This is a genomic window from Pseudomonas sp. DP-17 (assembly GCF_022380625.1).
GTDB classification, from domain to species: Bacteria; Pseudomonadota; Gammaproteobacteria; order Pseudomonadales; family Pseudomonadaceae; genus Pseudomonas; species Pseudomonas nitroreducens_A.
Map to the genome: position 1 here is coordinate 339025 of NZ_JAKSXG010000002.1, position 45561 is coordinate 384585.

19 protein-coding genes (1 of these 19 only partly in view) are annotated in these 45561 nt (G+C 68.0%); 11 read left to right on the forward strand and 8 right to left on the reverse strand.

The window, feature by feature from the left end; genetic code table 11:
* Window positions 1–7613 carry the 5' portion of a VCBS domain-containing protein gene (locus MJ122_RS07170; RefSeq protein ID WP_239743267.1) on the reverse strand. The gene continues 2941 nt to the left of window position 1, outside the view, so 7613 of the gene's 10554 nt are visible here — the first part of the coding sequence; it begins with the start codon at window positions 7611–7613; its stop codon lies beyond the left edge, outside the window.
* Between the two features lie 312 nt (window positions 7614–7925).
* Here MJ122_RS07170 and MJ122_RS07175 point away from each other — a divergent pair, with 312 nt between their 5' ends.
* Complete coding sequence (locus tag MJ122_RS07175; protein ID WP_239743269.1) at window positions 7926–9554, forward strand: mechanosensitive ion channel domain-containing protein; 1629 nt, start codon at window positions 7926–7928, stop codon at window positions 9552–9554.
* Window positions 9555–9641: 87 nt separating this feature from the next.
* The gene (locus tag MJ122_RS07180; RefSeq protein WP_239743271.1) at window positions 9642–10430 is read left to right on the forward strand and encodes an SDR family oxidoreductase; all 789 of its coding nucleotides are present in this window, start codon (window positions 9642–9644) and stop codon (window positions 10428–10430) included.
* A gap of 1 nt (window position 10431) precedes the next feature.
* Here MJ122_RS07180 and MJ122_RS07185 read toward each other — a convergent pair whose 3' ends face one another.
* Both MJ122_RS07185 and MJ122_RS07190 read right to left on the reverse strand, forming a co-directional pair.
* Entirely contained in the window at window positions 10432–10722 is a 291-nt protein-coding gene (locus MJ122_RS07185; RefSeq protein ID WP_239743273.1) for an antibiotic biosynthesis monooxygenase, read from the reverse strand.
* 375 nt (window positions 10723–11097) lie between these two features.
* On the reverse strand, window positions 11098–12528 hold the full coding sequence (locus MJ122_RS07190; protein ID WP_239743275.1) for a PLP-dependent aminotransferase family protein: 1431 nt from the start codon (window positions 12526–12528) through the stop codon (window positions 11098–11100).
* Between the two features lie 149 nt (window positions 12529–12677).
* Between MJ122_RS07190 and MJ122_RS07195 the strand changes: the two genes are divergently transcribed.
* On the forward strand, window positions 12678–13118 hold the full coding sequence (locus MJ122_RS07195; RefSeq protein WP_239743276.1) for a carboxymuconolactone decarboxylase family protein: 441 nt from the start codon (window positions 12678–12680) through the stop codon (window positions 13116–13118).
* Between the two features lie 83 nt (window positions 13119–13201).
* On the opposite strand, the gene MJ122_RS07200 is transcribed toward MJ122_RS07195, so the two are convergent.
* On the reverse strand, window positions 13202–14353 hold the full coding sequence (locus tag MJ122_RS07200) for a YbfB/YjiJ family MFS transporter (protein ID WP_239743278.1): 1152 nt from the start codon (window positions 14351–14353) through the stop codon (window positions 13202–13204).
* The gene (locus MJ122_RS07205; RefSeq protein WP_239743280.1) at window positions 14350–15222 is read right to left on the reverse strand and encodes a LysR family transcriptional regulator; all 873 of its coding nucleotides are present in this window, start codon (window positions 15220–15222) and stop codon (window positions 14350–14352) included. The genes MJ122_RS07200 and MJ122_RS07205 overlap by 4 nt, the downstream gene beginning before the upstream one ends.
* A 114-nt stretch (window positions 15223–15336) precedes the next feature.
* Here MJ122_RS07205 and MJ122_RS07210 point away from each other — a divergent pair, with 114 nt between their 5' ends.
* Window positions 15337–16395 (forward strand): nitronate monooxygenase, encoded by a 1059-nt coding sequence (locus tag MJ122_RS07210; protein WP_239743282.1) that lies wholly within the window; start codon window positions 15337–15339, stop codon window positions 16393–16395.
* A gap of 86 nt (window positions 16396–16481) precedes the next feature.
* Here MJ122_RS07210 and MJ122_RS07215 read toward each other — a convergent pair whose 3' ends face one another.
* The gene (locus MJ122_RS07215; RefSeq protein ID WP_239743284.1) at window positions 16482–17372 is read right to left on the reverse strand and encodes a DMT family transporter; all 891 of its coding nucleotides are present in this window, start codon (window positions 17370–17372) and stop codon (window positions 16482–16484) included.
* Between the two features lie 264 nt (window positions 17373–17636).
* Here MJ122_RS07215 and MJ122_RS07220 point away from each other — a divergent pair, with 264 nt between their 5' ends.
* The gene (locus tag MJ122_RS07220; RefSeq protein WP_239743287.1) at window positions 17637–18434 is read left to right on the forward strand and encodes a helix-turn-helix transcriptional regulator; all 798 of its coding nucleotides are present in this window, start codon (window positions 17637–17639) and stop codon (window positions 18432–18434) included.
* Between the two features lie 16 nt (window positions 18435–18450).
* On the opposite strand, the gene MJ122_RS07225 is transcribed toward MJ122_RS07220, so the two are convergent.
* Window positions 18451–18987 carry an RNA polymerase factor sigma-70 gene (locus tag MJ122_RS07225; RefSeq protein ID WP_088418642.1) on the reverse strand — a complete coding sequence of 179 codons (537 nt, stop codon included), beginning with the start codon at window positions 18985–18987 and terminating at the stop codon, window positions 18451–18453.
* A gap of 346 nt (window positions 18988–19333) precedes the next feature.
* On the opposite strand from MJ122_RS07225, the gene MJ122_RS07230 reads away from it, so the two are divergent.
* The 6 genes from MJ122_RS07230 (at window position 19334) to MJ122_RS07255 (ending at window position 43153) form a co-directional block, all read left to right on the forward strand.
* Complete coding sequence (locus tag MJ122_RS07230; protein ID WP_017520929.1) at window positions 19334–19543, forward strand: MbtH family protein; 210 nt, start codon at window positions 19334–19336, stop codon at window positions 19541–19543.
* A gap of 3 nt (window positions 19544–19546) precedes the next feature.
* Complete coding sequence (locus tag MJ122_RS07235) at window positions 19547–20269, forward strand: alpha/beta fold hydrolase (RefSeq protein ID WP_088418644.1); 723 nt, start codon at window positions 19547–19549, stop codon at window positions 20267–20269.
* 21 nt (window positions 20270–20290) lie between these two features.
* On the forward strand, window positions 20291–21277 hold the full coding sequence (locus MJ122_RS07240; protein WP_239743289.1) for a TauD/TfdA family dioxygenase: 987 nt from the start codon (window positions 20291–20293) through the stop codon (window positions 21275–21277).
* A gap of 332 nt (window positions 21278–21609) precedes the next feature.
* Window positions 21610–34410 (forward strand): non-ribosomal peptide synthase/polyketide synthase, encoded by a 12801-nt coding sequence (locus MJ122_RS07245; protein WP_239743291.1) that lies wholly within the window; start codon window positions 21610–21612, stop codon window positions 34408–34410.
* Entirely contained in the window at window positions 34410–42194 is a 7785-nt protein-coding gene (locus MJ122_RS07250; RefSeq protein WP_239743293.1) for a non-ribosomal peptide synthetase, read from the forward strand. Before MJ122_RS07245 ends, MJ122_RS07250 begins: the two co-directional genes overlap by 1 nt.
* The gene (locus tag MJ122_RS07255; protein ID WP_239743295.1) at window positions 42191–43153 is read left to right on the forward strand and encodes an alpha/beta hydrolase; all 963 of its coding nucleotides are present in this window, start codon (window positions 42191–42193) and stop codon (window positions 43151–43153) included. Before MJ122_RS07250 ends, MJ122_RS07255 begins: the two co-directional genes overlap by 4 nt.
* A 118-nt stretch (window positions 43154–43271) precedes the next feature.
* On the opposite strand, the gene paaZ is transcribed toward MJ122_RS07255, so the two are convergent.
* Window positions 43272–45323 carry a phenylacetic acid degradation bifunctional protein PaaZ gene (gene paaZ, locus MJ122_RS07260; protein ID WP_239743298.1) on the reverse strand — a complete coding sequence of 684 codons (2052 nt, stop codon included), beginning with the start codon at window positions 45321–45323 and terminating at the stop codon, window positions 43272–43274.
* Window positions 45324–45561: the final 238 nt, after the last annotated feature.

Here is a 45561-nt window from a genome sequence, read left to right on the forward strand (position 1 = left end):
GTCAGTGCGCGAATGGCCGGGTCGTCGCTGTTGACGATGAAGATGTAGGTGCCGTCCACGCCCAGCGTGAGCTGGCCGAAGTCGCCGCCGATGACGGTCCCGTTCGCCAGCCTGGCCACGGTGCCCCTGATGACCGCGGGCGCACTGCTGCCAACATTGTTGGGGATGGTGGTGCCGGCGCTTTCCAGGCCGCTGCGCACGCCATCCACCTTCAGCTTGGCGGCGGTGGGCTGGTCGAAGTTGTCGACATCGGTATCGGCGCCGACACCACTGAGGCCGCCGGTGATCACGTTGCCGCTGGCATTGACCGGCGCCGGACTGCCGTCGCTGGCACCGGCGGTCGCGGTGTTGTGATCGTCTACCGCCACCGGCGCGTCGTTGGCGCCCTGGATGGTGATGGTCAGGGTGGCGATGGCGCTCAGGCCACCCTTGTCGGTGACCTGGTAGGTGAAGACCTCGGTGAGGGTTTCGCCCGGCGACAGTGCGTTCACCTGAGGGTTGCTGTTGTCCACCACGTAGCGGTAGGAGCCGTCGGCGTTCATGGTCAGGCTGCCGTAGAGGGCCTGCAGGGTCGCCGGCGCACCGGGAGCAACCGGGAAGATGCGCCCGCCGCCGATGCCGTCGTAGCGCACCAGGCTGACGGCCTTGGTCTCGCCGTAGACCGTGGAGTCCACGTCGGTGTCGTTGAGCAGCACGTTGCCGATGGCATCGGCTCCGGGGCTGCCGTTATTGGTGCCGCCGGACTCGACGGCGGTGCCGGCGTCGTTATGCGCAACCGGTGTGTCGTTGGCGCCGTGGATATCGATGGTCAGGGACGTCGAACTGCTGAGGCCGCCAGTGTCGCTGATGAAGTAGCCGAAGGATTCGCGCAGCAAGTCGCCCGCGCTGCGCAGCGCCTGGACTGCGGCGTTGGTGTTGTCGACCACGTACTGGAAGCCGCCCGTGGCCGTGATGTACAGCGTGCCATAGCGGCCGGCGAGGCTGGCCACGCCGGAGGCGGGTACCGTCACGAAGCCGCCGAGGGAGTTCTCCAGGCGGGTGACCTTGAGGACGTCGCCATTGGTGGCGATGTCCACGTCGGTATCGTTGGTCAGCACGTTGCCGGTGGGGTCGATGCCGGGATCGGCATTGTTCAGTCCGCCGGCCTCGAGCGCGATGGCGAGGTCGGGGTTGGCGATGGGGGTGTCGTTCACCGGGTCGATGACGATGTTCAGGGTGTTGGTGGCTTTCAGCGCATCGTCGGGGTTTTCGCCAGGGATGCCATCGCCGTCCGCGTCACCGAAATTGCCCTGGTCATTGGTGACCATGGTGAGGGTTTCGGCATTGCGGGCGGTGTTGAAGTCCTGGTCGCCCTTGTAATAAATCTGGCTGAGCAACACGTTGATCTGCTGCAGGGTGCCGGTGAGCACCAGGGTGCGGTTGGCGCCGGCCGGGGGGGCGTCGTTGGCGCCGGGCGTCGTTGCGCTCTGCCAGATCACGCCGTGCACCACGCTGAGGGTGACGGTCATGACGCCGTCGGTGTTGCCGGCGTTGACGTCCACGTCGCTGGTGGCGAGGCCGACGATGTGCAGCACGGTATCTTCCTGACCATGCTGGTCGGCGACGGTATTGATCGGCGCTTCGTTGATATGCACGTAGCCGGCATCGGCGATACCGATGGCGCCTTCGGCCAGGTTCAGGTTGATGTTGCCCAGGCCGACGGTGGAGGTCCCGCTGTCGGAGTCGACGCGCACGTGGAAGCGGTTGTTGCTCGCCTGGGCGAAGTTCTGCGCCACCGCCACCAGGTAATTGCCCGAAGGCAGGATGGCGAACTGGTAAGTGCCATCGGCGGCGGTCACGGTGCTGAAGGTGCGGTCGTCGGCGTTGCCGAACACGCCGTCGTCGCCGGCCCAGGTCAGGGTCACGCCGATGCCGCCCAGGCCAGGGCCGTCGGGCGTCGCGCTGGTGGTGGCGGACTTCGTGTCATCCCACAGGGTGCCTTGCACCACGCCCATGCCGGCGCCGTCGCTGAGGATGTAGTTGTTCAGCCCGTTGACGCCATCCTGGCCGGTGCGCTCGCCATCGGCGCCGCCGGCGGTCAGTGGCAGCGAACCGGCCCAGCCGGCGTTCTCGAAGCTGGTGGGCAGGCTGGTCCAGGTCAGGACCGCGGAGCTGGTGACGTCGTCGGGAACGATGGTGTTGGGCAGGGTGACGCCGTAGATCACCTGCACCTTGTCGTTGACGTTCAACTGATCGAAGTTGAGCACCACCTGGCCGCCCGCCACGCTGGCGGTGACGCCTGCCGGCAGGTTGCCGGTGGTGTAGCTGGTGCCGTTGATGACGATGCTCTGGATGGCGTAGTTGCTGCCGTTGGGGAACTGGTCGCGCAGCACGACGTTGTAGGCCGGTACTTCGCCGTTCTGGGTGAAGCCGACCGAGACCGTCGCCTGGGTCGTACCGGCGACACTGCCGGCGGCGATGTCGATGACCGACTTGTCCATGCCGGTGAAACTTGGCTCTACCACGTGCTCGAAGATCGTGGCGCTGTGGCCGCGGTCGACCCCACCGTTGAGCCCGACATGTTCGAACACGTTCATGCCCAGCTGTGAGCCAGTCTGGTTGCTGGCGATGTTGGCGACGCGGACGTTGAACTCGAGGATCACCCCTTCGATGTCGCCGTCGTTCACCTCGGTGTTGGTCAGGTTGCCGAGGTTGAAGGTGATGGTCCGGCCGTCCGTTGAAATCTGCAGGCGTCCGCTGTTGATATTGAATATGCCGGTGGGCTTGTCGCCGGAGAGGTCCGGATGGATCGGCAGCGAGACGTCGCTGTTCTGGTTGCCGATCATGGTCAGCGCGCCGCCGCTGATCAGGTCGGTGGCATCCGTGGTGAGCCCGCCCGTGCTGGAACCCAACGCGATGAGAATGTTGTTGAGGTCGGCGGGAATGAATTCCAGCCCGGGAGCCAGTTCGATACGAATCTGGTACTCGGGGTTGTCCCCGGTGGGCACCACGACCGCCACGCGGTAGCGGACGATCTCGCCGACCACCACGGTTTCCTCCAGGCCGGCGGTATCGGTGGCGCCCGAGGAGTTGGTCGCCGGTGGCGTGGCGTCGAGACCGCCGACGCGGGAGACCTGGATGCCGTTGGTGACCGGAATGAACAGGGTGTTGATCTGCCGGTAGTCGTTGAGCACCCCGGAGTTGAGCAGCCCGTCGTCGCCGCCGCGTTCGCCGGCGGCGGTGTCGGTGGTGTTGCTCAGGCCGTCCAGGCTGGTCCAGCGCACCACCACATTGTTCGAGATGACCGCCTGGCCGGCTGCCGTGGCATTCACCACGCCCGACAGGGAAATGACGATGCTGCCGCCATTGGCGATATCGATGTTGGCGCCGTTGGCGGTGACCAGCTGGCCGTTCTGGATGATGAAGTCCACGCCGCCGTTGTTGGTGGCACCGCCGTTGTAGACCTTGCCGGTGATCACGATGTTGTCCATCTGCGTGGGCAGTATGTTCAGCAGGCTGAGATCGAAGGCATTGGTGCCGGAGTTGTTGCTGATGGTGATGGTGTAGGTGACCGTGTCGCCTTCGTCGAAGCCGCCGAAGGTGGGCGTGGCCGTGACCTGCTGGCTCACCGTCAGGGTCGGCTCGACTATGGTCACAGAGGGCTGCTGCGCGCTGGCGACGTTGCGGTCCAGCGCTGCGGCGCCATTGGGCGTGTCGCCGTCCGGGTCGCTGTAGGTCAGCTGCGCGCCGTTGTTCAGGGTGACGCCCTGCTGGTTGCCCTGCACGTTGCTCGCCACCAGCACCAGGCGGATGACGAAGGCGTTGTTGCCGACGTTGTTGTCCGCCGTGGAGCCGGCGGCACTGAACACCAGGTTCAGGTCGCCGCCATCGCTGCCATCGCCGCTGAAGGTGAGGACATTGACGTTGCCGGCGAAGTCCTGGCCCAGCGCGCCGCTGCCGGCGACCGTGGTGATGATCTGGTAACCCGCACCGCCGAAGGCCGAGAGGTCCAGGCGCAGGCCCGGCGGAATCAGGTCGGAAAGGCGCAGGTTGGCGGTGCTGCCTTCGGGTAGCGTGACCACGATGTCGTAGGTCATCTTTTCGCCGATCACCAGGTTGCTGCCGGTGGTGTGGCCGGCGCTGGAGTCGTCGTCGGTGAGGCTGCCGTTCTGGTAGGTCTTGCTGATGGTCGGCGCGGCCACCTGCTGGTTGGCGACTTCGACGAGGTCCACCGGGGTGAAGTCCTGGCCGCCCTCGACGCTGGCGTAGCGGGTCAGCGCCGCGCTCGACTGCAGGGTGCGGGAGGCGAGGATGGCGTTGCTCACGGTGACGTCGTAGGTGATCACCACGACGTTGGCGCCAGAGAGGTCGTTGGCCGTGCCGGCGCGGCCGGCGAGCAGGGTGCCCTGGTTGTTGGCGTCGAGGAAGGTGATGGCGTTGCCGCTGACGCTGTAGTCGACGCCCTGCACCAGCAGGGTGCCGTCGCCGCGGTGAATCTGCAGGTTGGCGGTGGACAGGCTGCCGCCGACGAAGGCCAGGCCCGCCGGCAGGGTGATGCTGGTGGCGACGTCGTAGGCGTTGCCGCCGCCGCTGTTCTTGATCGCGGTGGCCAGGCGCAGGGTATCGGCGCCATCGATGCCGCTGACGTTGCCGTCCACGGCCGCCAGGCTGGTCACACTGCCGCTGAACGGAGTGCCGGCGGTGCCCGGCTGGGCCCAGGTGCCGGTGGTGCCGGTGACCGTGCCATGGGTGGCGGAGACCACGCCGTGCTTGATGTCCAGCACCGGTTCGGCGACCGACTCGATGACCGCGACATCCGAGGAGATCAGCGGCTTCTTGTCGATGGTGGTGGTCTGGCTGGATTGCGCCAGGACGTCGAGTTCGCGCTGGTCGGCATAGGGCTGGTCGCCGACCACCATGGTGAAGCGCACCTGCACGGTGCCGCCGTTGAGGCCGCCGGAAACGTAGTTGCCGAAGTCGAAGACGATCGAGTTGCCGGCCCCGGTGGTGACGCTGTCGGGCACGTCGAGAATGGTATTGCCGGCGCCGAAGCTCCACTGGCCGACGCCGTTGCCGGTGCTCCAGTTGATGCCGGAGGCGTTGAGCAGCGGCAGCGGCAGGTAGGCGGTGAGCTTGAAGTTCTCGTAATCCGCCACCAGCAGGTCATAGGTGATGGTGAAGGTGACCACGTCACCGGGGCGCAGCTCGCCGTTGGCCGGCGGGTTGCCGCCATTCACCTGGGTCAGGGTGATATCGATGTTGGAGGTGTCGATGGTGCTGGTGGTGCCGGAGCCATCGGTCTGTTCGCCGCCCAGGTTCACCGAATCGCGCAGCACCGTGGCATCGACCACGGCATTGTTGCTGATGCTGTCGCCCTCGTTGAGCTGGTCGTGGGGCGGGTGGTCGGTGGTGTAGGCGGTATCGACCGTGGCGTCGTAGATGATGGACATGCGTGTGGCGGCTTCCTGCGCATCGCCGTCCCACAGGTCGCCGAACAGCGCATACAGCCCCGGCCCCTGGACGGCGGCGGCGATGGACTGGGCGATGTCGAAAACCAGGGTGGTGCTGCCATCGGCGTTCACCGTGGCGGTGTAGATCACCGGGATCACCTGCGAGGCGCCGTGCTGCTGGATGACGATGCTCGGCGCATTGGCGGCGGAGAAGGTCTGGCCGTCGCTGAGCTGGTCGGTGACGGTGAAGGTGCCCATCCCCAGGATGTTCTTGCCAAAGGCATAGAAGTCGGAGATGGCCACGTCCATGGTGTAGCGCAGGGTGTCGCCGGGGGTGATGCCGGGCGTGCCGACGTCGGTCTGCAGGTTCACCGTCTTGAGCAGGGTGATCGATTTGGCGACGAAGGTAATGCCGGCGCCGTCGCCGGTGACGGTGAAGGGGTAGCCGTCCGGGTCGGTCGGGCGGTCGCGCACGTCCAGCGGATTCCAGTCGCCATTCACGCTGGCAGTGCCGAAGGTGATGGTGCGCGGGTTGCCCGTGGCGGGGTCGAGCACGGGGCGGCCGGCGGCGTCGATCTCCGGTACGTAGAAGCCGACCGTGGTGGTGCTGGCCGCGCTCAGGGTGTCGTAGTGAATGGTGTAGCTGGCGACGAAGGCGTTGGGGTTGTTCAGCGCCGCGGCGATCAGCGTCGGGTTGGTCAGTACGGTGCCGTCGTGCAGGGTGATCGAGGTCAGGGTGCCACCGGCGCCGGGGGTGATGGAGCTGACGTGAACCTGATCGGGCACCGTCTGGGTGACCGTCACGTTGGTCAGGGTCTGGCCCGGTGCCGGGGTCACGGTGACCGTTTCGGTGCGGGTGAAGTTCGGGCCTGTGACGGTCTCGCCCTCGGGCATGTTCACCGTCTGGGTGATCGACAGCAGCGTCGGGGTGACCACGAAACTGTGCAGCGCGGCCTCGACCAGTGTCGGGTCCTGGGCGGGGTTGTTCAGGGAATCGTTGCCGTACTCGAAGCCGCCGCGGGCATTGATGGTGAGATTGGGCGCGCCGTCGGAATAGCTGGTGTCGGCCAGGTTGCTCAGCTGCGCCGTGACCTGGATGTCGATGGCTGGCTGGCCGCTGGTGACGCTGGCGTAGGGCAGTTGCAGCACCACCATCTGGTCGCCCGGTTTCATGCCGACGCTGGCGGCATTGATCACCAGGGCGTTGCCGTTGGCGTCCTTGGCTAGGGGGTGGGTGGCGTTGCCGCTGGCGTCGAAAGTGATGACGAAGCTCTTCACCGCCTGGCCGAGGTAAGTGGCGGAGACGAAACTGGCGCCGTCGTTGCCGTCGCGGCCGGTGGCCGGCATGAACAGGTCGATATAGGGGGCATAGCCGACCTGGGACGACGGGTTGCTGAAGATCACGTCGAAGGTGAACTGATCGCCCAGGCGCACCGTCGATCCGCCACTGCCCATGGCCACCGTGGGGCTGGCATCGGCCAGCAGGCCCTGGAAGCTCACCAGGGTGTCTGCGCTCAGGGCGATGGACTTGTCCAGGTCGCCGGCGCGCACTTCCAGGTTCCAGTCGCCGCCGGCGGCGGTCGCGCCGGTGGCGTTGCTGGAGGCGCCGACATCCGCGCCCGTCCAGCGCGCCAATTCGTTGACCAGCGCCTGCCCGGCGCTGCCCGAGCCCACGTCGCAGCCGTAAAGCTGGATGTCCGCGCCGGCATTGAGCTCGCTGCGCCAGGCGCCCAGGCGATCGCCGAGCTGGTCGACGCTCTGGCTGGTGAAGGTCTGGTTGCCGAGGGTGAACTGGCCGGTAGCGCCGTGGGAGAAGATCTGGATCGAATCGACCTTGCCCAGTTGCGCCAGTGCGTTGCTGATCGCCGCGATGGCGTCCTGGCCAGCGTCCACCACCAGTGCGGTGGTGCCCAGCGGCAGGTTGGCGGCGAGCTGATCGCGATTTTCCAGGCGGGCGTCGATCACCACCAGGTTGCGCGGCGGCGCCTGTGCGGGGGCCGCTGCCTGGGCCCGCGCCTCGACCGCCGTGGCGGGCGTGGCGGTGTCCTTGGCTTCGGCAGCGCTGCTGTCGTAATGCTGCTGGTCGACGGCTGCCGCGGCGGCGCCGTCGAACAGGATGCGTTGTTCCAGCGCCAGGGCGTGGCCGACTGGCTGGAAGAGCTTCGAGCGATATTTAGCCTGCATTTCCCTATTTCCGGCTGATGAATCCCAGAGAAAAGCAGTCCTTCACATATCTGCTTACGGAATTGACGCTAGTCGGGAATGGAATTTTCGCCAGTAGAACAGCGACATAAGCGACAACCTGGTATCAGCGCTGTATCAGAATTCTTACAGCGTCCTGGGGCGAAAACCGCATCTTCCTAGGCGTGCGCAGGATTTGGCTGTCGATGGCGCGATAATTCCGCTGCCCGCAGGCAGGTAATCCGCTATTGACTACGCTTGGCCTGAGGTCCATCAGAGGCCGTGGCAGTGCGCCGGAACATCAGGGAGCGGGGAATGGGGATGCAACTGGGTCGATGGCTGGTGATGCTCTGGCTGGCGTTTGTTTGGGCGAGCAGCGGGCATGCGGAGGACAAACCGGCTGCTACAGCTGCTCCCGCCGATGCGGCAACGGAACTGAAGGTAGGTAATCGCTCCATTGTGGTGCTGCGCGCTACCTTGCTCGGGGAATCCCCGGCTGTCCGCGCCCATCGGGCCAAGGCGACCATCGAGGAGGCGCTGCAAGGCAGCGACGGGTTGGCGGTCAGCATCGATCCAGTCCAGGACAGCTACCTGGTGCTGCTGGGCTTCAGCCGCGCCTTCATCATTTCCCCGGCAGACCTCGACGCTCCCGGTGCCTCGGTACGCGCCGCCGCCGAACAGGCCGCCGCCAACCTGCGCCTGGTGGTGGAGGAAAACCAGGAGGCGCATAGCCTGCGCTTCCTGCTGACTGCGCTGGGCCTGGCGGCCCTGGCGACGCTCATCTACGGTGCCGCATTGCGCGGGGTCAGTTATGTGCGCAACAAGTTGCTGGAGCGGCTACCCGGCGTGATGAGCCGCCACAGCGGTCGACTGAAAGTGGGCCAGACGCCATTGCTGGGCAGCCGCTACCTCTATTACCTGGTCGGCCGGCTGATCTGGCTGGTCTACTGGCTGCTGGTGTTCCTGTTCAGCTACCAGTGGTTGAGTTTCGTGCTGTCGCGCTTCCCCTATACCCGGCCGTGGGGTGAAAGCCTCAACGTGCACCTGGTGAACCTGGCGCGCTACCTCATCAATGGCATGCTCGATGCCTTGCCCGGCCTCGCGGTGGCCCTCTGCATCCTGATCATCGCCCGCGCCATCAGCGGCTTTGCCCGCCACGTGCTGCAACGCATGGCGCGACCGGGAAACCTGCGCTGGTTGACCGAGGAAACCCTGCAGCCGACGACACGGCTGACTTCCCTGGCGATCTGGCTGTTCGCCATCGTGATGGCTTATCCGTACCTGCCCGGTTCCGGTACGGAAGCCTTCAAGGGCTTGTCGGTGCTGGTGGGCCTGATGATTTCCCTGGGTGCATCCAGCGTCATTGGCCAGGCTGCCTCGGGGTTGATCCTCACCTACTCGCGCACGCTGCGGGTCGGCGAGTTCGTCCGTATCGGCGACAACGAAGGCACGGTCACCGAGGTCGGCGTATTCAACACCACGATTCGCACCGGCCTGGGCGAGGTCCTGACATTGCCCAACTCGATGATCACCGGCTCGGTGACGCGCAACTATTCACGCATCGTGCAGGGGCAGGGCTATGTGGTGGATACGGTCGTCACCATCGGCTACGACACGCCATGGCGGCAGGTGGAGGCCATGTTGATCGAGGCGGCGCGACGCACCGACGGCATCCTCGAAGCCCCGGCACCGCAGGTGTTCCAGACCGCCCTGTCAGACTTTTACCCCGAGTACCGCCTGGTGGCCCAGGCAGTTCCGAGCGAGCCGCGCCCGCGCGCGCTGCTGCTGAGCGTGCTGCACGCCAATATCCAGGATGTGTTCAACGAGTTCGGTGTGCAGATCATGTCGCCGCACTACCTGGGCGATCCGCAGGAGGCCAAATGGGTGCCGCGCGAGCAGTGGCACGCGGCGCCGGCGAAACCCGAGAACCCGGCGGGGCGTTGACAGCGCCAACTCTCATCTATCCTCAGCGGTCCACGGGCGTGCGGCGCAACGCCGCGGCCGACTACTTCGCCATCGCCGGAGACATCCATGAACCTGCACCTCACCGACAAGCTCGCCCTCGTCAGCGGTTCGACCAAGGGTATCGGTTTCGCCATCGCCCAGGGCCTGGCCCGTGAAGGGGCGACGGTCATCGTCAACGGACGCAGCCAATCTTCCGTGGATGACGCGCTTGCGCGCATTCGCGCCGGGCAGCCGGATGCGAAGGTCGAGGGGTTTGCCGGTGACCTTTCCGATCCGCAACAGGTTGCCGCGCTGGTGAAGCGCTACCCGTCCGTGGACGTCCTGGTGAATAACCTCGGCATCTTCGATCCCAAGCCCTTCGAGGAGATTCCTGACGAAGACTGGGTGCGCTTCCTCGATGTGAACCTGCTTTCCGGCGTGCGCTTGTCGCGCGCCTACTTGCCGGGGATGAAACAGAAGAACTGGGGGCGAGTAGTGTTCATCAGCAGCGAGAGCGGGATGGTCATTCCGGTCGAGATGATTCATTACGGCGTCACCAAGACCGCCCAGCTCAGCCTGTCCCGCGGGCTGGCGGAAACCTGCGCCGGCACTGGCGTGACGGTGAACGCGGTGCTGCCGGGGCCGACCGCTTCCGAGGGCGTCAACGAATTCGTCGAAAAACTCTCCGGCGGCCAGCCGTTCGCGGAGTTCGAGGCGGAGTTCTTCCGCAGCGCGCGTCCCAGTTCGCTGTTGCAGCGCTTTGCGCGTCCGGAGGAGGTGGCCAACCTGGTGGTTTACGTCTGCTCCGAGGCGTCTTCGGCCACCAATGGCGCGGCACTTCGGGTGGACGGCGGCGTGGTGCGCTCGCCGTTCTGAGTCACTCGGCGATGCGGCTCTCGAACTCCAGACCCAGCGCCAGCTCTCCGCTGCCGAGCTGGCCCAGCCACCGCTGTGCCTTCGGGCCAGACAGGTGCGCGTCCAACTCGGCCTGACTGGTCCAGCATGTGCTGACCTGCCAGCGATCGGCGTCCAGCGCCCGTAGCTCCCCGGACTGGCAGCCGGGTTGCTGGCGGACCTGTAGGAGCAACTCATTGAGGTGATCGCCCAGCGCGGCAGTCTGGCCGGGGAATGCCTGAACGCGGACGATGGCAATGGCGGACGGGGACATGGCGAGGCTCCTTCTGTTGGCCGGATGAGCGGCCATTGGGCACTGAGGTTGCGATTCGATAAAGGCCGGAACCGGTTTTCAAAACCGATGCTGGAAGGTTACGGACGCGGCGCCTCCACCTGAACCACCAATTCTTGGGAAAACCATTGGGCCAATACGCCCCGCTTGACGGACCTGTAGGAGCGAGCTTGCTCGCGAACAAGCACCGTGCCATGCGGTTCGCGAGCAAGCTCGCGCCCACAAGGGCCCGGCAGGTGAGGGGAGCTGTACGTAGGAGCGGACTCGTCCGCGATCGATCTCCGGCAGCTCCGGGCCTGCCGGTGGCACATCGCGGACGGAGTCCGCTCCTACGCTCGCTGGGCATGATGGTATGGCTCAGGCCAACTGCTGCAACAGGTCGCGCACCTTGTCCAGGGCCGGGTCGATGTCCAGCGTGTCGATGGCGCCGAAGCCCAGCAGCAGGCCGTCGCGTACCGGCACCTGGTGATGGAAGGGCGCCAGGCCATAGAGGCCGACTTCCACCTTGCGCGCCAGCTCGGTGAGCAGCGCTACGTTGAGCGGCTCGCGCAGGAGCGCTGTTAGATGGAAACCGGCCACCGAAGGCACCACTTCCAGCCAGGGCGAAAGGTCGCCCGCCAGCCGCGCGAGGATGCGTTCGCGGCGCCCGGCATAGATGCCGTGGCAGCGGCGGATGTGCTTGAGCAGATAGCCCTCGCTGATGAACCTGGCCAGCGCCCACTGCGGCAGCGTCGAGCTGTGCCAGTCGCAAATCTGCCTGGCCTGCACCAGTGCCGGAAACAGCCTGGGCGGCGGGATCAGGTAGCCCAGGCGCAGCTCCGGCAGCAGCACCTTGGAGAAGGTGCCGATGTAAGCCACCACGCCGTGGCGGTCGAGGCTCTGCAGCGCGTCGGCGGGCCGGCCTTCATAGCGGAATTCGCTGTCATAGTCGTCCTCGATCACCAGTGCGCCCAGTTCCAGCGCCCGCGCCAGCAGCGCCTCGCGGCGCGCCGGGGTCATCGGCATACCCAGTGGGAACTGATGGGAGGGTGTGGTGTAGATCATCCGCGTGCCGTCGGGAATCAGCTCGACGCAGATGCCTTCGGCGTCCACCGGTACGCTGGCCACCTCGGCGCCCAGGGTCTGGAAGATCAGCCGCGCCGGGGTATAGCCGGGGTCTTCCATGGCCACCTTGTCGCCGGGGCGGAGCATGACGCGGGCGAGCAGGTCCAGCGCCTGCTGCGCGCCGTTGCAGACCATCACGTCGTCCAGCTGGCAGTTCACCCCGCGGGCATAGGCAATGTGCCGGGCGATGCCGTCGCGCAGCGGCGCGATGCCCTCGGGCGAGCTGTAATGCCCTCGCAGGCCGGCCATCTGGCGCATGGCATGGTTCACGCAGCGCCGCCATTCCTCCTGGGGAAACTGCAACTGGGTGGTGGCGCCGCCGATGAAGTCGGCTTTCGCCGTGCCAGTGCCGGGGTGGCGCAGGCGGGTGTCGAGGCTGGCCCAGCGCTCGATGTTGTCCTGGCTGGCGAAGCGCACGCCGTCCTGGCGCCGGTCGTGGCGCGGCAGGTGGGTGTTGACGAAGGTACCGCTGCCGATCCTGCCCACCAGCACGCCTTCGTAGGTCAGCTGGGCATAGGTGTCGGAGATGGTCTTGCGCGAGATGCCCAGCTGCTCGGCCAGCAGGCGGCTGGGCGGCAGGCGCGTGCCGGCGGCGAGGCGGCCGGAGTCGATGGCTTCGCGCAGCTGGCGATAGAGTTGCCCGGCAAGATCCTTCTGGCCGTGGATGATCAGGTGCAGCTCCAAGGGCGAACTCCGCAGCTTCTGGGCAGTGCGGCAAGCGTAGCGCCGGCTTGTTGCGCGGTGAAGTTGCGCGGTCGAAATCCGGCGGATTGGTCACCTGCCTGGGTCGCGGTGCGGCGCACAATGCCCCGGTCATTTATTGGAGTGCCATCATGGAGCCGCGTCTGGATTACTACACCGCCTCGCCGGAAGCGCTGAAGGCGGTGCTGGCGCTGGAAGCCGCCACCTTCGAACTGTCCGTGGAAAAACCGTTGCTGGAGCTGGTACGCCTGCGCGTGTCGCAGGTGAACGACTGCGCCTTCTGTGCCGACATGCATGCCATGGAAGCCCGGCGCAACGGCGAGACCGAGCGGCGCCTGTTCGCCGTCAGCGTCTGGCGCGAGTCACCGTTCTTCACCGAGCGCGAACGGGCGGCGCTGGCCTGGTGCGAATCGGTCACGCTGCTGTCCGAATCCAAGGTGCCGCTGGCGGTCTTCCAGCTCGCCCGCGAGCAGTTCAGTGAGCGGGAGCTGGTGGACCTGACCGTGGCCATCGGCGCGATCAACCTGTGGAACCGCCTGGGCGTCTCCTTCCGCCAGCAGCCGCCGGCCTGAACCGTGAATTTGTAGGGCGAATAACGCGCCAGCGTTATCCGCCATGAGGTGGTCGGCGGATAACCTGTTCCAGGTTATGCGCCCTACGTGGGCACCACCTCGGCGCGGCGCAACGGCAGGCAGCACAGCGCGCCGATCAGCAGTGCACTGGCCGCCGCCCCCAGGGCCGGGATGAAGCTGCCGGTCAGCCCGCGCAGGGCGCTGGCGGCCAGCGGCCCGACGATCTGTCCGATGCCATACAGTGCCGTCATCGCGGCGAGCATGTTGAATCGAACCTGTGCGGCCACCGCGCGGGCCGCCGGCATGGCGATGGTCACGGTGCCCATGAAGCTGCCGCCTACCAGTACCGCGCTGCCCAGATAAAGGAATGCCGAGTCGCCCAGTGCCGGCAGCATCACGCCCGCCGCCTGTACCAGCAGGTTCAGCGCCAATGCTCGCCGGCCGCCCAGCTTCAGGTGCAGGCGATGCCAGAGGAAGCAGGATGGCGCAGCCCCCAGGCCGAACGCGGCCCAGACCTGCAACGGGTCGATGGCGCCCAGGCCGCTCTTCATCAGCAATGGCAGGTAGGTGGCGGTGATGATGTAGCCGAAGCCGGCCAGGCCGTAGACCAGCAGGATGATCGGCGCGGACAGCTCCGGCACGGTCCCCACCCCGTTCGCTGTGTGATGCGGCGCGGTCGGTGCCTCCCGACCGAGCGCGGGCGCGGCCAGCAGCGCCAGCACCAGCCCGGCCAGCGCCAGCACGCACCAGATAGCTGCGCTGCCCAGACCAAAGGCGTTGCCGGCGGCGATCAGCTCCGCCGAGGCGAGGATGCCGATCCCCACGCCGGCGAACATCATCGGCGCGCCTTGGCTTTCACCCATGGCCTGCAAAAGCCATTGCGCGGCGCTGACCAGGGCCATGGCGCTGAGCACGCCGGCCAGCAGGCGTACGCCGATGGCGAACCCGGTCGGCGCGGGAATGGCCATGGCGGCGAGGGTGGCCAGGGTGCCGACCAGGGCGATCACGCAGATGCGAGCCGCATGTCGTTCGTGGCTGCGCGCCAGCAGCAGCGCGCCGAGCAGGTAGCCGGCGTAGTTGGCCGAGGCGGCCAGGGAACCGCCAGTGACGCTGAGCACGCCGTCACGGACCATCAGCGGGTAGAGCCCGGTGAAGGCGAAACGGCCGAAACCCATGCCGACAGCCAGGATCAGCGCTGCGGACAGTGCGGCGGGCAGGCGCCGAGTGCGGCTCACGAGCGTGCCTCCAGGGCTTCCCGCCAGCGCTGGAAGGCGCCGGTGGCGAAGCCGTCGCGCCAGATCAGCAGGGTGTCCACTTCCATCAGCGGTACCACCTGCAAGGCCGGCATGTCCCGTTGCAGCTCCAGCACCGAGCGCGGCAGGACGCCGAAGCAGGAGCCGGCATTCACACAGGCGAGGATACCGTGGTAGGAGCCCACTTCCTGCACGGCGAGCGAGGCCCCCTTCAACCAGCGCTCGAGCAGTTGGCGGTAAGTGCAGCCACGGGCGAAGCCCACCAGGGTGCGGATCTGCACATCCTCGGGGCGCTCGACTGGCGGGTGGTCGCCGGGCAGCACCAGCAGCAGTTCCTCGCGAAACACAGGTTCAGCGCACAGGCCCCGTTCCAGCAGCGATTCGAAACCCGGATCGGCGTGGAGGATGTCAGGGTGGGAAATCAGCGCGCAGTCCAGCTGGCGGTCCAGCACCTGATTGATCAGCTTCTGGCTATGCCCCGTGCTGACGTGCAGTTCGACCTCGGGATACGCGCGGTGAAAGCCAGCGAGGATATTCGGCAACCGGCTGGCCGCAGCGGCTTCCATGCTGCCCAGGCGCAGGCTGCCGGCAGCGCTCTGCGGGTGCAGCGACTGCCGCGCTTCGCTGGCCAGGGCCAGCAACTGCTCGGCGTAGCGGAGGAACTCGCGGCCCTGGTCGGTCAGCGTCATGCGCTTGCCGTCACGCAGGAACAGCGCCGCGCCGAGATCGTCTTCAAGCTGGCGGATGCGCGTGGTGACGTTCGATTGCACGCGCTGCAGGCGAGCGGCAGCGCGGGTGACGCTCTGTTCCTCGGCGACGCAGCGGAAGATTTCCAGGCTGGAGAGATCCATTGTCGATCTTCTTTAGAGAATAAGTTGTAGATAATATTCTCTTTGTGAGATTGTTGGTCAAGTGCAAATCAGCCAGGCGGCCCCGCCGCCGGCTCCGACCCCGAGGACCCCGTCATGCGCATCACCGAACTGCTCGGCATCCAGCACCCCATCATCCAGGCGCCCATGGTCGGCGTCTCCACCCCGGCGCTGGCCGCTGCGGTGTCCAACGCCGGTGGGCTGGGTTCCATCGGCCTGGGTGCGAGCAGTGCCACCCAGGCCCGGGCCCTGCTGGAGCAGACCCGCGTGCTGACCGACAAGCCGCTCAACCTCAACCTGTTCTGCCACCGCCCAGCCGTGGCGGACCCGGCGCGCGAGGCAGCGTGGCTGGAACACCTGCGCCCGCTGTTCGCCGAGTTCGATGCGCAGCCGCCTGCGCAGATCACCGAGATCTACCGCAGCTTCCTGGCTGACCCCCAGATGCTGGCGTTCCTCATCGAGGCGCGTCCGGCAGTGGTCAGCTTCCACTTCGGCCTGCCGCCGCAGGCGTGGATCGACCGCCTCAAGGCCGCGGGCATCCGCCTGCTGGCGACCGCCACTTGCCTTGCGGAAGGCCGGGCCATCGAGGCGGCGGGTATCGATGCGATCGTTGCGCAAGGCTATGAGGCCGGCGGGCACCGGGGCGTGTTCGAGCCGGAGAAGGACGCGCGCATCGGCACCTTCGCGCTGGTTCGCACGCTGGTAAAAGGCACCAACCTGCCGGTGATTGCGGCCGGCGGCATCATGGACGGGCAGGGCATGCGCGCGGTGTTCGAACTGGGCGCGCAGGCGGTGCAGATGGGGACGGCGTTCATCGCTGCCGACGAGTCTTCGGCCAATGCGGCGTTCAAGGCGGCGCTGCGAGGCGAGCGCGGGGAGCGTACCGAGGTGACCGCGGCGATTTCCGGCCGCGCGGCGCGGGGCATGGTGAATCGGCTGTTTACCGATCTGGGCAGCGCGAACGCGCCGGTGCTGCCCGACTACCCGATCACCTATGACGCAGCCAAGGCACTGACGGCTGCTGCGACAGCCAAGGGCAATACCGACTTTGCCGTGCAATGGGCCGGGCAGGGCGCGCCGCTGTCGCGGGAGATGTCGGCGGCGCAGCTGGTGGCAACCCTGATGCGGGAATTCCGCACTGGCGCGAATCTGTAGGAGCGAGCTTGCTCGCGAACAAATTTTCCGGCGACGCTTGCGTCAAGCGGTTCGCGAGCAAGCTCGCTCCTACGAGAACATCCGAGTCAGCGCGCGCCGATGGCGGCGGGCTTTGCCCGCGGTCGCCACAGCTCGGCCAGCAGCACGCCGGTCAGGGTCAGCGCGCCGCCCACCAGGTGGTAGCTGGTCAACTGCTCGCCCAGCACAACCGAGGCGATGGCGGCGGTCAGCACCGGCAGCAGGTTGAAGAACAGCGCCATGCGGCTCGGCCCCATGCGCTGCACGCCCTGCATCCACGCCAGCGCGCCGACGATGGAGGCCAGCAGCCCGGCATACATCACCAGCGGCAGGTTGGCAGCGTTCAGACCATGGTGCGGCGAGGCCACATAGAGCGGCGCCAGCGCGACGATGGCGACCAGCACCTGGAGGTACAGCATCAGCAGCGGCGGCAACGGCAGGTTCCACTTCTTCAACAGTACGCCGTACACGCCGTAGGCGAGGGTGGCGACGATCATCATGCCGTCGCCCAGGTTTACCCCGTGGCTGATCAGTTGCCGCGGATTGCCCTGGGTGATCACCAGCAGCACGCCACCCAGCGAGACGAGGGCACCCACCACTGCGGCAACGCTCAGCTTGTGGCGCAGCAGCACCGATGCCAGCGCAAGAGACATCAGTGGCATCAGCGAGAGAATGATGCCCATGTTGGTCGCCGAGGTGAGGGCCGCGGCATAGTAGGCCAGGCACTGGTAGACGGCCATGCCGAGCAGGCCGAGGGTGACGATCCTGCCCAGGTTGTCGCGGATCACCGACCCGTGCACGAGGGTGGCGCGCAGCAGGAAGGGCGTCAGCAGTGCGCCGGCCAGAACCCAACGGAAGAAGCCGATCTCCGCCGGGGCGATCTGCCCCACGGCGAGCTTGTTGACGACGGTATTGCCGGACCAGATGACCACGGCCAGCAGGGGGAACAGGTAATTCATGGGTTCTTGCAGGTCTCAGGTTTTGGTTTGGCGCGGGGATTTTTCCCTCTCCCTCACCCTGAAGGGAGGGGGGACGGTCTGGCGCGTGCGGTGCTCGCCGGCTGACTCTGCTGTAGCGCTGCACTCCGGACGGCTCCCTCTCCCTTCGGAGCGGGGCGCGTAGCCAGGGCTGGGGAGAGGGTGCTCCACAATCGACCGCCATTGTCCGCCCGTCCGAATCCAGACGTATAATGAAAACCGGACAATCCACCCCGGCATTCGGACATGACCCGCGCACTGCCGCTCCCGCTTCCCGACATCGATCAACTGCCCGCCGAGCTGTACTTCCGCTACGACGAGTTCGACGCCGGCACCCACTCGCCCAGCCATCGCCACGCCTGGGGCCAGCTCAACTACGCCTCCCACGGAGTGATGGAGCTTGAGGTGGACGGCCAGCGCTTCCTCTCGCCGCCGCAGTACGCCGTGTGGGTGCCGCCGGGGCTCGAACACAGCTGCTACAACCGCCAGGCGATCATCTACCGCTCGCTCTACGTATCCGCCGAACTGGCCTGCAAGTTGCCGCAGTCCCCTTGCACGCTGGCGATCAGCGACATCCTCAAGGCGATCCTTTCCGATTTCGCCGCGCGCGGGGTGAACATCCCGCAGAGTTCGGCGGACCAGCGCCTGGCCGAGGTGGTGATGGACCAGCTGCAGGCCGCGCAGCCGCACGACGACTACCTGCCGTATGCCAACGGTGGTGCACTGGGTGAAGTGCTGGCCGCGCTGCAGGCCGAGCCGGGCGACAACCGCACCCTCGCACAATGGGCCGAGCGCGTGCACAGCACCGAGCGCACCCTGGCGCGGGCGTGTCAGCGGGAATTGGGAATGTCGTTCGGCGAATGGCGCCAGCGCCTGCGGTTTCTCGCCGCCATCGAGGCACTGGCATCGGGGGAGGGGGTGCAGCAGATCGCCTTCAACCTGGGCTACAGCAGCCCTTCGGCGTTCATCGCGATGTTCCGGCGGTTGTCGGGCACCACGCCGGAGCAGTATCGACTGACCTTCCGCGCCCTGGCGGAAGGCTGAGGCTCAAAACGGAATCTCAGGGCTTGCCGTCTTCCAGCCCCTTGAGGGTCTTGCGGCAGTGGACCAGCGCATCGCGCACCATGAAGTTCACCAGGGTCGGGGAAACGCCCAGTTCCTCGGCGATCTCCTTCTGCGTGCGGCCGTGCAGGCGGTACATCTCGAAGGCGTAGCGGGTGCGCTCGGGCAGGGTCTGCAGGGCGCTGGAAATAGCCTCCAGGGTCTGCCGGTCCTCGTGCTCGGTCTCCGGTGACGCGGACGGCGTCGCGATGTGCATGCCTTCTTCCTCGCTACCCGAGTAGCGCTTCTCCAGCGCCTGGCGGCGATAGAGGTCGATGGCCAGGTTGCGCACCACGCGCATCAGGTAGCCGCTCTGCGACTGGATGCCGGGAGTGAGGTCGCTCGCATTGAGCTTGATGTACGCATCGTGCACCACGTCTTCGGCATGGCTGCGGCAGCCGAGGATGCGTGCGGCCGCATTGATGAAGGTCTGCCGGTGGGTAGCGAACAGCTCGTGGAGAGCGGGGCGCGGCTCGGCGGGCATTGGCTTGGACATGCAAGGTTTCCTATGCGGCGGCGGAGGCGGGGACGTCCACATGGGTTGAGGCGGTCAATCTAGATCAAATGATAATTATTATCAATTTATTCGGAAGACTCCGACTATCGCTCTGGAACAGGGTTCCAACACCAGTGTGAAGATTTTTCATTCGAATCCATTCGTCAGGTCTCTCGGTACTCGGGTGAAGGACAAGCCTGGAAATTTCGCCGGCACATATCTTATGAGAATTAATCGCATCCGAGAACACTAACTATTTCATCATCTCCCTCGTCTTCATGGCAGAGCTGGAAAACATCGGTAATGGCCGGTGGCCGGCATTCCATACAGCTGAAGGAGAAGGGCGATGGCGTTCGATCGCGAAGATGCGGTTTACAAGGTGCTGGTCAATGGCGAAGAGCAGTACTCGCTGTGGCCGGACTACAAGGAAGTCCCCGCCGGCTGGCGCGAAGCAGGCAAGCAGGGCAGCAAGGTCGACTGCCTCGCCTTCGTCGAAGCCAACTGGACCGACATGCGCCCGCTGAGCCTTCGGCAGAAGATGGCCGAGGTGCAGTAACCGATGCTGCGCCTGTTCTGCCTGCCGTACTCCGGCGCCAGCGCCATGGTCTATGCCCGCTGGAAGCGCCAGTTGCCGAACTGGATCGAAGCCTGCCCGGTGGAGCTGCCCGGCCGTGGCCGGCGCTTCGCCGAGAGCCTGCAGACCGATCTGCGTGCCCTGGCCAGCCAACTGGCGGATGAAATCGCCGCGCGCCTCGACCAGCCCTACGCGCTCTTCGGCCATAGCCTCGGCGGCCTGCTGGCCTTCGAGCTCGCCCACGCCCTGCGCGAGCGCGGCCTGCCGAGGCCGCAGGCGCTGTTCGCCTCGGCAGCCTCCGCGCCGGCCCGCCGCGACAGCCATCGCGAGCTGGCACAGGAGCAGAGCGATGCCCAGCTGATCGAGCGCATGCGCCGCCTGGGCGGCACGCCCGAAGCGGTATTCGCCGACGAGGAAATGCTGCGCCTGACCCTGCCGGTGATGCGCGCCGATTTCCTCCTCTGCGGCCTTTACGACTACCGCCCCCGTGCACCGTTGGCCTGTCCGATCCATGTGTTCGGCGGCAAGGCCGACCGGCTCTCGGTGGATTCCCTGTCCGCGTGGCAGGACGAAACCAGCGCAGGCTTCTCCCTGGAGATGCTCGACGGCGGCCATTTCTTCCTCAATACCGGCGAGGCGCGCCTGCTCGAGCTGCTGCTCGGCCACCTGCGCCAGCCCGGCCAGTCGACCAGCGCAGCGCTGGCCTGATCGATTCAAGCGGAGACCCCGATGCCAAGCTCCTCTCTGTTCGACATTGCTCCCCTGGCCGAAGCGCGCGGCGGCCTGCCGCTGCTGGTCCAGGCCCGCGGCGACGGCATCGACCTGCTCGACGCCCTGGCCGAGCTGCGCCCGCTGGTGGCGGAACGCCTGCCGGTCTGCGCCGGCATGCTCTTCCGCGGCTTCCAGGTCGGCGCACCGGAGCGCTTCCGTGAGTTCGCCGCCGGCTTCGGCCATCCGCTGCTCAACTACGAGTTCGGCTCCACCCCGCGCAGCAACGTTACCAGTGGCGTGTACACCTCCACCGAGTACCCGCCGCACCAGCACATCCCGCTGCACAACGAGCAGGCCTACACCCGCGAATGGCCCATGAAGATCTGGTTCCACTGCGTGCAGGCCGCACAGAGCGGCGGCGAGACGCCCATCGCCGACAGTCGCGAGATCTACCGCCAGGTGGACGAAGGCATCCGCCGCCGCTTCAGCGAACGCGGCCTGATGTACACCCGCAACTTCGGCAACGGCCTGGACGTGGCCTGGGAGCAGGTGTTCAACAGCGATGATCCGGCCGTGGTGGAGGCCTACTGCAAGGCCCACCGGATCGGCTGGGAATGGAAGGAAGACGGCGAGCTGCGCACCCGCCAGGTCTGCCAGGCCGTCGCGCAGCACCCGGTGACCCGCGACTGGGTCTGGTTCAACCAGGCGCACCTGTTCCATGTCTCCAACCTGCCGCCGGAAGTGCGCGAGAGCCTGCTGGAAATCGTCGACGAGGAGGATCTGCCGCGCAACGTCTACTACGGCGACGGCAGCCCCATCGAACCATCGGTACTCGACGAAATCCGCGGCGTGCTGGAGGAGGCCAAGGTGAGCTTCCCCTGGTGCAGCGGCGACGTCCTGATGCTCGACAACATGCTCGCCGCCCATGCGCGCTCGCCGTTCTCCGGGCCGCGCAAGGTAGTGGTGGCGATGGCGGAAGGGCATGGGGCTGACGCACAAGCCTGAACGCCGCACGGATAGCTCCCGCTCCCTAGCCCTGGCTGCGCGCCCCGCTCCGAAGGGAGAGGGGACTGGTTCGGAGCAGATGGATGTATCAGGAGTACGCCGGACGTAAAGGCCGGCACGGATAGCTCCCTCTCCCTTCAGGGAGAGGGCGGGGGAGAGGGCAGCGCCCAGCACCGCAGTAGCGGGTAGCACTCTCTCCCTGACCCTCTTCCTGAAGGGAGAGGGAACAGTTTGGAGTACCGGGAAAGCCCATGCCAGGCACGGGCGCCGGTAAGTCCCAGGAATTTCCCCCGGCGAGCCCCCACGCGCTCGCCGCCAGAACAGGTGATGTCATGAACGACCGTTACGAAGCCGCAGGAAACCTGGTCGAGGCCCTGCTGCAACGCGCCTGCGAAATGCCGCGCAAGACCGCCCTGCGATTCATCGCCGAGAACCTCGAACAGCCCATCAGCTTTCGCGAGCTGGACGAGCGCGCCCGTGCCATGGCCGCCTGGATGCTGCGCCACGGCCAGCAGGGCGACCGCGCCGTGCTGCTATTGCCCAGCGGCCCTGAATACGTCACCGCCTTCTTCGCCTGCCTCTACTCGGGGATCATCGCCGTGCCGGCCTATCCGCCGGAGTCGGTGCGCCCGCAGCACCTGGCGCGCCTGCGCTCGATCCTCGATGACGCCGAGCCCAGCCTGGTGCTCACTGACTCCACGCTGATCGAAGCGCTGCGCCCGGCCTGCGAGCGCGAGAACGGCGACAGCCCGCTGCTGCTGGCGGTGGACCAGGCCGACCCGGCGTTGGCCGTGGAGTGGCAGATGCCCGAGCTGGCCGATGACGACATCGCCTTCCTGCAGTACACCTCCGGCTCCACCTCGACGCCCAAGGGCGTGCAGGTCAGCCACGGCAACCTGGTCGCCAACGAGCGCCTGATCCGCCACGGCTTCGGTATCGGCGACGACGACGTGATCGTCAGCTGGCTGCCGCTGTTCCATGACATGGGCCTGATCGGCGGACTGCTGCAGCCCATCTACAGCGGCATCGAATGCGTGCTGATGTCGCCACGCTACTTCCTCGAACGCCCGCGCCGCTGGCTGGAAGCCATCGCTCGCTTCGGCGGCACCGTCAGCGGCGGCCCGGACTTCGCCTATCGACTGTGCTGCGAGCGGGTCAACGAAACCGCCCTGGAAGGCCTCGACCTGAGCAAATGGCGCGTGGCCTTCTCCGGCTCCGAGCCGATCCGCCCGGACACCCTGGAACGCTTCGCCGCCTGGTTCGCCCCGGCGCAGTTCGACGCCTCGTCCTTCTACGCCTGCTACGGCCTCGCCGAAGCCACCCTGTTCGTCACCGGCGGTGTGCGTGGCGAAGGCATTGCGCAGCTGGAAGTCGACCTCAACGCCCTGGGCGAGAACATCGCCCGCCCGGGCCGTGGTACCTCGCTGATCAACTGCGGCCGTACCCAGCCGGACCACGACGTGCAACTGGTCGACCCGGTGAGCGGCGAAACCCTCGGCCCGGACCGCGTCGGCGAAATCTGGAGCAGCGGCCCCAGCGTCGCCCTCGGCTACTGGCGCAACCCGGAAGCCAGCGCGCGCACCTTCGTCGAAAAGGACGGCCGCACCTGGCTGCGTACCGGCGACCTGGGCTTCCTGCACAACGACGAACTCTTCGTCACCGGCCGCCTGAAGGACATGCTCATCGTCCGCGGGCAGAACCTCTACCCGCAGGACCTGGAACGCTGCGTGGAAGAAGAGGTGGACCTGGTGCGCAAGGGCCGTGTCTCGGCTTTTGCCATCGAACACCAGGGCCGCGACGGTATCGGCATCGCCGCCGAGGTCGGGCGCAGCGTGCGCAAGCTGATCTCCGCCGAGGCGCTGGCCAAGGCCATCTCCGCCGCCGTGGCGGAAACCTTCCAGGAGGCGCCGTTGGTGGTGGCGCTGCTGGAGCCCGGCGCACTGCCCAAGACCTCCAGTGGCAAGCTGCAGCGCTCGGCGTGCCGTGCCCAGTTGCTGGACGGCAGTCTTCAGGCCTACGCGATCCAGCGTGCCGGCGAGCCGATCAGCGATGGCGCCAGCGTCAAGCCGGTCGCGCCGTTGTCCGCCCAGGAGCAAGTCATCGCCGCACTGTGGAGCGAAGTGCTGGAACTGCCGGCGATCCGCCGCGACGACAACTTCTTCGCCCTGGGCGGCAACTCCATCAAGGCCACCCAGCTGATGGCGCGGCTGCGCGAACGCCTCGGTCGCGCCGTGGAGCTGCGCCTGCTGTTCGAGGCGCCGGAACTGGGCGCCTTCGTCGCTGCACTGGCAGCACTGCCGGCCAGCGAAATCGAAGCCATTGCGCAGGTCCCGCGTGACGGCCTGTTGCCGCTGTCGCCCGCCCAGCGCCGCCTCTGGTTCCTCTGGAAGCTCGAGCCGGAAAGCGCCGTCTACCACATCGCCGGGCGCATGAACCTGCGCGGCGAATTGCGCCGCCCTGCTGTGGAACAGGCCTTCGCGATGCTGTTGGACCGCCATGAAACCCTGCGCAGCCGCTTCGTCGAGCAGGCGGACGGCGAGGTGTCGCTGAGCCTGTCCGAGGCGAACCAGGTCGAGCTGACCGAAAGCGACTTCAGCTCCCTGGGCAATGCGCGCCGTGACATCGCCGCCCGCGAGGATGCCGACGCCTTCGCCGCGCAACCGTTCGACCTGGCCGCCGGCCCACTGCTGCGCCTGCGCCTGCAGAACCTCGGCGGCGGCCGCCAGGCGCTGCTGCTCTGCGTGCACCACATCATCGCCGACGGCTGGTCGCTGAACCTGCTGCTGGACGAGTTCGCCGAGTGCTACCGCGCCATCGTCGAACAGCGTGAGCCGGTGCTGCCGGTCCTGTCGCGCCAGTACCTCGACCTCGCCGCCGCCCAGCAGAACAAGCTGGAAGCGGGTGAGGGCGCACGCCTGCTGGACTGGTGGAGCGAGCGCCTGGGCAGCCAGCATTCGCCGCTGGAGCTCCCGTTCGCGACCGGCGAAAAAGGCCAGAGCGCCGAGCTGATCGAGCGTGAAGTGGACGCCGATCTGACCGCTCAGTTGCGCGGCCTGGCCCAGGCCCACGGCGCGACCCTGCCGATGCTCCTGCTCAGCGCCTACAACCTGCTGCTGCAACGCTACAGCGGCCAGCACGACCTGCGCATCGGCCTGACCCAGGCCGGTCGCGAACAGCTCGACAGCGAGCGACTGGTCGGCTTCTTCGTCAACCTGCTGGTGCTGCGCAGCGAGCTGCCCGAAGGCGCCAGCCTGCGCGGCGTGCTCCGCCAGCTGCGCGACGACCTGCTGCAGGCCCAGGCGCACCAGGGCCTGCCGTTCGAACAACTGGTGGAAGCCCTGCAGCCCGAACGGGGCCACGGCCGCCATCCGCTTTGCCAGGTGGCATTCGACCACCAGTGGCAGCCGCGCGCCGGCAACGGCTTGCCGGGCGTCAGCGTGGAAGCGCTGGAACAGCTCGACCTGGAAACCCCGTTCGACCTGGTGCTGCGTGTCCGCGAAGGCGAGCAGTCTTTGCGCGTGAGCTTCTGCTACGCGAAGGAGCGCTACGCCGCAGCAGGCATGCAGCGCCTCGTCGGGCACTTCCTCGACCTGCTGCGCGCCTTGCCGCAGATGAATGCTGACGCCGTGCTGGACGCCCGCGACTGGCTGCCCGCCCGTGACTGGAGCATTGCCGTGGCCGGTGACGCGCCGGCGTTCGAGGCGCTGAGCGAGACTATCGCCGCCCAGGCCCGCCGTCATCCCGCCAAGGTCGCGCTGATCGACGCGCAGCGCGAAGTGAACTTCGCCGAGCTGGAGGATCGCTCCAACCGCCTGGCGCAACGCCTGATCCAGCGTGGTATCGGCCCGGAACGCCGGGTTGCCGTGGCGCTGCCGCGCGGCGTGGACATCCCGCTGGCCCTGCTGGCCGTCATGAAGGCCGGCGGCGCCTACCTGCCGCTGGACGTCGACTATCCCGAAGAGCGCCTGGCCTGGCTGATGCAGGACGCCGGGGTCGACCTGCTGCTGACCAACGCCGAGCTGGCCGAGCGCCTGCCGCTGCCCGAAGGTGTCGAGCGCCTGGTACTGGAGGAGGCGGACCTCGGCAATGCCCTGGCGGTGCGCCCGCTGGTGCGCATCCAGGCGCAGAACCTGGCCTACCTGATCTACACCTCCGGCTCCACTGGCCAACCCAAGGGCGTTGCCGTGGCCCACGGCGAGATCGCCGCGCACTGCCGCGCCATCGGCCAGCGCTACGCGATGACCAGCGAAGACCGCGAACTGATCTTCATGTCCTTCGCCTTCGACGGCGCCCACGAGCGCTGGCTCACCGCGCTGTCCCACGGTGGCAGCCTGCTGATCCGCAACGATGCGCTGTGGACCGCCGAACAGACCCTCGATCAACTGCGCCAGCATGAAGTGACGGTCGCTGCGTTCCCACCGGCCTACCTGCAGCAGCTGGCCGAACAAGCGACGGCTCTGGATAAAGAGCACGGCCATGCACCGAGCATGCGCATCTACTGCTTCGGTGGTGATGCCGTGCCGGAAGCGGCGTACCAGCTGGCGCACCAGGCGCTGAAGCCGCAACACCTGATCAATGGCTACGGCCCGACTGAAACCGTGGTCACCCCGCTGCTGTGGAAGGCCGACGCCCGCACCGTTTGCGGCGCTGCCTACGCGCCTATCGGCGAAGTGGTCGGCGAGCGCAGCCTGTACATCCTCGACGACCGTCTGCAGCCGCTGCCGCGCGGCGTGGCCGGCGAGCTGTACATCGGCGGGCATGGCCTGGCTCGCGGCTACCACCAGCGCGCCGGCATGACCGCCGAACGTTTCGTCGCCGATCCCTATGCCGACGGCCTTCGCCTGTACCGCAGCGGCGACCGCGTGCGCTGGCGTGAAGACGGCGCGCTGGACTACCTCGGCCGCGTCGACCAGCAGGTGAAGATTCGCGGCTTCCGCATCGAGCCGGGGGAGATCGAAGCCCGCCTGCGCGCGCTGCCCGGCGTGCGCGAAGCGGCGGTGATCGCCCGTGACAGCGAGCGCGGCAAGCGCCTGCTGGGTTACGTTTCCGGCGAGCACCTTGCCGAGGACGCGCTGAAAGCCGCCCTGCGCGCGCAACTGCCGGACTACATGGTGCCGACGCGCTTCCTCGTGCTGGAGCAGATGCCGCTTAACGCCAACGGCAAGATCGACCGCAACGCATTGCCTGAGCCACAGGACGCAGCCAGCACCACCGAGGCCCCGCGCGACGGCCTGGAAAGCCGTGTGGCGGCTGTCTGGGCCGAAGTGCTGGGCGTGCCGGCCGTAGGCCGTGAGGACGACTTCTTCGAGCTCGGCGGCCATTCGCTGCTGGCCACCCAAGTCATCTCCCGCCTGCGCCGTGACCTGGGCCGCGAAGTCCCGCTGCGCGATCTGTTCGAGGCCAGCCGCCTGGACGAATTCGCCGGCCGGCTCAGTGCGCTGAGCCTGAGTGCCCGCCCGCAGCTGCGGGCCGTGGCTCGTGATGGCAACCTGCCGCTGTCTGCCGCCCAGAGCCGCCTGTGGTTCTTCTGGCAGATGGAGCCGGCCAGCGCAGCCTACAACGTACCGGGTGCGCTGCGTTTGCGCGGCGCACTGGATGAGTCCGCGCTGCGCCGAGCCTTCGACGTCCTGGTCGAGCGCCACGAAACCCTGCGCACCACCTTCGATGAAGTGGATGGCCAGGCCTTCCAGCGCATCCAGCCGGCCCGGCCGCTGGACCTGGCGCGGGTCGACCTGTCCGCTGAAAAAGACGCCGAAGGTGCCGCACGCCAGCTGGCCCAAGTGGAAGCGCAGCGTCCGTTCGACCTGCGCAACGGCCCGCTGCTGCGCCTGACGCTGATGCGATTGTCTCCAAAAGAAGTGGCCGACGCCGACCACGTGCTGCTGCTGACCATGCACCACATCGTCTCCGATGGCTGGTCGATCCGCGTGCTGGTGGACGAGTTCAGCCGTCTCTACGGTGCCTTCGCCGCTGGCGAGGAGCTGCAACTGCCGGCGCTGCCGGTGCAGTACGCCGACTACGCCCAGTGGCAGCGCGAGCTGCTGGCGGGCGAGGAGGGCCAGCGCCAGCTGGGCTGGTGGACCGGACAACTGCATGGCGAGACGCCCGTGCTGGAACTGGCCGCCGACCGGCCGCGCCCGGCCGTGCAGAGCTACCGCGGCGGCAGCCTCGGCTTCAGCCTGGACGCCGGCCTTGGCGCGCGCCTCAAGCGCCTGGCCCGCGAGCAGGACGTGACCCTGTTCATGCTGCTGCTCGGCGCCTACGCCGTGCTGATGCAGCGCTACAGCGGCCAGCGCGACCTGCGCATCGCGGTGCCCATCGCCAACCGCCAGCAACTGGAAACCGAAGGGCTGATCGGCTTCTTCGTCAACACCCAGGTCATGCCGTTCGCACTGGCTGACGACGAATGCTTCGCCGCGCTGCTGGAGCGTCTCAAGCCGCTGGCCCTGGGCGCGCAAGCGAACCAGGACCTGCCGTTCGAACAGCTGGTGGAAGCGCTGCAGCCTGAGCGCAGCCTGGCCTACAACCCGCTGGTGCAGGTGAAGTTCAACTTCGGCTTCGACGTCAGCCGCCTGCCCGACGCCGGGTCGCTGAAGCTGGAACTGTTCAGCGAGGAACAGTACGGCGCGCGCTTCGACCTGGCCCTGGACATGGCCGAGGCGCTGGACGCCAGCGGCCAACCGGGCGATGAACTGCGCGGCAGCTTCGTCTATGCCCGCGACCTGTTCGACGAGGACAGCGTCGCTGCCATCGCCGGCCAGTTCGAGGCCCTGCTGCGCCAGCTGTGTGCCGAGCCGCAGCGCGCCCTCGGCGAGTTGCCCCGCCCGGTGGCCTCGCGCCGTCGTGGCGAAGTCAGGCAGTGGCCGCAGCAGGACGTGCTCGCGCTGTTCGCCGCGCAAGTGGCCGCGCAACCGGATGCCATCGCCGTGCAGGATGAGAGCGTGCGCTACAGCTACGCGGAGCTGGATGCGCGCACCAACCGCCTGGCCAACGCGCTGATCGACAGCGGCGTGGAGCAGGGCGAGTGCGTCGCCATCTGCCAGGAGCGCAGCGCGCAGTGGGTGCTCCTGCTGCTGGGCGTGCTCAAGGCCGGCGCCACCTACGTGCCGCTGGACCCGGCGCAACCGGCCGAGCGCCTGCGCCAGTTGCTCAAGGACAACCGCATTGGCTGCGTGCTGGTGAGCGAGCCTGCGCTGCTGGAAACCTTCGGTGACGCCGCCGCCCTGATCCCGGCCGGCGGCCCGGAGCAGGGCAGCGCCGCCGTACCTGCTCGGAGCATCGACCCGCAGAAGGCCGCCTACGTCATCTTCACCTCCGGCTCCACCGGCCAGCCCAAGGGCGTGCGCGTCAGCCACGGCGCGCTGGCGAACTACGTGCAAGCCGTGCTTGAACGCCTGCAACTGGACCAGGGCCGTGCCCGGGGCCTGGGCATGGCGATGGTGTCCTCGGTGGCGGCCGACCTCGGCCATACCACGCTGTTCGGCGCGCTGTGCAGCGGCGGCCGGCTGCACCTGGCCGATGCCCAGGCGGTCGCCGACGCCGAACGCTTCTCGCAGTTCATGCGCGACGTGGATGTGCTGAAGATCGTCCCCAGCCACCTTGCCGGCCTGCTGGCTGCCGCGCCCAATGCCGCCGCCGTGCTGCCACGGCGCCTGCTGGTGGTGGGCGGTGAGGCTTGCGACGGCGCGCTGCTGCAACCCATCCGCGAGCTGGCCCCGCGCCTGCGCATCGTCAACCACTACGGCCCCAGCGAATCCACCGTGGGCGTGCTGACCCACGAATGGTCGCTGGTGGATGATCTGCCGGCGGCCAGCCTGCCCATCGGTACGCCGTTGGCAAATACCGCCATCCGTGTGCTCGACGAGAACGGTCGCGACCTGCTGCCGGGCGTAGCGGGCGAGCTGTACATCGGCGGTGCCGGCCTGGCACTGGGCTACCTCGGTCTGCCGGAAATGACGGCGGAGCGCTTCGTAGAGATCGAAGGCGAGCGCCTGTACCGCAGCGGCGACCGTGTGCGCCTGAATCGGCGCGGCGAGGTGGAATTCCTCGGCCGCGTGGATGACCAGGTGAAGATCCGTGGCTACCGCGTCGAGCCGGGCGAACTGGCGCAAGCGCTCAAGCGCCTGCCCGGCGTGCGCGATGCCGTGGCCCTGGCCGAGCGTGAGGGCGACGGCCCGATGAGGCTGCTGGCCTGGGCCGTTGCAGAAGGGCAGAGCGTTGAAAGTCTGCGTGAAAGCCTGGCCGCCGAAGTCCCGGAATACCTGCTGCCGGCCCAGCTGATGCTGCTGGAACGCTTGCCGCTGAACGCCAACGGCAAGGTGGACCGCAAGGCCCTGCCGCGTGTCGAGACGGCTGCCAGGCCGTTGGACAGCGCGCCGCTCTCCGAGCTGGAACAGCGCATCGCCGACATCTGGCAGGCGGTGCTGAAGGTCGAGCGCGTCGGTGCGCAGGACAACTTCTTCGAACTGGGCGGCGACTCCATCCTCAGCCTGCAGATCATCGCGCGCATCCGCAAACTGGGTTACAAGCTCAGCCCGAAACAGCTGTTCGAGCGGCAGAGCGTCCGCCAGCTCGCGCAGTGGCTGGAAAGCCGCGCGCCGGCTGCCGCGGCGGCACCGGCTCCGGTGGCCGCCGTCAGCGGCGAGGTGGCCCTGTCGCCGGTGCAGGCGCGCTTCTTCGAACGCGTACCGAGCGCCCAGCGCCACCACTGGAACCAGGCGCTGCTGCTGCAACCGCGTGACGCGCTGGATGGCGACGCCCTGGCCCGTGCCCTGCACTGGCTGGTCGGCCAGCACGACGCACTGCGCCTGCGTTTCGACGGCAGCCGCCAGCGCTACGCGGAACAGGGACCGCTGGACATGACCCTGCTGTGGCGCCGCCGTGCCGCCGACGCCCGCACCCTGGAGCGCCTGTGTGATGACGCCCAGGCCAGCCTGGATCTCGCCAATGGCCCGCTGCTGCGCGCCATGCACGTCACCCTCGAAGAGGGTGGCGAGCGCCTGCTGCTGGTCATCCACCACCTGGCGGTGGATGGCGTGTCCTGGCGCATCCTGCTGGAAGACCTGCAGTACGCCTACCGCGAATTGCGCGCAGGCCGCACGCCGGCAGCGCTGCCGCGCAGCGACAGCTACCAGGCCTGGAGCGCCCGCCAGCAGGCGGCAGCCCATAGCGCTGAAGCGGCCGCCGAGCTCGATTACTGGCAAGGCGAACTGCGCGATGCACCACGACTGACCCGCGCCCGCAGCGACGCCCTGGCCACCTGGAAGGAGGCCGCCAACGCGCGCTTCAGCCTCGATGCCGAGAATACCCGCCAACTGCTCGGACCGGCACTGAAGGCGCAGCGCGTGCAGATCAACGACCTGCTGCTGACTGCACTGGCCCGCGCCCTGTGCGCCTGGACCGGCGAGACCTCCGCGCTGGTGGAGATGGAAGGCCACGGCCGCGATGCGGTCGATGGCGAAACGGCACTGGACCTGAGCCGGTCCGTCGGCTGGTTCACTGCTCTGTATCCGATCCGCCTGCAGGCCGGCGGTGAGCCGGGCGCGGACCTGCGCGCCACCCGCGAACACCTGCGCAACCTGCCGCGCGCCGGCATGGGTTACGGCCAGCTGCGCTATCTCAGCCAGCACGCGGCCAGCCTGCGCGACCTGCCGGCGCCGCAGGTCACCTTCAACTACCTCGGCCAGCTCGACCAGGCGTTTGCCGACGCCGACTTCCTGCCGGCCTTCGAAGGCGTGGGTTGCAGCCAACCGCTGAATGCTGCGCTGGGCAATGCATTGGTCTACGCCGGTCGGGTGCTGGGCGGTGAGCTGAGCCTGGAAGTCACCTACAGCAGCGCGATGTTCGACGCTGCCGACATCGACGAGCTGCAAGCGCTGCTGCGCGCCGAGCTGCAAGCGCTGGTCGCCTATTGCCTGAATACCCCACGCAAGCTGGAAGCCAGCGAGTTGCCGCTGCTCGGCCTCGACCAGCAGCAGCTCGATGCGCTGCCGCTGCCGGCTGGTGTGGACGATCTCTATCCGCTGTCGCCGATGCAGCAGGGCATGCTGTTCCACGCCCTCGACGTGCCGGGTTCCTCGCTCTACGTCAACCAACTGCGCGTTGACCTCGACGGCCTCGATGAAGCCTGCTTCCTCGACGCCTGGCGCGCGGTCGTCGCCCGCCACGCCAACCTGCGCACCGGCTTCCTCGCCAGCGCGGATGCGGCGCCGCTGCAGTTCGTCCTGCGCCACGTGCAACTGCCGGTGCAGTCCTTCGACTGGCGCGATCAGCAGGTTGGCGAACAGCAGCTCGACAGCGTCGCGGATGCCCAACGCAACCTCGGCTTCGACCTGGCCAAGCCACCGCTGCAGCGCCTGGCGCTGGTGCGTCTGGGCGAGCGCCGCTACCACCTGATCTGGACCTGCCACCACCTGCTGCTGGACGGCTGGAGCAGCGCGCGACTGATCGGCGAAGTGCTCGCGCTTTACCGAGGCGAAACGCTGCCGGTACCTGCCGCGCAGTACGGCGACTACATCGCCTGGCTGCACGCCCAGGATGGCGCTGCGGGCGAAACCTTCTGGCGCGAACGCCTGAAGGACTTCGATGAGCCGACCCTGCTGGCCACCGCCTGCACCGCCGGCTTCCGCGACGAGCCGCTGCGCAAACTGCACAGCCGCCTCGACAGCGCACCGCTGCAACGCTTCGCCCAGGCCCAGCGCATCACCCTCAACACCCTGGTGCAGGGTGCCTGGGCGCTGCTGCTGCAACGTTACTGCGGCCAGCGCAGCGTCACCTTCGGCGCCACCGTGGCCGGGCGACCGGCCACCTTGCAGGGGGCGGAGGAGAGCCTCGGCCTGTTCATCAACACGTTGCCGATCCTGCAAAGCCCGGATGACGCCCAGCGCGTCGGCGACTGGCTGCGCCAGCTGCAGGCCTTCAACCTCGACGTGCGCGAATTCGAGCACACGCCGCTGTACGACATCCAGCGCTGGGCCGGCCGCGCCGGGCAGGCGCTGTTCGACAGCCTCATCGTGTTCGAGAACTTCCCCATGGACGCAGCGCTGTCTTCCTCCAGCGAGGACGACCTGCGCATCCTCGGCCACCACCCGGTGGATGGCACCAACTACGCCCTGGCCCTGGTGGCCAGCGCCGGCGAGCAGCTGGACGTGCGCTACACCTACCGCGCCGACCGCCTGAGCGCATGCCAGGTCGAGCAGCTGCGTGGCCACTTCGAGCACCTGCTGCTGACCCTGGTGGAAGACGCCGAACGCCCGCTGGGCCGTGTCAGCCAGCTCACCAGCGAAGAGCGCAGCACGCTGCTGCAACGCTTCAACGACACCGAGGCGACGTTCCCGGCTGATGTGCAGCTGCAGGAGCTGATCGAGCGCCAGGTGGCCGCGACCCCGGATGCGCTGGCCCTGCAGTTCGCTGACGAGTGCCTGAGCTACGCCCGGCTCAATGCCCGCGCCAACCAGCTCGCGCATTGGCTGCGCGGCCAGGGCGTCGGGCCGGATGTGCTGGTCGGCGTGGCCGCCGAGCGCTCGCTGGAACTGGTGGTGGCCCTGCTGGGCATCGTCAAGGCCGGCGGCGCCTACGTGCCGATGGACCCGGACTACCCGCAGGAGCGCCTGCAGCACATGCTGACCGATAGCGGCGTGAGTCTGCTGCTGACCCAGCAACACCTGCTGGATCGCCTGCCGACGAGCGATGCCCGATTGATCTGCCTGGACAGCCAGTGGAGCGAGATCGCCACGGCCTCCGAACAGAACCCTACCATCGCCGGCAGCCCGCAGAATCTTGCGTACCTCATCTACACCTCCGGCTCTACCGGCAGACCCAAGGGCGCCGGCAACAGCCATCGCGCACTGGTCAACCGCTTGCACTGGATGCAGAAAGCCTACGCGCTGGATGCCTCCGACCGCGTGTTGCAGAAGACGCCGTTCAGCTTCGACGTGTCGGTGTGGGAGTTCTTCTGGCCGCTGATGACCGGAGCGGCGCTGGTGGTGGCTGCGCCCGGCGCGCACCGCGATCCGACGGCACTGCGCCAGGTGATCGAGGCGGGGCAGGTCACTACGCTGCACTTCGTGCCGTCGATGCTGCAAGCCTTCGTCGCTTCCGGCGAACTGGAGCGCTGCCCGTCGCTGTTGCAGGTGATGTGCTCCGGCGAGGCGCTGTCCTTTGATCTGCAACAGCAGTTCCTCCAGCGCAGCAGCGCGAAGCTGCACAACCTCTACGGCCCGACGGAGGCGGCAATCGACGTCAGCTTCTGGGCCTGCATTGATGCCAACGCGCGGCACGTCGTGCCCATCGGCCGGCCCATCGACAACCTGCGCCTGGTGCTGCTGGACGAGCGCCTGGAACCGGTGCCGCAAGGCGTGGCCGGCGAGCTGTACATCGGCGGGGTGGGCCTGGCACGCGGCTATCACGCGCGCCCCGGCCTGACCGCCGAGCGCTTCGTCGCCGATCCCTTTGGGAGCGGTGAACGCCTCTATCGCACCGGCGACCTGGCTCGCCAGCGCGAAGACGGCGCCATCGAGTACCTGGGGCGCCTCGATCACCAGGTGAAGATTCGCGGCCTGCGCATCGAGCTGGGTGAGATCGAGGCCCGCCTGCAAGCGCAGCCGGAGGTCAGCGAAGCGGTGGTGGTGGCGAAGGACGGCGTGCTGCTGGCCTACGTGGTCGCCAGCGCCGAGCCCGAAGCCCTGCGCCAGGTGCTGCAAGGCGAGCTGCCGGACTACATGGTGCCGTCGCGGATCATCGCCCTCGACGCCATGCCGCTGTCGCCCAACGGCAAGCTGGATCGCAAGGCCCTGCCGGACCCGCAACTGGGCGAGCGCCTGCGCGAGTACGTGGCGCCGCGCAGCGACCTGGAAGTGGAGCTGGCCGGCATCTGGCAGCACGTACTGCAGGTGGATCGCGTTGGCCTGCACGACGACTTCTTCGAACTGGGCGGCCATTCGCTGCTGCTCACCCAGGTTGGCCTGACCCTGCGTCAGCGCCTGGGCCTTGAGTTGCCGCTGCATCGCCTGTTCGAGCTGAGCAATATCGAGGCGCTGGCCGCCTGGATCGAAACCCAGCGGGCAAGCTCCGCCAGCGCGGAAGAGGAACTGGACCTGATGGACGAACTGCTCGGCGAGTTGGAGAACCTGTAATGACCCACCCGATGGACGCCCAGCTGAAGCAGGTCGCGGAGCGCCTTGGCGCGCTGCCCGAGGACAAGCAGATCGTCTTCCTGCGTCAGCTTCGCGAGAAAGGCGTGAGCCTCTCGCGCCTGCCGATCCTCCGCGAGGGGCGCGAGCATGCGCCGCTCTCGGCGGCCCAGGCGCGCCTGTGGTTCCTCTGGCAGATGGAGCCGCACAGCGCCGCCTACAACATTCCGGCCGCCGTGCGCCTGCGCGGCTCGCTGGACGAGGGTGCGCTGGAGCGCGCTTTCACTGCGCTGATCGCGCGGCACGAGAGCCTGCGTACGGTCTTCCGAGAAGTGGAAGGCGAGGTGAAGCAATGCATCCTGCCTCCCTGCACGCCAAGCCTGGAGCGCCGCGAGTTCAGCGAAGAAGCTGCCGCTCGCGACTGGCTGCAGAGTGCCGCCCAAGGCGCCTTCAATCTCGCCGAAGGCCCGCTGCTGCGCCTGCACCTGGCGCGCCTGCCGGGTGAAGCGCTGCTGCTGGTGAACCTGCACCACATCATTGCCGATGGCTGGTCCATCGGCGTGCTGATCGATGAGTTCGCCGTGCTGTACAGCGCCGAGGTGCAGGGCGCGAAAGCCGAGCTGGCCGAGCTGCCGGTCCAGTACAGCGACATGGCCCGCTGGCAGCGCCTGTGGCTGGCGGCCGGCGAGGGCGAGCGGCAGCTTGCCTACTGGAGGGAGCAGCTGGGTGACGAATCCCTGCTGCTGACCCTGCCGGGTGACCGGCCGCGCCCGCTGGTGCAGAGCTATCGCGGCGCCACCTTCGACTTCGAGCTGCCGCGCGAACTGAGCGAAGCGCTGCGCGACCTGGCGCGCGGGCAGGGCGCGACGCTGTTCATGCTGATCCTCGCGGCCTATCAACTGTTGCTGTCGCGCTACAGCGGCCAGCGCGAGCTGCGTGTCGGCGTGCCCATCGCCGGCCGTGGCCGTGCCGAGAGCGAGCGGCTGATCGGTTTCTTCGTGAATACCCAGGTACTGTCCGCGCGCATCGACGGCGACGAAACCTTCAGCGCGTTCCTGACCCGCACCCGGGAAGCCGTTCTTGGCGCCCAGGCCAACCCGGACCTGCCGTTCGAGCAACTGGTGGATGCGCTGCAACCCGAGCGCAGCCTGAGCTACAACCCGCTGTTCCAGGTGGCCTGCAACCACCAGCCGAGCCGTCGCGATGCGCTGCGCGAGCTGCCTGGCGGCCTGCAGCTGGAAAGCCTGGAGCTGGACAGCGGCATCGCCAAGTTCGACCTGACCCTGAACACCGAGGAAAGCCGCGACGGCCAGGTCCGCGGGCAGTTCATGTACGCCACCGACCAGTTCGACGCGGCGACCATCGAGCGCCTCGCCGGGCACTTCCTCAACCTGCTGCGCGGCCTGGTTGCCGACCCGCACTGCCCGGTGGCGCGCCTGCCGCTGCTCGATGGCAGCGAGCGTGAGCAGTTGCTCTACGGCTGGAACGACAGCGCGATGGACTACCCGCGCGAGGCCTGCCTGCACCAGCTGATCGAACAGCAGGTGCAGCGCTCGCCCGCTGAGGTGGCGCTCACCGACGGCCAGCGCAGTTTCACTTACGCCGAACTCAACGGCCGCGCCAACCGCCTCGCGCACTGGTTGCGCGAGCAGGGCGTCGGCCCTGACAGCCGCGTCGGCGTGGCGCTGGAGCGCTCCGTCGAACTGCCCGTGGCTTTGCTCGCCGTGCTCAAGGCGGGGGGCGCCTACGTGCCGCTGGACCCGGAGTTCCCCGCCGAGCGCCTGGCGCACATGCTCGAAGACGGCGACGTACGCCTGCTGCTGACCCAGCAGCACCTGCTCGGCGAGCTGCCGCAGACCGGCGCCCGCGCGTTCTGCCTGGACCGCGACTGGGCGCAGCTGGATGGCTACGCCGACAGCGACCTGCACAACCTCGCGACGCCGGATGACCTGGCCTACGTCATCTACACCTCCGGCTCCACCGGCAAGCCCAAGGGCGTCGCGGTGCGCCACGGCGGGGTGGTCAACTTCATGCTCAGCATGGCCCGCGAGCCGGGCCTGGAGGCGCAGGACCGCGTGCTCGCGCTGACTTCGCTGTCCTTCGACATCTCCGCGCTGGAGCTGTACCTGCCGCTGCTGGTGGGCGGCCGCGTGGTGCTGGTGGACCGCGATGTCGCCCGCGACCCGTCGCGCCTGCTCGGCGTGGCGCTGGAGCAGGGCGTGACGGTGATCCAGGCGACCCCGAGCACCTGGACGCTGCTCAGCGGTCACGAGGACTTCCCGCGCCTGACCGGCTGCCGCTTCTTCTGCGGCGGCGAGGCGCTGTCCGCCGAGCTGGCCGACAAGCTCACCGCGCAGACCGAGGCGTTGTGGAACCTCTACGGCCCCACCGAAACCACCATCTGGTCGGCGGCCTGGAAGATCGACAAGGGCGCCCGCGCGCTGCTCGGCAAACCCATCGCCAATACCCAGCTGTATATCCTCGATGGCGAGCTGCAGCCGGCGCCCATCGGTGTGGCGGGCGAGCTGTACATTGCCGGTGACGGCCTGGCGCGCGGCTACCACGGGCGCCCGGAGCTGACCAACGAGCGCTTCGTCGCCGATCCCTACGGTAGGGAATCCGGCGCGCGCATGTACCGTACCGGCGATCTGGCGCGCTGGCGTGCGGACGGCGTGCTGGAGTACCTCGGCCGCATCGACCACCAGGTGAAGATTCGCGGCTTCCGTATCGAGCTGGGCGAGATCGAATCCCGCCTGCTGGGCCAGCCCGGCGTGCGCGAGGCGGTGGTGATCGCCCGCGACGCGGGAGCGGTGAAGCAACTGGTGGGCTATGTGACCGGGCAGATCGAAAGCGACCTGCGCGCTGCGCTGCTGGAAGAACTGCCGGACTACATGGTCCCCGCGCAGATCGTCGCGCTCGAGCGCATGCCCCTGACGCCCAACGGCAAGCTCGACCGCAAGGCGCTGCCGGAGCCGGACTTCAGCCTGCTGCAGAAGCGCTATCGCGCGCCGGAAAGCCCGCGCGAACAGGCCCTGGCGGCCATCTGGTGCGCGGTGCTGGGCCTGGAACGGGTCGGCCTGGACGACAACTTCTTCGAGCTGGGCGGCGACTCCATCGTCTCCATCCAGGTGGTCAGCCGCGCCCGCGCCGCCGGCCTGCAACTGAGCCCCAAGGACCTGTTCCAGCACCAGACCCTGCAAGCTCTGGCCCGTGTGGCCGCTGACTACGTCGCCGTGGAAACCCCGGCCACCCCGGCCACCCCGGCGGCCATCGCCGCGCCGGACGCGGTGCAACTCGCCGCCCTCGGCCTGAACCCGGCCGGGATCGAAGACCTCTACCCGCTGTCGCCCATGCAGCAGGGCATGCTGTTCCACGGCGTGGACGGCAGCGAAGGCGGCGTCTACGTCAACCAGCTGCGCGTGGAAGTGCAGGGGCTGGACGTCGAGCGCTTCCGAGCGGCCTGGCAGGCCGCGCTGGATGCCCATGACAACCTGCGGGCCGGCGTGCACTGGCAAGGCCTCGACAAGCCGCTGCAGGCCGTGCACAAGCACGTCGAGCTGCCGCTGGAGGTGCTCGACTGGCGTGGCCGCGAAGACCTGGGCGCAGCGCTGGACGAACTGGCCGCCGCCGAACGCAGCCGCAGCTTCGACCTGGAGCGCCCGCCGCTGCTGCGCCTGGTACTGGTGCGCAGCGACGAAGTCAGCCACCAGTTGGTCTACACCCATCACCACATCCTGCTCGATGGCTGGAGCAATGCCCAACTGTTCGCCGAGGCACTGCGTCGCTACAACGGCGAGACCATCGCCGAGCAGGGCCGCTACCGCGACTACATCCACTGGCTGCAAGCCCAGGACCCGCAGCAGGCGCAGGACTTCTGGAGCGCGCGCCTGCACGGATTCGCCCAGCCCACCGTGCTGGCCGACAGCCTGCCGCGCCCGGCCGAAGGCAGCGGTCACGGCCTGGAGTACAGCCGCTACGACGCGGCGGCCACCGAGCGCCTGAAAGCCTTCGCCCGCAGCCAGCGGGTGACGCTCAATACCCTGGTGCAGGCGGCGTGGATTCTCCTGCTGCAACGCTACACCGGGCAGCAGCGCGTCGCCTTCGGTGCCACCGTGGCCGGCCGCCCCGCGCAACTGGCCGGCGCCGACAGCCTGCTGGGCCTGTTCATCAACACCCTGCCCATCGTCCAGGCGCCGGCCGAGCATGCTGACCTGGGCGACTGGCTGCGCGAGCTGCAGGCCTACAACCTGGACGTGCGCGAGTTCGAGCACACGCCGCTGTACGACATCCAGCGCTGGGCCGGCCAGGCCGGGCAGGCGCTGTTCGACAGCATCATCGTGTTCGAGAACTACCCGGTCGACGCGGTACTGCGCAGCGCCCAGGGGCCGCGCTTCGGCGAACTGAAGTCGAAGGACGAGACCAGCATCCCGATGGACCTCGCCGTGCGCGTCGGCGACCGGCTGGAGATCGAGTACCAGTACCTGCGCGCACACTTCAGCGCACCCGCGGTGGCACGGCTGCGCGGCAACATGGAGCAGGTGCTGGACAGCCTGCTGCATGGCGCGGGCAAGCGCGTCGGCGAGCTGCAATGCCTGTCAGCCAGCGATCGCGCGGCCCTGGCCGCCTGCCGTGGCCCGCACCAGACGCTGCCGCCAGCCGAGCCGGTGCACCTGGCGATTGCGCGTCAGGCCGCTCTGCGCGGCGATGAGGTGGCGCTGATCTGCGGCGACGAGGCAATCGACTACGCGGCGCTGGAGCGCGACTCCAATCGCCTGGCCCATCGCCTGATGGCGCTGGGCGTCGGCCCGGAAGTCCGTGTCGGCGTGGCCCTGCCGCGCAGCGTGCGCATTCCATTGGCGCTGCTGGCGGTGCTCAAGGCCGGCGGTGCCTACGTGCCGCTGGACGCCGAGTACCCGCGCGAGCGCCTGGAATTCCAGATGAGTGACGCCGGCATCGCGCTGCTGATCACCGACAGCCGCCTGCGCGAACGCCTGCCGCTACCGGCTGGTGTGCAATTGCTGGAGCTGGACGGTCTTGATCTCAGCGCAGAGGACAGCGATCTGCCGGTGGTGGGCCTGGAGCCGGAAAACCTCGCTTACCTGATCTACACCTCCGGCTCCACCGGCAAGCCCAAGGGCGTGGCGGTGAGCCACGGCCCGCTGGCCATGCACTGCGCGGCCATTGGCGAGCTGTACCAGATGGATGCAGCGACCCGCGAGCTGCACTTCATGTCCTTCGCCTTCGACGGCGCCCACGAGCGCTGGCTGACTACCCTGGTCCATGGCGGCAGCCTGGTATTGCGCGGCGATGAGCTGTGGACCCCGGAGCAGACCTACCGCGTGCTGCACGACAAGCAGGTCAGCGTCGCGGCCTTCCCTCCGGTCTACCTGCAACAGCTGGCCGAGCATGCCCTGCGTGACGGCAATCCGCCGCCGGTGCGCATCTACTGCTTCGGCGGCGACGCGGTGCCCAATGCGAGCTTCGAACTGGCCAAGCGCGCGCTGCGCGCCGAACACCTGATCAATGGCTACGGCCCCACGGAAACGGTGGTTACGCCGCTGCTGTGGAAGGCCGACCGCGCCACCGCCTGCGATGCCGCCTATGCACCCATCGGCAAGGGCGTCGGCGCGCGCAAGCTGTACATCCTCGACGAGCAACTGCGCCAGGTGCCGCTGGGCGTCGCGGGCGAGCTTTACATCGGCGGCGACGGCCTGGCGCGCGGTTACCACGAGCGTGCCGGCCTGACTGCCGAGCGCTTCGTCGCCGATCCGTTCGATGCGAGCGGTGGCCGCCTGTACCGCTCCGGCGACCTGGTGCGCGGCCGCGCCGATGGCGTGATCGACTATGTCGGGCGGATCGACCACCAGGTGAAGATCCGCGGCTTCCGCATCGAGCTGGGTGAGATCGAGGCGCGCCTGCAGGATCACCCGCAGGTGAGCGAGGCACTGGTGGTCGCCCGCGACGGTATCAGCGGCAAGCAGCTGGTCGGCTACGTGGTGGGTGAAGCGGAAGGCGACGCGCTGCGCAGCTTCCTCCGCGAGCAGGTGCCGGACTACATGGTGCCGGCGCAGATACTGCGGCTGGAGCGATTCCCGCTGTCGCCCAACGGCAAGATCGACCGCAAGGCGCTGCCCGAACCGAGCTGGCAGGGTGAGGCCTACGAGGCACCACGCAATGAGCGCGAGCGCGCCCTGTCGGCCATCTGGCAGGACGTGCTGCAGGTGGAGCGCGTGGGCATCCGCGACAACTTCTTCGACCTGGGCGGCGATTCCATCCTCAGTCTGCAGATCGTCTCCCGCGCTCGCCAGGCGCTGGGCGAAGGCGTGGAAATCCGCCTGCGCGACCTGCTGCAGTACCAGACCATCGCCGGTCTGCTGGAGCGCGCCGAAAACGTTGCGGAGGTAGCACCGACGTTGGCCGTGGAGGTCGTCGATGACGGCGAGTCCTTCGGCCTGGTGCCGATCCAGCAATGGATGTTCGAGCAGCAATTGGAGGAGCCCGACCACTTCAACCAGGCGGTGCTGCTGGAGTGCCGCCAGCGTCTGGATGCGGATGCGCTGGAAGCGGCGCTGCAAGGCCTGCTGGCCGAACACGGCAGCCTGCGTCTGTCCTTCGGCCGTGGCGCGGATGGCCAGTGGCGCCAGCGTTATCGCGAAGCCAGCGAGATCACCGGCGCGCTGCTCTGGCAACGTCAGGCGGCGAACGCCGAGGAGGCGCTGCTGATCGCCAACCAGGCACAGCGCAGCTTGGACCTCGGTGAAGGCCGGCTGCTGCGCGGCGTGCTCACCGACATGGCCGACGGCACCCAGCGCCTGCTGCTGGTGATCCATCACCTGGGCGTGGACGGCGTGTCCTGGCGCATCCTGCTGGAGGAGCTGCAACAGCGCTACGCCGCGCAGGTCACCGGCGAGCCCGCGCCACGCTTCGAACGCACCAGCACCTACCGGGCCTGGGCCGAAGGGCTGCGCGAGTACGCCGACAGCCAGCTGGCCCAGGCCGACCTGCCGTACTGGCTGGAGCAGACCGAAACCGAGGGCCTTGGGGAGCCGCACCGCGACAACCCCCGCGGCGCCGAGCGCATGGCGCATTTGGAGCAGCTGTTCCTGCGCCTGGACCGCCAGCAGACCCAGCGCCTGCTGAAGGTGGCGCCGGAGGCTTACCGCACGCAGATCAACGACCTGCTGCTGACCGCACTGGGCCGCACGCTGTGCCAATGGTGCGACAGCGAGTCGGTGCTGATCGGCCTGGAAGGCCATGGCCGCGAGGACATTCTCGACGCGGTCGATCACAGCCGCACGCTGGGTTGGTTCACCAGCCTGTTCCCGCTGCGCCTGACGCCGGGGCAGGGCGACTACGCCCAGGCCATCCCGGCGATCCGCCAGCAGCTGCGCGCGGTGCCGGACAAGGGGATCGGCTACGGCGCCCTGCGCTATCTGGGCGACAGCGCGCTGCGCCGCCAGCTCGCCGCGCGCGCGGAGCCGCGGGTCACCTTCAACTACCTCGGCCAGTTCGACCAGAGCTTCGATGACCAGGCGCTGTTCGTGCCGCTGCAGGAGAAGCCCGGCGACACCTATGCCGCCAGTACGCCGATGAACAACTGGCTGGAGATTGTCGGCCAGGTCTACGACGGCGAGTTGACCCTGCGCTGCATGTTCAGCCGCCGGGTGTTCCGCCCGTCGCGCATCGAGGCGCTGATGGCGCAGCTGCGCACGGAACTCGAAGGGGTGATCAGCCATTGCTGCGCCCAGGTCGAAAGCGGCGCGCGCAAGGAGCAGGCCACGGTATGAACGCATTGATGAAAGAGGTCGGCATGCTGCACCCGGAGATTTCCGCCTTCCTGGACATGGTCGACGACGGCCGCCGCGCGGGTCGTCCGGCGCTGCATGAACTGCCGGTGGAGCTGGCGCGGCAGGACTTCGAGGCTTCCTCGGAGTCGCTCAAGGCCGGCGCGCCGTCGATGCCGGTGGAGGAACTGCTGGTCCCGGCGCGCGAAGGCCGGCAACTGCCGGTTCGCCTGTACCGCGCCGTGGGGGCTGGCGACGGGGCGATCCTGTACTTCCATGGGGGTGGTTACACGGTCGGCAGCCTGGATTCCCACGATGGCTTGTGCCGGCTGCTGGCGAAGTACTGCGATTGCGCGGTGATTTCGGTGGGCTACCGATTGGCACCGGAAGCGCCGTTCCCGGCCGCTACCCACGATGTGCGCGATGCCTGGAATTGGCTGCTGGATTCGGCCGCCAGTCTCGGCCTGAATCCGCGCCGCCTTGCCGTTGGCGGTGACAGCGCGGGCGCCACGCTGGCTACCGTGCTCTGCGCCGAGTTGGCCGGCGAGGGCGCCGGGCAACCCTGCGCCCAGCTGTTGTTCTATCCGGCGGCGGACGCCAGTGTACGCAGCGAATCCCAGGAGTTGTTCGCCGAAGGTTATCTGCTGGAGACGGCCAGCCTGGAATGGTTCTACGAACACTACCTGCCCGACGTTACGCAGCGCCGTGATTGGCGCTGCTCGCCGATTCATGGCGGTGTGGCGCTGCAAGGCAGCGCGCCGGCACTGCTGCTCGCAGCCGAGTTCGACCCCTTGCTGGACGAAGGCCTGGCCTACGCCCGAGCGCTGTTGGAGCAGGGCGTGGAAGTGGAGGCGGAGCGCTGCTGCGGGATGACCCATGACTTCCTGCGCATGGGCAACCTGGTGCCGGAGGTGGAGGGGTATTACCGGCGCGTGGCGGAGTTTCTTGCGGCGCGCTGGTGACAGGGCTCTGCCTTGAGTGCGGTTCGCCAGTGAGCTCGCTCCTGCTGGGGGAGCGCGGGTATAAAAAAACCGGCCCGAAGGCCGGTTGAGGGACTCTGGAGTCGCTGCGCTCAGCGCATCACGCGCGCTTGAGCACCAGGGTCAGGATGTCGTAGCTGGCGACCAGCTCGCCCAGCTGGTTGGTGACCTCCACGTCCCAGGCCACCACGCCCTGCGGCTCGCCCTTGGGGCTCTTCTTGCCCTGGTCGATCTTGCGCTTGCAGGTCAGGCGGGCCTGGATGGTGTCGCCGATGCCCACCGGGTTGATGAAGCGCAGGGTGTCCAGGCCGTAGTTGGCCAGCACCGGGCCGACGCCGGGGGAGACGAACAGGCCGGCCGCTGCCGAGAGTACGAAGTAGCCATGGGCGATGCGCTTGCCGAACTGCGAGTCCTTGGCCGCCAGCTCGTCGAAATGCATGTAGAAGTGGTCGCCCGACAGGCAGCCGAAGTTCACCAGGTCGGCTTCGGTGACGGTGCGGCGATGGGTCAGCAGCGATTCGCCGATCTTCAGGTCGTCGAAGAAGCGGCGGAACGGGTGTACCTCGGTCTCGTAGACCTTGGCGCCGCGCACGTATTCGCCGGTGACGGCCATCAGCATGCTCGGCGAACCCTGTACGGCGGTGCGCTGCAGGTAGTGCTTCACCGCGCGCAGGCCGCCCAGTTCTTCACCGCCGCCGGCGCGGCCGGGACCGCCGTGCTTGAGCACCGGCAGCGGCGAGCCGTGGCCGGTGGATTCGGCGGCGGATTCGCGGTCGAGGATGTGCAGGCGGCCGTGCAGTGCGCCCATGGCCGGAACGACTTTCGCCGCGACCTGCGGGTCGCGGGTGATCAGGCTGGCCACCAGGCTGCCCTTGCCGCGCGCGGCCAGGGCGACGGCTTCATCGATGTCGTCGTAGGCCATCAGGGTGGTCACCGGGCCGAACGCCTCGATGTCGTGGGCGCCGCCTTCGGCGTGCGGATCGCGGCTGCGCAGCAGGGTCGGGGCGAAGAACGCGCCTTCGTTGACGCCCTCGCCACGGGGGGCGAAGCCGTCTTTCGCGCCGAACAGCAGATCGCTGGATTTAAGCAGGGCTTCGACGCGCTCGGCGACGTCGGCCTGCTGCGCGTGGGAAGCCAGGGCGCCCATCTTCACGCCTTCCACCGATGGATCGCCGACCACCACCTTGGCCAGGCGCTCACGCAGGCGTTCGGCGACGGCGTCGGCATGCCTGGCGGGGACGATGGCGCGGCGGATGGCGGTGCATTTCTGCCCGGCCTTGACGGTCATCTCGCGGGCCACTTCCTTGACGAAGAGGTCGAACTCTTCGTCATCCGGGGTGATGTCCGGTGCGAGGATGGCGCAGTTGAGCGAGTCGGCCTCGGCGTTGAACGGCACCGAGTTGCGGATCAGGTTGGGGTTCACGCGCAGCTTGGCGGCGGTGTCGGCGGAGCCCGTGAAGGTCACCACGTCCTGGCCCTGCAGGCGGTCCAGCAGGTCGCCGGTGCCGCCGATGATCAACTGCAGGCTGCCGGCCGGCAGCAGGCCGGACTCGTGCATCAGGCGCACGGCGGCCTCGGTGATATAGCTGGTGGCAGTCGCCGGTTTGACGATGCACGGCATGCCGGCGAGGAAGCTCGGCGCGAACTTCTCCAGCATCCCCCAGATGGGGAAGTTGAAGGCGTTGATGTGCACCGCGATGCCGCCGCGCGGCACCAGGATGTGGCTGCCGGCGAACTTGCCGGTCTTGCCCAGCGGGATCGCCGGGCCTTCGTGGACGACGTTGCCCGACGGCAGCTCGCGGCCACCGACGCCGGCGTAGGCGAACAGGGTGCCGGCACCGCCTTCGATGTCGATCCAGCTGTCGGCGCGGGTGGCGCCGCTGTGGCGGGAAATCTCGTAGAGCTGTTCCTTGCGCTCGGTCAGGTACAGCGCCAGGGCCTTCAGGCGCTGGGCGCGCTGCTGGAAGTCCATGGACATCAGTTCCTTGAGGCCCTGCTCGCGGGCGTGGGCGACGGCCTGCCCGAAATCCAGTGCCTCTTCGTGGGTGCGCGCGACGGTCTGGCCGTTGAGCGCGCTACGCAGCGCCTGGGCGCCATGCTGGCCGACCCAGCGGCCGCCGATGAAACTTTGCAGGATTGGCTCTTGGGCCATGGTTGTCTTCCTCCGGATCGCTACGCAAGGGGACCGGCTGCTGCCGGTGACCGCCGCGCCGGGTCGGCGTCGGCGGCGCGTTGTCAGGTGGCGGTACGAGCCGCCGGATAAGGGCCGCCAAGTCCTTGTGGGCCGTTGGCGGTTGGAACATGAACGATTCGTCGTGGGACGGGGCCGAGGGGGGGGGGGGGGGGCCGCCCACCCCAAACCAGAACCCCCCCGGGGGGGGCGGCCGCAC

Bases quoted from the DNA above. Each gene is read 5' to 3' on its own strand.
- MJ122_RS07210 (WP_239743282.1), top strand. From the start codon at position 15,337: ATGCGCATCACCGAACTGCTCGGCATCCAGCACCCCATCATCCAGGCG.
- MJ122_RS07205 (WP_239743280.1), bottom strand. From the start codon at position 15,222: ATGGATCTCTCCAGCCTGGAAATCTTCCGCTGCGTCGCCGAGGAACAG.
- MJ122_RS07225 (WP_088418642.1), bottom strand. From the start codon at position 18,987: ATGTCCAAGCCAATGCCCGCCGAGCCGCGCCCCGCTCTCCACGAGCTG.
- MJ122_RS07215 (WP_239743284.1), bottom strand. From the start codon at position 17,372: ATGAATTACCTGTTCCCCCTGCTGGCCGTGGTCATCTGGTCCGGCAAT.
- paaZ (WP_239743298.1), bottom strand. From the start codon at position 45,323: ATGGCCCAAGAGCCAATCCTGCAAAGTTTCATCGGCGGCCGCTGGGTC.
- MJ122_RS07175 (WP_239743269.1), top strand. From the start codon at position 7,926: ATGGGGATGCAACTGGGTCGATGGCTGGTGATGCTCTGGCTGGCGTTT.
- MJ122_RS07185 (WP_239743273.1), bottom strand. From the start codon at position 10,722: ATGTCCCCGTCCGCCATTGCCATCGTCCGCGTTCAGGCATTCCCCGGC.
- MJ122_RS07235 (WP_088418644.1), top strand. From the start codon at position 19,547: ATGCTGCGCCTGTTCTGCCTGCCGTACTCCGGCGCCAGCGCCATGGTC.
- MJ122_RS07240 (WP_239743289.1), top strand. From the start codon at position 20,291: ATGCCAAGCTCCTCTCTGTTCGACATTGCTCCCCTGGCCGAAGCGCGC.
- MJ122_RS07245 (WP_239743291.1), top strand. From the start codon at position 21,610: ATGAACGACCGTTACGAAGCCGCAGGAAACCTGGTCGAGGCCCTGCTG.
- MJ122_RS07250 (WP_239743293.1), top strand. From the start codon at position 34,410: ATGACCCACCCGATGGACGCCCAGCTGAAGCAGGTCGCGGAGCGCCTT.
- MJ122_RS07195 (WP_239743276.1), top strand. From the start codon at position 12,678: ATGGAGCCGCGTCTGGATTACTACACCGCCTCGCCGGAAGCGCTGAAG.
- MJ122_RS07180 (WP_239743271.1), top strand. From the start codon at position 9,642: ATGAACCTGCACCTCACCGACAAGCTCGCCCTCGTCAGCGGTTCGACC.
- MJ122_RS07255 (WP_239743295.1), top strand. From the start codon at position 42,191: ATGAACGCATTGATGAAAGAGGTCGGCATGCTGCACCCGGAGATTTCC.
- MJ122_RS07220 (WP_239743287.1), top strand. From the start codon at position 17,637: ATGACCCGCGCACTGCCGCTCCCGCTTCCCGACATCGATCAACTGCCC.
- MJ122_RS07230 (WP_017520929.1), top strand. From the start codon at position 19,334: ATGGCGTTCGATCGCGAAGATGCGGTTTACAAGGTGCTGGTCAATGGC.